At 59.7% G+C, this 57,671-nt stretch carries 47 protein-coding genes (1 of these 47 running past the window's edge); 11 read left to right on the forward strand and 36 right to left on the reverse strand.

Annotated elements, in window-relative coordinates:
- Positions 1-12 precede the first annotated feature (12 nt).
- Positions 13-297 (reverse strand): hypothetical protein, encoded by a 285-nt coding sequence (locus tag Q1K31_RS13190; RefSeq protein WP_300380387.1) that lies wholly within the window; start codon positions 295-297, stop codon positions 13-15.
- A gap of 88 nt (positions 298-385) precedes the next feature.
- Here Q1K31_RS13190 and Q1K31_RS13195 point away from each other — a divergent pair, with 88 nt between their 5' ends.
- Positions 386-913 carry a DinB family protein gene (locus Q1K31_RS13195; RefSeq protein WP_300380390.1) on the forward strand — a complete coding sequence of 176 codons (528 nt, stop codon included), beginning with the start codon at positions 386-388 and terminating at the stop codon, positions 911-913.
- 142 nt (positions 914-1,055) lie between these two features.
- A complete protein-coding gene (locus Q1K31_RS13200; RefSeq protein WP_300380392.1) occupies positions 1,056-1,340 on the forward strand; it encodes a GIY-YIG nuclease family protein in 285 nt (94 codons plus the stop codon).
- Positions 1,341-1,438: 98 nt separating this feature from the next.
- Here the strand turns inward: Q1K31_RS13200 and Q1K31_RS13205 are convergent, their stop codons facing one another.
- From Q1K31_RS13205 to Q1K31_RS13215, 3 genes are all read right to left on the reverse strand, one after another.
- Entirely contained in the window at positions 1,439-2,464 is a 1,026-nt protein-coding gene (locus tag Q1K31_RS13205) for a hypothetical protein (protein ID WP_300380395.1), read from the reverse strand.
- 15 nt (positions 2,465-2,479) lie between these two features.
- On the reverse strand, positions 2,480-3,904 hold the full coding sequence (locus Q1K31_RS13210; protein ID WP_300380398.1) for a GIY-YIG nuclease family protein: 1,425 nt from the start codon (positions 3,902-3,904) through the stop codon (positions 2,480-2,482).
- 218 nt (positions 3,905-4,122) lie between these two features.
- Positions 4,123-4,344, reverse strand: coding sequence for a helix-turn-helix transcriptional regulator (locus Q1K31_RS13215; RefSeq protein ID WP_300380401.1), 222 nt, complete (start codon positions 4,342-4,344; stop codon positions 4,123-4,125).
- Between the two features lie 93 nt (positions 4,345-4,437).
- Between Q1K31_RS13215 and Q1K31_RS13220 the strand changes: the two genes are divergently transcribed.
- Positions 4,438-5,157, forward strand: coding sequence for a hypothetical protein (locus tag Q1K31_RS13220; RefSeq protein ID WP_300380404.1), 720 nt, complete (start codon positions 4,438-4,440; stop codon positions 5,155-5,157).
- 7 nt (positions 5,158-5,164) lie between these two features.
- On the opposite strand, the gene Q1K31_RS13225 is transcribed toward Q1K31_RS13220, so the two are convergent.
- From Q1K31_RS13225 to Q1K31_RS13245, 5 genes are all read right to left on the reverse strand, one after another.
- Entirely contained in the window at positions 5,165-6,976 is a 1,812-nt protein-coding gene (locus Q1K31_RS13225; protein WP_300380407.1) for a hypothetical protein, read from the reverse strand.
- Positions 6,969-7,877 carry a hypothetical protein gene (locus Q1K31_RS13230; protein WP_300380410.1) on the reverse strand — a complete coding sequence of 303 codons (909 nt, stop codon included), beginning with the start codon at positions 7,875-7,877 and terminating at the stop codon, positions 6,969-6,971. Before Q1K31_RS13230 ends, Q1K31_RS13225 begins: the two co-directional genes overlap by 8 nt.
- Positions 7,874-8,251: a hypothetical protein gene (locus tag Q1K31_RS13235; RefSeq protein WP_300380413.1), complete on the reverse strand. Its 378-nt coding sequence runs from the start codon at positions 8,249-8,251 to the stop codon at positions 7,874-7,876. The genes Q1K31_RS13230 and Q1K31_RS13235 overlap by 4 nt, the downstream gene beginning before the upstream one ends.
- A 17-nt stretch (positions 8,252-8,268) precedes the next feature.
- Positions 8,269-8,847, reverse strand: a complete 579-nt coding sequence (locus tag Q1K31_RS13240) for a hypothetical protein (protein ID WP_300380414.1) — start codon at positions 8,845-8,847, stop codon at positions 8,269-8,271.
- A gap of 89 nt (positions 8,848-8,936) precedes the next feature.
- A complete protein-coding gene (locus Q1K31_RS13245) occupies positions 8,937-9,632 on the reverse strand; it encodes a hypothetical protein (protein WP_300380416.1) in 696 nt (231 codons plus the stop codon).
- 40 nt (positions 9,633-9,672) lie between these two features.
- Between Q1K31_RS13245 and cas1 the strand changes: the two genes are divergently transcribed.
- The gene (gene cas1 / locus Q1K31_RS13250) at positions 9,673-10,755 is read left to right on the forward strand and encodes a CRISPR-associated endonuclease Cas1 (RefSeq protein ID WP_300380418.1); all 1,083 of its coding nucleotides are present in this window, start codon (positions 9,673-9,675) and stop codon (positions 10,753-10,755) included.
- A gap of 43 nt (positions 10,756-10,798) precedes the next feature.
- On the opposite strand, the gene Q1K31_RS13255 is transcribed toward cas1, so the two are convergent.
- From Q1K31_RS13255 to Q1K31_RS13305, 11 genes are all read right to left on the reverse strand, one after another.
- A complete protein-coding gene (locus Q1K31_RS13255; RefSeq protein ID WP_300380420.1) occupies positions 10,799-14,689 on the reverse strand; it encodes a hypothetical protein in 3,891 nt (1,296 codons plus the stop codon).
- Positions 14,690-15,743: 1,054 nt separating this feature from the next.
- Positions 15,744-18,167: a DNA topoisomerase (ATP-hydrolyzing) subunit B gene (gene gyrB / locus Q1K31_RS13260; RefSeq protein WP_300380421.1), complete on the reverse strand. Its 2,424-nt coding sequence runs from the start codon at positions 18,165-18,167 to the stop codon at positions 15,744-15,746.
- Positions 18,168-18,337: 170 nt separating this feature from the next.
- The gene (locus Q1K31_RS13265) at positions 18,338-19,102 is read right to left on the reverse strand and encodes an enoyl-CoA hydratase-related protein (protein ID WP_300380422.1); all 765 of its coding nucleotides are present in this window, start codon (positions 19,100-19,102) and stop codon (positions 18,338-18,340) included.
- A gap of 37 nt (positions 19,103-19,139) precedes the next feature.
- Complete coding sequence (locus Q1K31_RS13270; RefSeq protein WP_300380424.1) at positions 19,140-19,964, reverse strand: class I SAM-dependent methyltransferase; 825 nt, start codon at positions 19,962-19,964, stop codon at positions 19,140-19,142.
- A 53-nt stretch (positions 19,965-20,017) separates the two neighbouring features.
- Entirely contained in the window at positions 20,018-21,247 is a 1,230-nt protein-coding gene (locus tag Q1K31_RS13275; protein ID WP_300380426.1) for a cytochrome P450, read from the reverse strand.
- A gap of 124 nt (positions 21,248-21,371) precedes the next feature.
- Positions 21,372-22,481 carry a DNA replication/repair protein RecF gene (recF, locus tag Q1K31_RS13280; protein ID WP_300380428.1) on the reverse strand — a complete coding sequence of 370 codons (1,110 nt, stop codon included), beginning with the start codon at positions 22,479-22,481 and terminating at the stop codon, positions 21,372-21,374.
- A gap of 33 nt (positions 22,482-22,514) precedes the next feature.
- A complete protein-coding gene (locus Q1K31_RS13285) occupies positions 22,515-22,820 on the reverse strand; it encodes a putative quinol monooxygenase (protein WP_300380431.1) in 306 nt (101 codons plus the stop codon).
- Between the two features lie 92 nt (positions 22,821-22,912).
- Positions 22,913-24,034, reverse strand: coding sequence for a DNA polymerase III subunit beta (gene dnaN / locus Q1K31_RS13290; protein WP_300380434.1), 1,122 nt, complete (start codon positions 24,032-24,034; stop codon positions 22,913-22,915).
- A gap of 178 nt (positions 24,035-24,212) precedes the next feature.
- A complete protein-coding gene (locus tag Q1K31_RS13295) occupies positions 24,213-25,640 on the reverse strand; it encodes a DnaA/Hda family protein (protein ID WP_300380437.1) in 1,428 nt (475 codons plus the stop codon).
- Positions 25,641-26,153: 513 nt separating this feature from the next.
- The gene (rpsT, locus tag Q1K31_RS13300; RefSeq protein ID WP_300380440.1) at positions 26,154-26,417 is read right to left on the reverse strand and encodes a 30S ribosomal protein S20; all 264 of its coding nucleotides are present in this window, start codon (positions 26,415-26,417) and stop codon (positions 26,154-26,156) included.
- A gap of 121 nt (positions 26,418-26,538) precedes the next feature.
- Positions 26,539-27,315, reverse strand: a complete 777-nt coding sequence (locus Q1K31_RS13305) for an enoyl-CoA hydratase (protein ID WP_300380442.1) — start codon at positions 27,313-27,315, stop codon at positions 26,539-26,541.
- 104 nt (positions 27,316-27,419) lie between these two features.
- Here Q1K31_RS13305 and Q1K31_RS13310 point away from each other — a divergent pair, with 104 nt between their 5' ends.
- Positions 27,420-29,372 (forward strand): gamma-glutamyltransferase family protein, encoded by a 1,953-nt coding sequence (locus Q1K31_RS13310; protein WP_300380444.1) that lies wholly within the window; start codon positions 27,420-27,422, stop codon positions 29,370-29,372.
- Between the two features lie 65 nt (positions 29,373-29,437).
- On the opposite strand, the gene Q1K31_RS13315 is transcribed toward Q1K31_RS13310, so the two are convergent.
- Positions 29,438-31,246 (reverse strand): SLC13 family permease, encoded by a 1,809-nt coding sequence (locus tag Q1K31_RS13315; RefSeq protein WP_300380447.1) that lies wholly within the window; start codon positions 31,244-31,246, stop codon positions 29,438-29,440.
- 60 nt (positions 31,247-31,306) lie between these two features.
- On the reverse strand, positions 31,307-34,036 hold the full coding sequence (mutS, locus tag Q1K31_RS13320) for a DNA mismatch repair protein MutS (protein WP_300380450.1): 2,730 nt from the start codon (positions 34,034-34,036) through the stop codon (positions 31,307-31,309).
- A 151-nt stretch (positions 34,037-34,187) separates the two neighbouring features.
- Here mutS and Q1K31_RS13325 point away from each other — a divergent pair, with 151 nt between their 5' ends.
- Positions 34,188-36,476 carry an NADP-dependent malic enzyme gene (locus Q1K31_RS13325; RefSeq protein ID WP_300380452.1) on the forward strand — a complete coding sequence of 763 codons (2,289 nt, stop codon included), beginning with the start codon at positions 34,188-34,190 and terminating at the stop codon, positions 36,474-36,476.
- A gap of 22 nt (positions 36,477-36,498) precedes the next feature.
- Here Q1K31_RS13325 and Q1K31_RS13330 read toward each other — a convergent pair whose 3' ends face one another.
- From Q1K31_RS13330 to gshB, 5 genes are all read right to left on the reverse strand, one after another.
- The gene (locus tag Q1K31_RS13330) at positions 36,499-38,292 is read right to left on the reverse strand and encodes a hypothetical protein (RefSeq protein WP_300380455.1); all 1,794 of its coding nucleotides are present in this window, start codon (positions 38,290-38,292) and stop codon (positions 36,499-36,501) included.
- Positions 38,289-39,761: a response regulator gene (locus Q1K31_RS13335; protein ID WP_300380457.1), complete on the reverse strand. Its 1,473-nt coding sequence runs from the start codon at positions 39,759-39,761 to the stop codon at positions 38,289-38,291. Before Q1K31_RS13335 ends, Q1K31_RS13330 begins: the two co-directional genes overlap by 4 nt.
- 73 nt (positions 39,762-39,834) lie before the next feature.
- Positions 39,835-41,385: a YifB family Mg chelatase-like AAA ATPase gene (locus Q1K31_RS13340; protein WP_300380460.1), complete on the reverse strand. Its 1,551-nt coding sequence runs from the start codon at positions 41,383-41,385 to the stop codon at positions 39,835-39,837.
- 91 nt (positions 41,386-41,476) lie between these two features.
- Positions 41,477-41,875, reverse strand: coding sequence for a hypothetical protein (locus tag Q1K31_RS13345; protein WP_300380463.1), 399 nt, complete (start codon positions 41,873-41,875; stop codon positions 41,477-41,479).
- Between the two features lie 27 nt (positions 41,876-41,902).
- Positions 41,903-42,853 carry a glutathione synthase gene (gene gshB / locus Q1K31_RS13350; protein ID WP_300380465.1) on the reverse strand — a complete coding sequence of 317 codons (951 nt, stop codon included), beginning with the start codon at positions 42,851-42,853 and terminating at the stop codon, positions 41,903-41,905.
- A gap of 254 nt (positions 42,854-43,107) precedes the next feature.
- Between gshB and Q1K31_RS13355 the strand changes: the two genes are divergently transcribed.
- A complete protein-coding gene (locus Q1K31_RS13355) occupies positions 43,108-43,923 on the forward strand; it encodes an META domain-containing protein (RefSeq protein ID WP_300380468.1) in 816 nt (271 codons plus the stop codon).
- Between the two features lie 12 nt (positions 43,924-43,935).
- Here Q1K31_RS13355 and Q1K31_RS13360 read toward each other — a convergent pair whose 3' ends face one another.
- From Q1K31_RS13360 to rsmI, 3 genes are read right to left on the reverse strand one after another with little or no spacing between them, the layout of a single operon-like run.
- The gene (locus Q1K31_RS13360) at positions 43,936-44,568 is read right to left on the reverse strand and encodes a BON domain-containing protein (protein ID WP_300380471.1); all 633 of its coding nucleotides are present in this window, start codon (positions 44,566-44,568) and stop codon (positions 43,936-43,938) included.
- 38 nt (positions 44,569-44,606) lie between these two features.
- Positions 44,607-44,984 (reverse strand): YraN family protein, encoded by a 378-nt coding sequence (locus Q1K31_RS13365; protein ID WP_300380474.1) that lies wholly within the window; start codon positions 44,982-44,984, stop codon positions 44,607-44,609.
- Positions 44,977-45,918 carry a 16S rRNA (cytidine(1402)-2'-O)-methyltransferase gene (gene rsmI, locus Q1K31_RS13370; RefSeq protein WP_300380476.1) on the reverse strand — a complete coding sequence of 314 codons (942 nt, stop codon included), beginning with the start codon at positions 45,916-45,918 and terminating at the stop codon, positions 44,977-44,979. Before rsmI ends, Q1K31_RS13365 begins: the two co-directional genes overlap by 8 nt.
- Between rsmI and Q1K31_RS13375 the strand changes: the two genes are divergently transcribed.
- Positions 45,912-47,252, forward strand: coding sequence for a penicillin-binding protein activator (locus Q1K31_RS13375; protein WP_300380479.1), 1,341 nt, complete (start codon positions 45,912-45,914; stop codon positions 47,250-47,252). The genes rsmI and Q1K31_RS13375 overlap by 7 nt on opposite strands.
- Positions 47,253-47,255: 3 nt before the next feature.
- Here Q1K31_RS13375 and Q1K31_RS13380 read toward each other — a convergent pair whose 3' ends face one another.
- Positions 47,256-47,660, reverse strand: coding sequence for a YkvA family protein (locus Q1K31_RS13380; RefSeq protein ID WP_300380481.1), 405 nt, complete (start codon positions 47,658-47,660; stop codon positions 47,256-47,258).
- A gap of 67 nt (positions 47,661-47,727) precedes the next feature.
- Between Q1K31_RS13380 and Q1K31_RS13385 the strand changes: the two genes are divergently transcribed.
- A complete protein-coding gene (locus Q1K31_RS13385; RefSeq protein ID WP_300380484.1) occupies positions 47,728-48,507 on the forward strand; it encodes an SDR family NAD(P)-dependent oxidoreductase in 780 nt (259 codons plus the stop codon).
- Between the two features lie 78 nt (positions 48,508-48,585).
- Here Q1K31_RS13385 and Q1K31_RS13390 read toward each other — a convergent pair whose 3' ends face one another.
- The 4 genes from Q1K31_RS13390 to Q1K31_RS13405 all read right to left on the reverse strand — a co-directional run bounded on the left by Q1K31_RS13390 (position 48,586) and on the right by Q1K31_RS13405 (position 52,981).
- The gene (locus tag Q1K31_RS13390; RefSeq protein WP_300380487.1) at positions 48,586-49,122 is read right to left on the reverse strand and encodes a hypothetical protein; all 537 of its coding nucleotides are present in this window, start codon (positions 49,120-49,122) and stop codon (positions 48,586-48,588) included.
- A 122-nt stretch (positions 49,123-49,244) separates the two neighbouring features.
- Complete coding sequence (locus tag Q1K31_RS13395; RefSeq protein WP_300380489.1) at positions 49,245-49,757, reverse strand: redoxin domain-containing protein; 513 nt, start codon at positions 49,755-49,757, stop codon at positions 49,245-49,247.
- Positions 49,758-49,884: 127 nt separating this feature from the next.
- Entirely contained in the window at positions 49,885-51,318 is a 1,434-nt protein-coding gene (locus Q1K31_RS13400) for an aldehyde dehydrogenase family protein (protein ID WP_300380491.1), read from the reverse strand.
- Between the two features lie 154 nt (positions 51,319-51,472).
- Entirely contained in the window at positions 51,473-52,981 is a 1,509-nt protein-coding gene (locus tag Q1K31_RS13405) for a helicase HerA-like domain-containing protein (RefSeq protein WP_300380494.1), read from the reverse strand.
- A gap of 127 nt (positions 52,982-53,108) precedes the next feature.
- On the opposite strand from Q1K31_RS13405, the gene Q1K31_RS13410 reads away from it, so the two are divergent.
- The gene (locus Q1K31_RS13410) at positions 53,109-53,393 is read left to right on the forward strand and encodes a YrhK family protein (RefSeq protein WP_300380497.1); all 285 of its coding nucleotides are present in this window, start codon (positions 53,109-53,111) and stop codon (positions 53,391-53,393) included.
- Positions 53,390-54,529, forward strand: a complete 1,140-nt coding sequence (locus Q1K31_RS13415; protein ID WP_300380499.1) for an AI-2E family transporter — start codon at positions 53,390-53,392, stop codon at positions 54,527-54,529. The genes Q1K31_RS13410 and Q1K31_RS13415 overlap by 4 nt, the downstream gene beginning before the upstream one ends.
- Before the next feature lie 176 nt (positions 54,530-54,705).
- Here Q1K31_RS13415 and Q1K31_RS13420 read toward each other — a convergent pair whose 3' ends face one another.
- A protein-coding gene (locus Q1K31_RS13420; protein ID WP_300380500.1) for an NAD-glutamate dehydrogenase crosses the window boundary here: on the reverse strand, positions 54,706-57,671 show its 3' portion. Its footprint extends 1,780 nt past the window's final position; the window shows 2,966 of its 4,746 coding nt (coding positions 1,781-4,746); the start codon falls outside the window, past its right edge; the stop codon is at positions 54,706-54,708.

Consider the following 57,671-nt stretch of genomic DNA (forward strand, 5'->3'; position numbering starts at 1 on the left):
GTGGTGGCGCCGTCATCCCGGACACGCGAGGCGTGATCCGGGACCTGCTTCCGGGCGGCCGGGATGACGACCCACCTCCATCTCCCGCGCCATCAGGACGATGAGGCGGCGGGTCAGCGCCTCGGCGGGGCGCAGCAGGCGCAATATGTAACGGCGCAGGGCATGCGGGATACGCTCCGGCCCGGCGCCGTCGACCACACCGGCCAGCAGCATCAGCCGGGCGAGCAGCGCCTCAAGCTGCGGCCGGATGCGCGCCATAGCGCCCTGAAGATGCCGGTCTGTCTGCGGTCTCGTCATGGTGTGAGGACGGTACACCAGGAGTCCGGCTGTAGGATGAATTGGTGAAGGGATGGTCCGGGCGCTGTCTCCGCGCTAGGTCTTGTGGATGACCGCTGACCTCAAATCCGTTCTCCTGCTCCAGCATGACATGGCGTGGAAACTCGCCAGCCATCATCTCGACGGGCTGACCACGGAGGCCTGCCTGTGGCGGCCGGGCGGGGACACCGGCCTGCATGTGCGCGAGGGCAATGACGGGCTGTGGCGCGCCGACTGGCCCGACCATGAAAGCTATGACATCGGCCCGGCGAGCATCGGCTGGATCACCTGGCACATGCTCTACTGGTGGCGCACGGCGCTGAACCAGAGCTTTGGCGACGAACAGCTGAAACGAGAGGAGATTTTCTGGCCGGGCAGTGCCGATGGCGTCCGCGAGGCGCTGTCTTCACTACGTACGCGCTGGGTGGGGGCGGTTTCCGCGCTCGACGCGGAAGCTCTCGGCCGCGACCGGCTGACCCGCTGGCCCTTCACCGGACGTCCGTTTGCCGACGTGGTCGCTTGGGCCAATATGGAGCTGACCAAGAGCGCGTCCGAGATGGGGTATGTGCTGTTTTTGAGGGGGGCGGCCCAAGTTTGACCCCGGGACCGCTCATCCCGGCGAAGGCCGGGATCTCTCTCAGCAGAGGCCATACTCAAATTGCCGGAGGCCCCGGCCTGCGCCGGGGTCAGCGGATAAAGGAAAGCCTTGGAATTGCTTTGCCGTGAGGCTAGCAGAAGCCATGGCGTTCCATGTCTACATCATGACCAACCGGCCACATGGGGTGCTGTATACAGGCATGACGGACGATCTGAACCGGCGGGCCTGGGAGCATCGGGAACACCTGATCCGCGGTTTCACACACAAATATAATTGCGAAATGCTCGTCTGGTACGAACTGCACGAGACCCGCGAGAGCGCGTTCGAGCGGGAACGCCGTATCAAGGACTGGAAGCGGGCCTGGAAGGTCCGGCTCATTGAGGAGATGAACCCGGACTGGCGCGACCTGGCGGATGTCCTCTTGTGACTCCCCACTTGTCCGCTCACCCCGGCGAAGGCCGGGGGGTATAGTGATGTCTCAGAGAAAATATCTACGCGGTACAAGTAGAGCGAGCCCGAAGCTCGCTACGTCCGGTAGGTCCAGGGAGCGTTCAATTCGAACTGCTCCGATGTACAGAGGTAGAGCAGGTCGCGAACGGCGGTTATTGCATTTCCTGACTGATGTGGACGCGCATCCTGACTACGATGCATCAGCTCGTTACGTGCCTTTCTTAGTTCATTCAGCCGATCGGTAAGGTATTTATCAAGCACCCCGTACTTCTCCAAATGTGCAATACGATCAGCTGCCCGCATTTCCTTCAACTTATTCTTGGAAATCGTCTCATCGCTACTTCTCTCGGCAAACCCAGCCTTGGCGGGATGCCCTACGACAAACCCAGCTGAGTACAACAACTCCTCTAAAAGCACTTCTGCAATTGTCGCACTGAGTGCGACGCTTGCTCCAGCGTGCTGACGAGAGTGGAGTACAACAGCTTGATAAGTCATCGTTATAAGAGCGGTGTAATCGGCAACTCTGTTTTCTGAATTGGCTGCCATCAGACGATCAGCAAGTTCAACACCCTCGCGGAACTGCTCGCTTGAAATTGAATTTTGCCATGCCGAGCGACCTTGTGGAGCTGCACTTGCCAGCAAAGCCCGTAGTCGTTGCTCGTCGCTCTTAAAAAACTCAACTTCGTTTGTGGTAGAGGATCGGTCCCAATTGAATAGCTCATCCAGCCCTGGGTAACGTGGCTCCTTGATGGATGAATTTTTTGAGAAGGCGTACTTTCCGAATATGCAGGCTGATACAAATACCGCCTGCTCAAGTCGTCGGGTTTGAACTTCCAGCATGTTATCTCTGCTCTGAGTAACGACCTCAGGTATTACGCCCGGCGCGTCGCTATCAAATAGGTCGAACTTTCCAAGGTTGGTTTTTTCAAAATCGAAAGCGAGCAGACCTACATTGACTGCTACAACCGTCAGACCATTGTTGAGCGTATATTCGGCAGAAATTCGGGTAGTAAGCTTACGATCTCCGGAAGGCTGGTCATACGTGTAGTAGGCGTTCGGCAAGATCGCGAACCGGGTCGGGAACGGTCTAGAAATGATCATAGTATTTTCTTGAACTCAGGAGGATATCGGCCAATCGGCCAATGGTATTTCACGCACCAATCTGTCCTTAACTTGATGGGTGGTCATGCCGTATCGTTTCGCTAATTCCTCGCAAGCGCTGTTGCGGCTCCTGAACACTTCTCCTTCAAACTTAAATGGTTTTGCGGAAGTAGGCCCCAAGGGAGCGGTCAAAGCCTCTTCAACACTCATTCCTGACTTAATGCGATAATCAAAAACGTTTCGGCGGACGCCGTGCGCGTCCAAAGCAGCTTGTTTTGTCGTCCATGTCTTACCGAACGCGGCGAACTTCTTGCCATGTGTTCGCCGAACTACTTGCTTCGACGACATTAGCGTCCAATTGTCAGGTCCCCACGGTCGCGATTCATCTGAGCGCGTCAGCATTAGTCCAGACTGATCGATGGTCCCGATGTCGGATTTAAATTGATTATAATCGAGCCAAGCTTCTTCTACGCCGCTCTCTCCCGCACGTTTGAGAATGCCTTTCCACTGCCGCCATAGTTCACCGCCAGCGTCTGGATGATTGCTTTGGGCTCGCGCTGTTTCAGGTAGGGGTTCGTTGTTTCGGTAGCGATTGATAATGACGTGAGTGGCCAACCCGGTTTCATCGGAGAGTACTCTGGCCATCTTTTCTATCGATCTAAACTCTCGCCCCTGCCAATTTACTCGCTTTCCATCATATCGGCCAATCTGGCCTCCGGGACGGACATTGTATCCTTGTGGATGCAGGCTATTAAGCTTTTCAATCCAGAATATTTCTCGTTGATCCAGACCATCTGCCGATCTCCCGGCACTCTCCAAAGAAATCTCTTCTAGAACTTGGAGCCTAAACGCAGCCCCACCTTTCTTTCGCAAGGCTTTATGAAAAGGTGTCTTGCTTCCAGTCTCAGCGTAATTGAGATGTTGTCGGAAGCGGATTTGCGGTTTGTTGACTGTTAGCCCGACGTAGGTTTTTCCCGTCGCCTTTTCGATGATTGCGTAGATGTAGCCAGGTTCATTAGATTCGGTTGGTGGTTCACGCAAAAGGTCGTCCGTATCCCACTGAGCCTTTCGTCGAGAGTTCAATAAGCCTTTGTCGGCGTAGCGTCCTATAGACTTCAAAAAGGCGGTGAAGCCAGAATAGTCGCCTTGAGCGTTTGGATATTCCGTACCAGAGTAAGAGAATCCGGAGCGCCGCCCACCTCCGTAGAAAGTCTTCCAGTCGGCGCTGGATAATAGGGCGGCATCGCGGAGTGCGGATTGGGATATTTCTGTTCTTCGCTTCGCTAATGAAGTGAGCCGAGTTCTGAAAACGGGATATTGAACGGAGCCATCGGCCAAATCAGCATAAAGCACGTCGACGCGTTGCTCGCCATCATCTGTCTCTACCCATGTCACTCGGGAGCCGTGTTTACGGCGATAAACCTCCGGCGTGGAGTACAAACACTCCTCAACCACTTCTTCGGTTAATTCCCCTTGTTTCGCTCTCGTACGTAGACGCCCGCCGATTGTTACTGCTTTGTTTGTGGGTGGAGGTACCGCTGCGTCTAATAGCTCCGACAAAGAGCGATATACATACCCACGAAAGGGAAGATTAGGGAGTTGGGCATTGTGGGCTCTCTTTGCCAATTTGTCCTCAGTTTGCGTTGGTCTCAGCTAGCTTATTCATCGAGAGTTTGTTCATTCAAAAAATCTCGTGGGTGTACATTAAGCGCTTCAGCGATGCGCCCCAGCATTTCAACGGTCGGATTGTATTCACCCCGTTCAATGCCGCCGAGATAGCGCATATCCATGTCCGCTGTGAGTGCAAGTTGTTCCTGGCTCAGGCCCGCCTGCCTTCGAATTTTTCGAATGTTCAGGCCAACGACCTTTTCCCAAAACATTCAGCCAATTAGTTAAACAAAATGCAACCTCACTAGGGTATATATACCCTATTATGTGGCCTACCCCGTATGGATGGGCGAATGGAGGTTGCTATGTATCGGTTCGTGACAGTTTTGCTTGTAGCGGGTGTGGCGTTTGCAAGCTCGGCAGATGCCGAACAAATCACACACCAAACGGAAGCCAACGCATCGCTAGAATTTAACTGGCCGGATATTAACTCTGACATCATTCCGGACGCTCGCGTGAAAGGCGCTGTCAGAGGTGCGAGAGAAAACTATCAAAGAGCAATTAATGCTGCCGAGCGGGCGAATGCATCCGCTGGGAAATTGCCAGGTTATATCGAAGAAGGAGAACCATTCCGGGAGATTGTCTCTGAGGGTGTAATCCTCGAAGGCGTACTCTTCGATAAGGGAGTGCCCCCTCAACAGAAATTATTTGCCGGAGAAATCGAATACGAGACGGGCTCTACCGCTCGCGGGCTTGTGGCATTCCTATACTATCCGGACATGTCGAATTGGGGGGAGGTGGTTGCAGACTTTGCACCCGAAAAACCCTATTCGCAATTTGAAGGTGATATGAAGCGCCCGTCTGAAGCTGGCGCTTATCCAATGGAAGGCGTGCTCACATACCGCAATGGCGACACCTTCACTGGCTTGTTCTACACGTGGGGTGGGGCCAGCGGCATCTACGAAGCCGCGAATGGAAAGCGCAGTTTTTCAGGCGACTTCGATACCGTGGGTCTTATGATGCATCCCAAGAAAGGGGTGGTCGAAGATCAGAACGGTCAGCTTCTTTCGGTTGTTCTTGACTAGATACCTTTCATGAAAACACCGCAAGCGGCCTGGCATCTGGCTCAGGATATCCAGTGTCCCCCACCTTGTTCGCTTCTTTCCCAATCAACTGAACGCCGGTCACCTCAACGGTCCGGCGATATGTTTCTCCGGTATCGACCGGCCCGCCATTCTCGAACTTGTCTTCCGGGCTGAGATGATAGAGCGCTATCGCCTCAGCATAGGTCTTCAGCTGATCTAGGCTGATTGGCTCGCTGGTTTCGCGATCGAAGACCTTCCCGGCGAGACTGGCACTATCCCGTTCAAACGGCGCAATCGGTTTCGGCAACCTCATCTTTCGTGGCCGCCCCCGCCTAGACGGTTCAGCCTCTTCGACCGGCATATCCACCCAGGCTTCTGTCCTCGCCGTCGGCGCGGCCATGAATCCATAGGGCTTTACCCGTGCCTCGTATGGTTTCCCCGCATTGAAATGCTTCATGTAGCGCAGCATTTCCGGGCTTGTTGCACCCCACCGCATCAAGGCCGGATTGGAGAGCGCTGGATGGAAATCGATGCGAACTTGATCCGGCGTACCGTCCAGGGCGGCTTTCAGGATAAAGAACCAGAAATCATACTGCCAGCGATGGATACCCATTGCCCGTAAGTCTTCGATCGGCGGGGGAACACCGGGTGCTGGATCATCTTCCGAATAAGGCGGCATCCATTGCCCAAGCCCATGGGCTGAAGCTTTCCGAATGACCGGCAAGCCATCTTTACCGATATTGAACAAGGCATAGCGCTTGGCTGAAATCGCCCATGCAAACAAGGGTTCAATCTCTTCATCCGATCCGGGGGCATAGTTCACATCCTCGATTTGAAGAATGGAGCCCGCCTCCTTGTAGGGATTGAGGTGGGTGAACCAATCGACAACCGTGTTGACGCGAGCGTGAAAGTCACTCCGCGAAAGGCCATCAGGCCGGGCAAGTGCAATACTGTCTGTGTCGCAGAAGACCCAACTGAGGCCCGCATCCTGACCCACCCGTTCCGCACAGGCGAGCATGAGCCGCGCGGCGCCGGTGATCATGGCGGCGAGCACGGGATTGAAATATGTGCCGGGCCTCTCGCTTGCGGTTGAGTGGAAGGTGAAAGGCTTACCATCCAACCCGATGACATGCAGGTCTGCCGGATCGCTCAGATCATCGCGGACAATTTCGGCAAAGATGCCATAACAGGTCGAGTTCGCGAGGATTTTGAGCTGGCTCTGGATTGGGTCGCCCGCCGCTTTCGCCTCGTCCCGCATATCGATGAGCCGGACAAACATATCCTCCGTGTTCGGATCGAAGAGATATTCTTTCCGGCCCAAGAGATTTATCGGTCTCAGGTCGGGTTGTTTCGGTCCAGCCGTGAACCGCACGGCCTTTTCAATCTGCGGGACTTTGCCAGTCAGGAGTTTTGAAGCGACAATATCCGCCAGCGTGTACCAAAGAGGCTTTTCCGACACGACATGGTTTAGACCGATCGTCGCTGTCTGGCGCTCTTCGCTGTAGCGTGCCCGCACAGGCAAGGCGTCACTCTCCGGTCGAAGCTGCACGATCGCATGAAGCTCACCCCAGATGTCCTGACGGTTCAAATCTTCCAGGGTGACGTTTTCGAGAAAGCGCTGAATAGCTTCGGTGTCCTCGAAATGATCGAAATGCGTCGCGACCAGGAAGGCATTCAGCCCCATGAGCGCATTGACGGTTGGATACATCGACTTGAAGTCGCAATAGACGACTTCGCGAATGGACCGGCGGATGCGAACTTCCGCCCGCCCGCCATAATAGGTGGTCATGGTTTGCCCAAAGATTTGACGATTAAGCATCGTGATCCCTCCGCAGAAGCGGGCGAATATTCATTTCGCGCAGGAGGGCTTTGCCGAGACTGGCTTCACTGAGAATACGTTTGAGCGGCGTCGATAGACCGAAGTCCGCATAGGTTTTGGCGAGAGCCGTGTAACAATCCCAGGTCACTTGAACATCAGCCCGTGCATAGTCGAGATATTGCCAGCTAAGGGGGCCGCCATGCTCATCGGTCTCGTGTTTCCGTGTCGGCGTGTTCAGACGCTCTGCCAGTTTGCCGAGAGAGAACCGGCCTGAGAGAAGCGCTGCCGCCAAGGTCCGCACATCCAGAAAGGTCCCACGATTGTGTTCTGTTTTCTCATTGCGTTTGCGCATGCCTCGAGATTGCTGCTGATCACCCGGCGTGGCGAAATCCATAAGCGCGGCTGTGGCGTTGAGATGTTTGACGCGAATGTTCGGATCGCTCTTCCAGCGGGTGGACCAGAATGTGAAGCCGCCACGCATACTGCCCCGCGCTTCGCTTGCTCCTTTGGCGATCCGGGCGATATCAAAGGGTAGATTAAATCCGATGATCGCTCCATTGGCGCGATAGCCAATATCCAGAATGACACTCTTGCGGAAATCCTCGACGGTGAGAACCGTCAACCCGTTCGCGGTGGCATAATCGGAAATCAGCGTCTGTTCCGCCTGCGGTAAATCCGGCGCCGTGAAGATCACCTCCTTGATCAACACGCCGGCTTTACGGATTTGAGCGACACCGAAGCGAAGCGTCTGGATCGCATCGCTTGTGGTTTCAGTGTCGAAGATGATTTGCCAATCCGATGTCAGGTCGAATTCAAAGCCTGCGGGGCGGAAGACCTTCGGTGTCCAGTTAGAAGGCTCGGAATAGGCCCGCACATGTATATGAGTTCTGAAAGTGCTCATTGGTCTGCCTCCTCGTCTTTGGAGGCGGCTTCGGCCTCTTCGATGAGGGACTGGCCGAATGACTTCAGCGGATGCGAAATCTGAAACAGCCAATCCGCCAGGGCATCGAGGTAACGCCCGATAGTCTCCCGGTCGGGGTCTTGGGTATTAGGCTTGAACGACATGTCTTTCTCCTTGTCGGTAGAATTGCGATGGCAATTGCTGCAAAGCGCTCCGCCCGTGCCGATCGCGAACTTTCTGGGTATGAGGTGGGCGAATTCGAGGGCTGCCGGGTGGGCGTTGAAAGCGCACCAGAGGCAGATTGGATGGCGTGATTTGAGGCGCCGGAAATCGGCCTCGCGCCTTAGGTCTTTTCGGGTAATGTCAGACAGCATGATGCAGTCCTCCTTCTTCAGGGGTTGGTGATCTTGTAGATTTCGTGGAATTCCGGCTCGCTCTTCAGGGCGTAGCGGATGATCGAATTGGGATTGGTTTCGAACGGGTAGAACCGGCCTTTGATGTCGGTCACGCCCTGTCCGCGATAAGGCTCAAGAAAGCGAGGGTCTTTGCTCCGCAGGAATTTCCGGATGTCGTTATGGTAGTGCCCGGCAAGGCTCGCGGGCGCGAAGCCTGGTACAGTGACGGCCTTGGTCTTGGCATCCTGGATGACCGGAATACGCCGGGGGCGTGTATCTCCGATGACCCAACGGCGGCCCTGCTTCTGGCCAAGACCGGTTTGAGCGAGATACCAGGACAACCGTTCCGGTGAGATGCCCGCGTCCCTGGCGGCAGCGGTCATGGACATGCCGCCATTCATGATTTTCAGGGCTTCATTGATCTTCGCGTCCGCGCGGGGCGGTGCGGCTTTCCCGGTGGCACGGACCTCGGATGGCTTGGGATGTCCGCGTGCCTGGGAGAGGCTTAAACCCCGAGCGAGACCGCGTTCCTTGCGGCGTCTATATTCGGCTGCGTAGTTGCGTTTGCGGGCCATGCTCGATCCGATTGCTGCGTTCGGATCGAATTTCGGAGAGCACGCCGTTCAGTAATAGATTTCAGAAACGTCCAACATAAAATCGGACATTATTGAACGTTTTTGGACGGCCAGAGCCCTGCTTTTATGAGGTTATTTCTCGTGATGAAAAATGAGGTTCGGCCGAACTTTTGATGTACGCCCTGCTTGCTGTATAGCTTCCGAGCCATTCGGACTGCTTCACTGCGTTGTTGGCTCGCACTCCACTGATGAAAATCGTTGTATACGTTCAAGCACTCTAGAAGAACCTTCCGCCGGTACATCTCATAAGAATGAGCGCCGCCCGGCTTCGCGTGTTTGTGCGGACTCTTTTGCTTGCGGTCAGTATTGCTGCTAAATGTTGCTGCGGTCTCTCGACCATGTGTACTGAGATCGATCAGTTTGATGCGGTCGTATCTAAGACTTTCATCGCCTGCGCTATTCTGGTCGATGTCTAGTTCGGCAGTTGGCCAGAAGCCCGCGGGTATTCGATCGAGCCGATTACCAGCTCCACCGAAGACGCAGCGTCCAATAGCCTCGACCTGTCCTCGGGATAAATCCGTCACGATCTCATCGCGGGCACGACGCCAGACATCCTTATGCTGTAGGCCGCGCAGCATGTAGTCCGCTGTCGCCTCTGACACAGGATGATTGGAGGCGTTCCACTTCTCCAGCAATTCCGGATTGTCAGGGAGAGACCGTTTTCGACTTTCAAAAAAGTCTCTCAGCCAGACGCCATCGGCCCATATATTCTCGATATTTTCCAATGATCTATGCTATGGTTTGGCCAGAAAAGTGGGGTGAGTTTTGGCTTTCGAAGCTGGTCAAGAAAACGAGACAATCGAAGCTGACGAATGGTCTATTCGTAGCAAATATTGGTTAGCCAAAAACGAAGCTGGTCTGTCAAAACGAAAACGCCGCGAGCGCCGCAAAGACCCGCTCATTCTGGTCGGTTACGGCCTTTCGATGAAGGTCGACAATGGCCGTCTGATCATCCAGGACGGCGCCACGCATTTTCCGAGTAAACCCGCTCAACACGTCTTCTTCAAAGGTAGTCTCGACTTACCGCCGCGGATCATTGTTTTGGATGGTGCGGGCTCAATCACACTCGACGCCTTGGATTGGCTGACAGAACAGAACGTCCCGCTCATTCGTATCAGATACAATGGCGAGTTCTTCTCGCTGGTCACATCTGGCGGTCAGGCCGCTGACCCGGATAAGTTTGCCTGGCAGATTAGAGCCCGCGAAGACGACGCTGAGAAACTGACCTTCTATCTACCACTCATGCGCGACAAGCTAGCTAACGCGCTCGCAACACTCGACGGTTATCTGCCTGCTTCTGAGGCTCGCGATAAAGCTGAAGAGAAAATCGGCAGCTATCTGCACCGGCTGCAGAATGATCCGCCGGATAAGCTAAAGTCTCTGCTCGGTATCGAAGCACAATCCGCCAGTCTCTATTTCGCCGCATGGCGGGCGCTGGAAATCAATTGGCGGGAAAGCAAGCGTCATCCTATTCCGGTGGAGTGGCGCAGCTTCTATTCGCGGGGCTCGCTCGCCGTTCTGAACAAAGGCGGGGCCAACATCTTCGCGACACATCCCGTCAATGCGATGCTGAATTACGTCTACGCAGTCCTCCTCGGAAGAATGCAGCTTCAAGCGATCACGGAAGGCTATGATCCGATGCTTGGTGTGGTCCACACGCGACGACGCTCAAGCTATGGCCCGCCTCGGCCCGGCTACGCGATCGACATCATGGAGCCGCACCGTCCGGTAGTCGATCGGATCGTTCTGAAATTGATCAATGAGGAGACGTTTTCCGGGGCGGATTTTGATTTGCAGAGTGATGGGGTGGTGCGGGTTAATCCGGAATTTGCTCGAAGCCTGGCTTAACAGATTGATACCTGCGAGTAGTCGGAAATCACTGAAGAAACAGCTAAGAAATTCCCGGCTTGTTTTCCTGAGAAATTCTTTCTTCAGCTTCCCGATCAGCCCAGCCTTGGTCACTGGTGGCTATCGAGCGCAACAACGATTGCGTACGCGGAAAGTCGTCTAGCTCATCCGCCCACCGCCGAAATTTTTTGGCTGACTCAGCGTAGTAGTCTTCCATAGGTCCCGAAATAACTCCGCGAGAATTGAACTGTCCTGTGCGCAAGGCAGAGATCAGCCGCTCATTTGGATACTTCTCAATCACTTTACGTACGGCGGTATGTGGCCAGATGTTATCCGTGGGATCGACTGGCGATTTAGAAAGCAACTGCCCGATGGCTATTGAGGCTCCTTTTTCGAACCGCTTATCCCGCGCAATCTCAAAGAGCTTCTCAACCCACAACATCAACGCGTCATCATCGATACGCCCTTCACTCGAACCAGGCATTACGTTCATGTTTTCAATGATGTGGAAAGCCGGTCGCCACATTCCTTCGTCGGGCTGATCGTCGCCCAACGAAGAGGCCTGCCTGGGCTCGTCTTTCGGGGCATCATCCTGCTTGTACAGAATTGGAATTAGCTCGAAGAACTCTGCAGGCTCTTTCGCAAGGAATCTGTACAGCGCAGGAGTTCTTTCCGGACCATTGAATCTAAGCGTCTCAGCTAGCGGAAATTCGAGCTTTGCAAGCTCGCTCAAACTCAAAGCACCGCGGTCTTCAGCGATGCCTAGGAGTTCCCAGTAGTGATATAAGTCAAGCTGTCCTCTTGGCCGTCCCTCACTATGAGCGTTCGACACACTTTTTAGGTACTCGTTCGCAGTTAGCCGAACAGTTTCGATTGGCACGGAAGGATCGTTCGCCACCACATGAGCTAAGTCGTGGATGCGGCCCACGCTTTTGAACCCGTCGACAACGGCCTGCGAAAGGTTATCGCCCACGAATGAGTATGCATTGGCTGATCTCCAAAATCCTGAAGATACTTGCGGTGGTAATCCCCCAGTTGTCGCGGCATCCAGAATTGGGGTCGCGTTATAGAGCCCTTCCCCAACTAACTCGCTGAGGTGTTTAGAGAACGCGTCAGTCTTGGAATTGATAATAGCAACCCATTCGGCTGGATTTTTTATGGCAGCTCCTCGGGACATTCCTCGGATGAGTTCTTGGCCGTGCTCACTATCCGGGGACACCGTCAAGATGTGATCCATAATTGCTGAGGAGTTGGGCGTGGCTTGGGCTAAAGCTACCCCAGCGGCAAAAGGCGATGCCACTTTTTGCAAGAAGTCTGAAAGCTCATCTGCGTACTTATTGAGTATGCCTTCAAGAGCCAACCTTCGCAGTTCAGCCAAATCGCTTTGCGGATCATCGGTTCGCTCGCGAAATGTCTCGACCCAGCTCGATTTAAACAGCCAAAGATAACGGTTGGAGTTATCTGGTTGAAGTCTTTCAAACTCCATCTCCAACTGACTTAATCGTTCATCCTCAATCGCCCAATCAGCATCGGAAAACTGACGATGGCGTCCGGTGAATGTTCTCAATGCTTCGACCAATTCGTCCGCGCCGGTGTCATCGCCATTGATGCTGGATATGTGCGCAACAAAGCGCTCGAATAAGTCGTTCACCATGGAAGGCACGCATTCTACCAACTTTGCCAGATCAGCGGCATTTGTCGAAGCAACACTGATTGCTTGATCAACCGCTTCATCACGAACTTCGTAAAAATCACCCCAAGTTAAGCGTTGCTCCTGGACCCTTGAGAAAATTGGTTTGCTGGTGCTCATCACAATGCGCCCGCCCCTATTGTCCAATAGAGGAACTAGCAATTCCAAAACGTGCGGACCGAACTCGTTTGCTAGACCGCGAATGATCTTCGCTCGTTGCTTTGTTCCTGCAGCTGTTTGAGGCACACCAAAGGACAGAATTCCCTGGAGCGACGATAAAGGCTGATTTCCTTGCCTTTCATCGATTGGGGACACTGCCAAATGAAGCTTCATCAAGAGCCGACAAACAAGCTCTACATGCTCGGACAACCAGGCGAGGCGTTCGAGGGCCCACAAAAGAGACGCCCCCAAATGAAAATCCATGAAACTAAACTTGGACTCTTGCGCCTTAAAGACTGCGGCCATTCCTTCGGCGTTCCCCTCGATGGCCGCTTCGAGGGACTCCAGAAAAGGCTGAGGAGCGCCTTCGGCGAGTAGGGGCAACCATTCTTCGATGGCAGCACCAAATTTGGGATTATCCAGAAGCTGAGGGACGCTCGATTGATAGACGCTGCGACACCAATCAGCACATTTCTGTCCGTGAGGACGAAGACTCAAGTCGGGGTCTTCGCCAAATACCCCGATCAAAACAAAGGTAAGTATCACCCCTCCGACAAAGTCACTGCTGAAGCCGGAATATTCTGAAGGGTCGAAAACTTGATCTCTATCTACACCCTGCTGAACTTTATCGTTCAACACTACACGGAGTAGATTCTCGAAAGCATCGTAGTCGTCGTCAGTGTAATAGCGTGCAAGCCTAAAAAATGCGTCGACTGGTCCATTTAGCGTTACGATGCTAGTCGTCGCAACAAACATGGGGTCTGCCGAACCAGCTCGGGCCAGTGGATTTCGCCCGTACTTGCGAACGACCGACTCGATCTGTGAATACGTTTCAACACCTGCGTGTTGCTTTAGTGCTTCAACATCCTTGTAGATGAAGTTTCTCTTAGCTCCGTGCTCGCCTCGCTCTTCACGTCGGACAGCTCGACTTACGTTCCAAGCAGCAATCATTCCAAGGCGTTTGAGAAGTGGGGCGTCCGTTAAATCTGGATCAGCCCATGGGCATTTCTCCCCTTCGACAGTACCTCTAAGCCGTTCTAGTGCAGACAAATTTCGCCCGGCCGCTTTTTCAATGGTTTCGGCGTTCTGCGAACCAACCGGTTTAATATGTTTTGCGAATGTCGACACATCAGGTCGTTGGAGCAAATAGCAACTCGCTAGACCGGGGTCGGACGAAATAGCTTTAGCAACCAAAACGGAGTGCCGCTCCAACCGATTTGGATAAGCCGCCGCTTCTCCTTCGAGGATTACGATATGTCGAGTTCCAACCTTTTTGAGCAGATTCAATCCGGCTTCGTTTTGGACGCAGACGACCGGAATATGCTCTAGTTCTGGAGAGCTCAAACATAGTTGGCAAGCTGCCACGGCTGCCTCTCTGTCTGAATTCCCAAGCAAGTAGCTAATGGGTTCTTCTCTCAGGAGTGCATCGCGTAGTTCGAGCAGTGACGATTGCCCGTCGAGAAGGATTTCTGGCGAGACTTCGTCTCGAAAACGACGCTTCCAAAGACTTATTCGTTCTTCGGCAGAACAGACTCCGTATGCAGAAGCATTGGGGATTAATCCGATTTCTTCAAGCAGCCATAGGCAAGTATCGACATCCCGGTTTACCCAGTCAATTAATCGAGACTGATCAAAAAGCACCACCTTCTTGAACTTCGTGTCCTTGGTGGCCTTTTCCTGCCAAAGCACCTTTTTCTCTTCGCCCTTTTTGCCGACCTCAATCTCGCCTGACCAGGTAGCCCGCCCAACCATGACGAATGCAAAATCGCTAGGCTTAGCCAACGCGTTTTCGACTCTTTCGAGTTCCTCGTTTGCTTTCTTGATGAGACCGGACCGCGAAGATGTAGCACCATATTCGATGCAAACGTTGCCCTCTGGTATTCCTTCACATTTTTCCTCAAGTACAACTACACCATCAAATCCCGTGACCCGATAGTTTTCACCGTCGACAGTGTAGGTGTTCGCGAGTTTTACTCCTCCCGTTGATACGTTGAGTAAGCGCTTGAACAACTCGGGAAGGATTTTTTCCCAGTCTGCATTCTTTTCGGTAGATTCGAAATGCGTCTTTTCAATTAGTCGAGCCACGTCCGCTCCTTGTTCAGGCCCAAGTTGATTCGGTATCACTTATGTTGAGTAGAGCAACATTATTTGGTGAGCTCAGCAAATTAGCCCGCCTCATTGGCTCATTGAACGGTGAAACCACTAGATGTCACATCGATCATGATCGAGGAGCTTTCAGTATCGCTCGCCTGATGAGCGCAATATTTTCTACCGGACATCACTATACCCCCCGGCGAAGGCCGGGGTCTCCATGAGACTTGGTCCGGAGCTTTTACTGCCCGAGATCCCGGCCTTCGCCGGGATGAGCGGGGGTGGGGATTTCAGGGCGGGTGTGTCCGATCTGTTTCAGCCCCTCAAGGCCCAAGCGGCTTCGCCGTGCCTGCGGCAGCCTTGACCGCCTGAAACAGATCGAAACAGGCTGGCTGTGGCCGAATGGCTCGGTGGGCCATTCGGCGTGAAGGTGAGTTTACTGAATTAGCTTCACTAGCTACAGTAACGAGGTCAGAAAGCTGAGTAGAGCATAAAGTACCGACCCGGCTAAAACTAATAGCCCAGACCAAATCCGGTGTCGTAAATCACCTATAGCCCATTTCCAAAAAGACCGCTTGGATTTAAATTCTGATTTCCGGCCAGAAATACGATGTTTTGCTTGTGAACAAGCTCTGTGAAAACGTCCGTCGCCAAACGGCACTATTTCTGACGAGTTGTGGCTGTATCGATTTTTTCTTTGCTCCTCGTAGTGATGGCTGCACCAATCAGAAAAGACATCAATCGAATTAGATGCCAAGTCAAAGTCCATAAGCCTGATCGGAGTATGATTTGCTTCGTATCGGAGAAGCTCATCTTCGAGTTCGTCGCCGTATTTCGCTACCGACTCGGCTAGAACTCTTTCGAATTCTAACCAGTACCTAGAGTTGTCTATGAAGCCGCTACTGATTGCGTCGGATTTAAGTTCGGTAGTTTTTATGGCCGTCTCCTGCTCAATCGAGTGACGATGAGTATCTAAGTTCGACTCGAAAAAGGTCGTCATTACCGTTGGCTAAGTCCGGCAGGAGTTTGGTGCCTCAAGATATCCGCCTCACACATCCACCTCCGCTTCCAGTGCGTTTTCCTGGATGAATTCGCGGCGGGGTTCGACGATGTCGCCCATGAGGCGGGTGAACATGTCGTCGGCGTCGTCGGCGTGGGCCACTTTGACCTGCAGCAGGGTGCGGGCGTTCTCGTCCAGCGTGGTTTCCCAGAGCTGGTCGGCGTTCATTTCGCCAAGGCCCTTGTAGCGCTGGATCTTGAGACCCTTGCGCCCGGCGGCGAGGACGGCCTCGAACAGGCTGATCGGGCCGTGCACGGTGACTTCGCCTGCCTTGTCATTGCGCAGGATGGAGGGCTCCTCATAGAGCGCGCGGATCTCGTCGGCCTGGTGGTTGAGGCGGATGGCGTCCTGGCTCGACAGCAGGGCCTTGTCGAGCACGGCCTTCTCCTCGACCGAGCGGACCTCGCGGCGCAGGGTCAGGTTGCCGTCCTCGAAGAAGCCTTCCCAGCTGTCTTCGCCTTCCTCGGCAAGGATGTTGAGGCGTTCGGCGGTCTTCTGCGCTTGTGCGTCGCCGGCCTCCGGGCCGAGCGCGCCTGCAATGGCGGCCTGTTCGACGATGTGGCCGGGGGCGCGCAGCGAGAGGCGCCACAGGGCCTGCTTGAAGCTGGCGGCCTTGCGCACGCTTTCGCGCAGGTCTTCCGCGGCGATCTGTGTGCCGTCTGACAGGATCAGCGTCTCGCCGGTCGTGCCCTCATGGATGAGATAGTTGTCCATCTCGATATCGTCCTTGAGGTAGCGCTCCGAACGCCCGCGCGAGACTTTGTAGAGCGGCGGCTGGGCGATGTAGAGATAGCCCTGCTCGATGATTTCCGGCATCTGGCGGTAGAAGAAGGTGAGCAGCAGCGTGCGGATGTGGGCGCCGTCGACATCGGCGTCGGTCATGATGATGATCTTGTGGTAGCGCAGCTTGTTCATGTCGAACTCGTCGCGCCCGATACCCGCGCCGAGGGCCATGATCAGCGTGCCGACCTGGTCTGAGCTCAGCATCTTGTCGAAGCGCGCGCGTTCCACGTTGAGGATCTTGCCGCGGAGCGGAAGGATGGCCTGGTTGGAGCGGTCGCGGCCCTGTTTGGCCGAGCCGCCGGCAGAGTCCCCCTCGACGATGAAAAGCTCGGACTTGGAGGGATCCTTCTCCTGGCAGTCGGCGAGCTTGCCGGGGAGCGACGTGATGTCGAGCGCGGTCTTGCGGCGGGTAAGCTCGCGCGCCTTGCGGGCGGCTTCACGTGCGGCCGCCGCCTCGACGATCTTCTGCATGATGTTGGCGGCGTCCTTGGGGTTCTCCTCGAACCATTCAGACAGCTTCTCGCCCATCAGGCTCTCGACCACGGGGCGCACCTCGGAGGAGACGAGCTTGTCCTTGGTCTGGGAGGAGAATTTCGGGTCCGGCACTTTCACCGAGAGCACGCAGGTCAGCCCCTCGCGGGCGTCATCGCCGGAGATGTCGACCTTCTCCTTCTTCGCGATCCCGGTCTCGCCCGCATACTTGTTGATGATGCGCGTCAGCGCGCCGCGGAAGCCGGCAAGGTGGGTGCCGCCATCGCGCTGCGGGATGTTGTTGGTGAAGCAGAGCACGGTCTCGTGATAGCTGTCGGTCCAGGCCATGGCGGCCTCGACCGTGATGCCGTCACGTTCGGCCACGGCGTAGATCGTGTCGGGCGTGAGCGCGGTGCGCTGGCGGTTGAGGTGCTCGACGAAGGCTTTGACGCCGCCTTCATATTCGAGCACCGCCTCATAGGGCTCCGGCCCGCGCAGGTCGCGGAAGACGATACGGACACCCGAGTTGAGGAAGGCGAGCTCGCGCAGACGGTGTTCCAGCGTCTTGCGGTCATACTCGGTCATGGTGAAGGTTTCGCCGGAGGCGAGGAAGCGCAGGGCCGTGCCGGTATAGGGCTCGCCATTGTCGCGCTTCGGGCTGTCGCCGACCTCCTTCAGCGGGGCCTCGACCTGACCGCCCTCGATGAATCGGACATAGTGCTCCTTGCCGGCGCGGTGGATGCGCAGCTCCAGCCAGTCCGAAAGGGCGTTCACGACGGAGACGCCAACCCCGTGCAGGCCGCCGGAGACCTTGTAGGAGTTCTGGTCGAACTTCCCGCCCGCGTGCAGCTGGGTCATGATGACCTCGGCGGCAGAGACACCTTCTTCCTTGTGGGTCTCGACCGGGATGCCGCGGCCATTGTCGGTGATCTCGGCAGAGCCGTCCGGGTGCAGCGAGACGGTCACTTCATCGGCATGGCCGGCCAGCGCCTCGTCGATCGCATTGTCGACGACCTCATAGATCATGTGGTGGAGACCGGAGCCGTCATCGGTGTCGCCGATATACATGCCGGGGCGCTTGCGAACCGCCTCCAGGCCCTTCAGGACCTTGATGGAATCGGCACCGTATTCGGGCATGTTGTCAGCTGTTTCGGCCATGTTTTTCCGCCTGCCTCGTGTGATTCGTCACAGTACCCCTCAAATATAGAGGAATCGGGGGCAAAAGGAAAATAACGGGCTGTGTTTTGCGGCGTGTTTTGCGCCCCTGTAAAACCTTTATTATACAAGGTTTTACAGGGTATGGCATGCAGCTTTTCCGGGCGGTCTGCCTAGTCCTTGAAGACAGGCTTGCGCTTTTCGGCAAATGCGGCGGCGGCTTCGGCGAATTCGGGCGATTTGAGCTGTTCGGCAAAGACCTTGCCTTCGGCCGCCATACGCGCGGCGACGGCCTCGCGATTGCCCCGGATAAGCTGCTTGGATTTCATGATGGCAGCCGGTGCCGAGGCGGCGATGCGGGCGGCTGTTTCCTGCGCGGCAGAGAGGAGACCGGCCTTGGCAAGGACGCGCGAGACCAGGCCGCAGGCGAGCGCTTCCGGCGCGGTCACGATGCGCCCGGCGAGCAGGATCTCGTTCGCCATCGAATTGCCGACCGTCTGCGGTAGCAGGAGCGATGAGGCGGCTTCGGGCACAAGGCCGAGCTGGGTGAACGGGGCGCGGAAGTCCGCGGTGTCGGCGGCATAGGCGATGTCACAGTGCAGGAGCATGGTCAGGCCGACGCCGATGGCCGGGCCATTGACCGCCGCGATCAGGGGTGTCTCGGCATTCATGATGGCTTCGAGGAAGCGTGTGACGGGCGGCTTGCCGGTCTTGCGTTCGTCATCACTCGCAAAGTCCCCGAGATCATTGCCGGCGGTGAACAGGTCGCCCTCGCCGGTGATGACGATGGCCCGTATGGACCTGTCGTCATTCGCGCCTTCGATTGCGTCGGCCATCAGGCCGTACATCTCCTGGGTGAGTGCGTTCTTGCGCTCCGGCCGGTTGATGGTGAGGGTCAGGACGTAATCGGTGAGGTCTGTCTTGATGTGATTGGGCAAGGTGGTTTTCCTGTTCTGCGCGCAAGCGCTGTTGATGTCAGCCGGCACCGTTGAGCGTTGGGCGGCGGCAGAGGATCTCGACCGGCATGATGCGGCCGGTACGGTACATTTCCATCAGGTTTTCAACCGCCTCACGGCCCGGCCCGGTCGGGCGCATCGGGCCAGCGGGATCAGCAGCGGCGACGCGCTCGAAGAAAGCGGAAGCGATGTCATCGCGCGGATGGCTGCGCTCTATGGCGAAACCGGCCGCCTCGATATGCTCCTCATAGCGCTCAATTGGGCGCACGCAGCTGATCTCCTGACGCCCGGCCCAGGGCAGGGGGAAGGTGAGCGGTGTGTCTGCGTCCTCGCCGCGCATGATGTCATAGACAAGGAAGCGCGCACCGGGCTTCAGCACACGGAAGACTTCAGCGAAGAGTTCGCGTTTCTGCTCGATGTTCATGCAGACATGAAACATCCAGGCGGCATCGAAGTGCTGGTCATCGAACGGCATGTCGAGCGCGCTTTCCCGGTGCAGGGTGATGTACCGGGTGAGGCCCAGCCAGGAATTGATTGTCTTGCCAGTCTCGATGAAGCTGCCGGTGAGGTCGACGCCCTCGACATGACAGCCATAGGTGTGGGCGGCATAGCGTGACACCCCGCCTGTGGCGCAGCCGACATCGAGGCAGCGCCAGCCCTCCTCCAGCCCGAGTGCGGGCATCAGCTTCGCCGTCGCGCTGCGCCCGCCAATGTGAAACTCGTCATGCGGGGCAAGGTCTTCCAGCGTCGCAGTGTCGGGGCTCTTGCCGGCTTCGCCGAGCGCTTTCTCGATACGTGCCAGCAGGTCCGGCCGGTTATAATGATCGCTGACCGCACCTGTCATGACGGTTTACCCCTTGGCTCCCGCGCCGGGCCCATCCGGGCGCGAAAAAAGACTTAGACGTCTACATGCAGGGTCTCAAGGCCCCGGAAGAAGGGCAGGGTGCGCCATACAAGCGGAACGTCTGAAAGCGCCATGTCTGGATAGCGCTCGAACAGTCTGAGATAGACCCGCCGGGCCTCGATCCGGGCCAGGGGCGCGCCGATGCAGATATGCGGTCCACCGCCGAAGGCGACGTGCGAGGGGCGCTTCACAGTGATGTCGAACGTATCGGCCTCATCGAAGACGGCTTCGTCGCGATTGGCCCCGGCAAGCGAGCAGAAAACAGTCTGACGGGCCTTCATCGGGCAGCCGCCGACTTCGCGGTCCTCAGGCACGATACGGGAAGTGGCCGAGACCGGCGCCTCATAGCGCAGCACTTCCTCGACCGCCTGCCCGGCAAGGTCCGGATCGGCCTTGAGGGCGGCGAGTTGACCGGGATGGGTGAGAAACAGCCAGACGCCATTGCCGATAAGGTCCGTCGTGGTGAGGTTGCCGCCAATGAGCAATGCCTGGAGGTTGCGGCGCAGCTCCTCGTCATCGAGATCGGCTTCGCCCGAGGCCTGGAGGGTTACCATGTCGCTGATGAGATCGTCCTGCGGGACCTGCCGGCGGGCTTCCATCAGCTCGCGGAAATAGCCGTTCAGCGCGTCGGACGAGGCGCGCATGTGCGCGGTCTCTTCTTCCGTGCGGAGCGGATTGAGCGACAGGATCGCTCCTTCGGACCAGTCACGGAAATCCGACAGGCGGTTTTCATCGACCCCGAGGATACGGGCGATGACGAGAACCGGGATCGGCACGGCGATTTCCGCCATCAGGTCGAATGATCCCCTGGCGGGCGCGTCGGCGATGATGCCGTCAATGATCGCCTCGATCTGGGGCTTCATCTTCTGGATACGGGCATAGAAGGCCCTGGCCAGTGGCAGGCGGATACGCGAATGGTCCGGATCGTCCAGAAACAGGATGGATGGCTCGTCGATCCGGCCATCATCATCCACGAAGCGATGCGCGAGCGAACCGGGTTCGGCCTTGGCGGGATAGCGCACGAAACTGCGGTCGTTCACTGTCTCTCGGATGTCGCTGTAGCGGGTGAGAAACCATGTCTGGGCCTGCTCATCGCGCATGACGGGACAGCGCTGCCGTAGGGCCTTCAGCGGGGTGTGCGGATCCTCGCGGCCTGCCGGGTCATAGGCGGAGGTCTGGAATATGCTTTGCGGCACGGATGACATTTTCTGGTCGTCAGCCATCTGATCCTCCCATGTGATTTTTCCATGAGTATAGCGCAGATGGGCGTTTCATGCGCGGGTCCCCCGGCGTCATGCAGGAGGGTGAGGCGTACAACCTCTCTCCGGTGATGCCACGGATGCAGGTCTATCCAGCTATGGCTTCGCCGTCCCGGATATCGAAACGCTGGGCGCGGTCGCCGAACGCCTCGAAAAGAAAGCTCTCCGTGCCGGTGAGCCAGGCCTGTCCCCCGAGGGCTGTGAGTTCGTCAAACAGGGCGGCGCGCCGGTCTGCGTCGAGATGGGCGGCGGCTTCGTCAAGCAGCAGGATGGGGGACGGACCGTCGCCGTTTTCTGCCAGTGCCGCGGCTGAGGCGAGGATGAGCCCGATCAGGAGGGCTTTCTGCTGGCCGGTCGAGGCGTCGGCGGCGGGCATGCCGGTCGGGCGGTGGATGACGGCAAGGTCTGTGCGGTGCGGGCCGGTGAGCGTGCGCCCGGCGGCCATGTCGCGGCGCCGGCCTGTGCGATAGGTTTCGCTGAGACGTTCGAAGATGGTCTTGAAGTCATCGCCCGCAGCTGCTGCGGCTTCTGCCTCGCCTTGGAGGGAGAGGTCACCTTTCGGGAAATAGCCCTCCGGGCGGGCATTGACGGCGGCCTGAAGGCTGTCGAGCACGGTGGCGCGATTGATGGCGATTTCAGTCCCGGCTTCGGCCATGCGTGTCTCGATGGCGTCGGCCCAGGCCGGGTCGACATGGCCGCGCTCGAGCAGCGCGTTGCGCTCGCGCATGGCCCGCTCATAGCGCGCCGCCGCTGTGCCGTGGGCCGGGATATGCGCCATGACCTGCCGGTCGAAAAAGCGCCTGCGGTCCGACGCGCCGCCCCTGAAGACACCGTCCATCGCGGGCGTCAGCCAGACAATGCGGACCAGTTCGGCAAGGTCGGACGCCTGCGAGGGCGCACCGTCGATGCGGACCACGCGCTTGGAGGTGGTGCCGTCAGTTTCCAGCCCGACGCCGATGCGGCGGTCATCTATCGTGGCGCCGACGGTCCAGCCGGTCCCTGCGCCGTGACGGGTGAGGTCGGCGAGGGTGGCGCTGCGCAGGCCGCGTCCGGGACCGAGCTGGGAGACGGCTTCCAGCAGGTTGGTCTTGCCCGCGCCATTGGGCCCGTACAGGCAGACATGCCGACCATCGAGATCGAGGCCGAGCGTCTCGTAATTGCGGAAGTCTTTCAGGCGCAGGCGGGTGAGGGCGGTCATTGGCTTACGCCTCATCCTGATGAAAGGGACGGACTAGTTCTCCTCCACGGGCAGGCCGTGGCCTCCAACGGGCTGTGTTGTCGCGATGTTTTCCATCCCGGCAATGAGTGGCCGTCCCTTCTGGATCGCGGCCTGTACGGCAGGGAGCGAGAGGCTGGCCTTGTGGCTGGCCTCGTCCTGCCAGACCTCGGTTACCCAGATCGTGACATCGTCACCCGGATCCCTGGCGACGACATAGCTCAGACATCCCGGCATATCTTGCATGCCTGCAATCAGGATGGCGATCAGATCGTCCCTGCCGCCTTCGACCGCCGTCATTTTTCCGATGAGACCATGCATGTCTGTTCCTCCTTGCTGCGCCCTGGCCGCAAATGTGGAGAAGGCTCCGAGAGCTGCCGTACCTGCGACGAAAATTCTCCGGTTCGGTTTCATCAAACCCGAAGCGGCATCAGCACATAGCGGGCACCTGCATCGCCCGGATCGAGGATGAGGGCGGGCGAAGCCGGATCGTTCAGCATGAACTCGGCGTCTTCGGCCTCGATCTGGGCAGTGACGTCGAGCAGGTACTTGGCGTTGAAGCCGATCTCCATCTCGTCGTCGCCATAGTCGCACTCGATCTCTTCATGGCCGTGGCCGGTCTCTGCGGAATTGACCGCGAGGATGACCCTGCCTTCGCTGATCGAGAGCTTCACCGAACGCGAACGTTCCGCCGAGACGGTGGAGACGCGGTCGACGGCGGCCTCGAAGGACTTGTTGTCGATGATGAGGCGCTTCTCGTTGCCCTTCGGGATGACGCGGGCATAGTCCGGGAATGAGCCGTCGATCAGCTTCGAGGTAAGCACGGCGCGCCCTGCGCGGAACACGATCTTGGTCTCGGAGACGCCGATGGAGACATCGCCGTCGACCTGGTCGATCAGGCGGCGGACCTCGCCGATAGCCTTGCGTGGGACGATGACGCCTTCGAGGCCGTCAGAGCCGCTTGGGGCTTCGGTATCGGCCAGGGCCAGGCGGTGGCCGTCTGTCGCGACCGCGCGCAGGACTTTCTGGCCACCATCTCCGTCACCGACATGCAGGTAGACACCGTTCAGATAGTAACGGGTTTCCTCGGTCGAGATGGCAAAACGGGTCTTGTCGATCAGGCGGCGCAGATCGGCGGCGGCGACATCGAACTGGATGGCGGAATCGTCGCCCGTCATCGTCTGGAAATCGGTGGACGGCAGCGTCGGCAGGGCGAACTGCGAGCGGCCTGAACGGATCGAGAGGCGCCGGTTTTCCGGGTTGAGCTCAAGCTCGACATCAGAGCCTGATGGCAGCTTGCGAACGACGTCGAACAGGGTGCCGGCCGGTGCGGTGATCGCGCCCTCGGTGGCAATCGTGGCGTCCGCGCTGTCGACCGCCTCGATGTCGAGGTCGGTGGCGACGAAGGTCACTTCACTGCCTTTCGCCTCCATAAGCACGTTGGAGAGGATCGGAATCGTGTTGCGCCGCTCGACGACGTTCTGCACGTGCGACAGGGCGTTGAGGAGGTCACTTCTCTCGATCGTCAGCTTCATCAATCAGCCTATTTTTTGAGGCGCGTGTTCGCGGCGCTCACCTTCCTGCGTTTAACCTATCTCCGGCCCGCAGATGCGAATCGGCCCGCTCCCTTGAAGAAGCGGGCCGGATACCCTTGTCAAAATCAGCCAAAATGCAAGCCCCCGAGCGCTTCCCGAAGGCGAGAATCTTTACGATTCATGCGTTTCCTTCGGCCTGGATCTCGAACACGAGCTCACGCACGCGTTCAACGTCGCGGATCATGTCCGGATCGGCCTGCATGCCATCCTTAACCTTGCGCCATGCATGTAGCACGGTCGTATGGTCCTTCTTGGAGAAGGCACGCGCGATCTGCGGGTAGGACTTGTCGGTCATTTCCCGACAGAGATACATCGCGATCTGGCGTGGATGGCAGATCGAGCGGGACTTGCTGGCGCTCTCGATCTCGGTCTTGGTCAGGCCGAAGACGCGCATCGTGGCGCGCTTGATATTGTCGAGCGACGGGGCCTGGTATTCGCCCTGCTGACGCCGCAGCACCGTGACCAGCATGTCCATGTCCGGCTCGACTTCGCCATAGCCGGTCTCGGTCTGGAGGCTCCAGAGGACACCGCACAGTTCCCGGCCGGGGCCGCGCACGGCGGTGACGACCTTCTCGATCATCTCTTCCGAGAGCTCGAAGTTGGGCTGGTCTTCCCGGATCATCGCAGCGTGAAGACGTACGATCTCGCGGCGCATTTCCTGGTCGGGCAGGCCGACTTCGCTTGCCGCAGCGCCCATGATCTCGCCGCGCATACGCTGCGAGAAACCTTTCAGGTCACCCGGGGCTTCATCGGCAGTGAGGACAACGCGGCCGCCTTCCTTGGTGACGGAGCGGATCGTGGCAAAGAAGGCGTCATCGGTCTTCTGCTTGCCGGCAATCCACTGCAGGTCGTCAATCAGGAGGAGGTCATTGTTGCGCACCCAGGTCTTGAGGTTGCGCGTATCGCGCGCCATCGCGCCATCGATGTAAGCCGTGACGAATTCTTCCGCGGTCATGTAGGTGACCCGGCGGCCGTCATCGAGGTGCACGATAGCGTTCTCAATTGCACGCAAAATATGGGTCTTGCCGGTGCCCTGGCGGCCATAGATGAGCGAGACATTCGCGCCGCGCTTGCCACCCTCGGCGATTTCCTGGGCGAGCCGGACAGCGCGCTTGTTGGTGTCGCCTGTGACCAGGTTGGAGAAGGTCATGCCTGGCACGGCGGTAGCGGCCTTCGTTTCTGCCGGCGCGGGCGGGGCGGCGGGGCGGCGCTGCGTCTCACCGGCCCAGGGGTTCTGGACCAGGTCGCGTGTGCTGGCGGGAATGTCCTTCCAGCATGCGATCTTCAGGGCGCGGCCTTTCGGATCGGACTTTCGCCAGATGCGTTTGAGCAGGGGTCTGTGATTGCTGTTGATGCGGTCGAAGGAGAGCTGGTCGCGTGCAGCAACCAGGACGACATCATCAACTTCCGCGACAAAGCGAAGGTCCGATATCCATTTATCGAAATCCTCAGCCGGTATGCGGACACGCGTATCGTGAAGTACGGTTTTCCAGATCTCACGTCCGCGGTGTATGTCGCTCCCCTCCTGGACAGTGCTTGTGTCCATGACTTTGTTTTCATCCCAACGGCCAGATTCTTCTTGGCGCCCCATAGGAACTTCCCCTTTCCTGTGTTTTCGGTTCCAAACTCCACTGCCGATCAGACACACCATCCCTGTTCGGATCCCGCAGATCCGTTACCAAAAAATACGCGGCACAGAGATTATTTTCCGTCGATGGAAAATACTAAAACATAGCCTTTCTGAGCCTGTCTAGCTGCGTTTTTCGGGAAGCAGATGAGAAAGCGGCTTGAAACTCCTGTGACAGGAGAAAAACGCTTTTGATTCAGCGCGAAAAAATTTTAACAAAAGCTGAAAATTTTGACTCGCGAAGAATCAAAGACGTATTTGTTCAGGCAATGTTCTGTCAACTTTCAGGGGGTCAAAAGCCTGTGAAAATCGGCATTTTTTTGCGCGAGTTTTGGCCTTCTGTTGCAGTTACAAGGACATAGAAAAAGCCCGCATAGCGAACCATGCGGGCCTTGCATTATTGCAGATTTGTAACCGTGTCCGGTCTGGCCTCTAGCCCATCGCCTTGATGCGCGAAGAGAGGCGCGAAATCTTCCGTGCAGAGGTGTTCTTGTGCAGGACACCCTTCTGCGACGCGCGCATGATCTCCGGCTGGGCCTGCTTGAAGGCCTCGGCTGCGGCTTTCTGGTCGCCTGATGCGATCGCTTCCTCAACCTTGCGGATGAAGCGGCGCATGCGCGAACGGCGCGCGGTGTTGACTTCCGTGCGGCGCGCAATCTTGCGCACCATTTTCTTGGCTGAGCGTGTATTCGCCATCAATAACTCCTGAGTGTCCGGTCGGACGCAAGCGGCGGACATACCCAAACGCCCGTGCGGCGTCAACCGGAAGCAGCGGCGCCATATGTAGAAAGCGCCGCCATGTTTGTCCTGAACCGTCCTAGCGGTTGTTGAAATGCGGTTCGCGCTTCTCGATGAAGGCTTCCATGCCCTCTTTCTGGTCTTCGGTCGAGAAGAGGGAATGGAAGAGACGCCGCTCGAACATCACGCCCTGGCTGAGCGTGGTCTCATAGGCGGCGTTGACCATTTCCTTGGTGAGCATCGAGGCTGCGCGCGGCATTGAGGCGACCTTGCGGGCGACCGTCTTGGCCTCCTCGACGAGATCGTCTGTCGGCACGACGCGCGAAACGAGCCCGCAGCGCTCGGCTTCAGCAGCATCCATCATGCGGCCCGTCAGGCACATTTCCATGGCCTTGGACTTGCCGGCAAAACGTGTGAGGCGCTGTGTGCCGCCGGCCCCCGGTGAAACACCGATGGTAATTTCCGGCTGGCCGAATTTCGCGTTTTCTGCGGCGAGGATGAAATCGCACATCATGGCGAGTTCACAGCCGCCGCCGAGGGCATAGCCGGAAACTGCCGCGATGACGGGTTTGCGCATCCGGGAGGCACGTTCCCAGTTCTTCGTGATGAAGTCTGCATAATAGGCGTCCAGATAGGACTGGTCGCGCATTTCCTTGATGTCGGCGCCCGCCGCGAAGGCTTTCTTGGAGCCGGTAATGACGATGCAGCCGATAGAGGCGTCATTGTCGAAGCGTTCCAGCGCGTCCGTCAGCTCATCCATGAGCTCATTGTTGAAAGCGTTCATCGCTTTTGGTCTGTTGAGCGTGACGATCGCGATGGCGTCATCGACTTCGGTCAGAAGCGTTTCATATGCCATGGTGTTTTCCGTCTTCCAGTCCTGCTTGCCTTTCGCGGTCATAACCGCAAGTCTGGCGTGGCATAAGGGATTAAATTATCGGCGTCGATAGGGAGTAACCAGTGATGAAAACCAGACCAGCCATTCGTGCAGGCCTGTTCAGTGGACTGGCGGCAGGCCTGATGGCCACTGCCAGCGCGCAAACGGGCAACGATACTGCACCGGCGGAAACGCCCGCCGACACGCCGTTCGAAATGAGCCAGCCCGGCCCGGGTGACCGTATGCCTTCGGGACGCGACTTCAGTGTGCGTTCGGCAGTGATCGCCCCGAATGCAGCCGCCGCTACGGCCCACCCCCTGGCCACACAGACGGCGCTGGACGTGATGAAGGGCGGTGGCAATGCGGTCGATGCCGCCATTGCGGCCAATGCCATGCTGGGCCTCGTCGAACCGACGGGCAACGGCATTGGCGGGGACCTGTTCGCGATTGTCTGGGATCCGGACACCGGGCAGCTCTATGGCTATAATGGCTCTGGCCGCTCTGCCATGGGGGCGACGCTGGAAGACATGCAGGCGGCAGCTGACGAGTTCATGGATGGCGAGGAAATTCCGCCCTATGGCGCTGCGCCCGTGACCGTGCCGGGCACTGTCGATGGCTGGTTTGCCCTGCATGAGCGTTTCGGCACGACGCCTGTCAGCGACCTTGTCGCCCCGGCCGTAAAATATGCCCGTGAAGGGGCGCCGATCCCGGAGGTCATTGCTTACTATTGGGGCCGCAGCGCTGAGAATTTTCCGCAATACGCCGAGAGCGGCATGATCGAGGAATTCGGAAACGCGACCGAGACCTATTTCTCGCCGACGCCGAAGGAAGGCACGCTGTTCAAGAATCCCGACCTTGCCAACACGCTTGAAACAATTGGCGAGGAAGGCCGCGACGCTTTCTACAAGGGCGCCATAGCAGAGACGATGGACGCCTACTTCGAGCGCATTGGCGGCTATCTGCGTTATGAGGACTTCGCCGCGCACGAGGGCAACTGGGTGGACCCGGTCTGCGCCGATTACCGTGAGGCGCGGGTCTGTGAGCTGCCGCCGAATACGCAAGGTGTTGCCGCGCTCCAGATGCTCCAGATGCTGGAAGGCTTCGACCTGAAAAGCATGGGTTATGGCAGCCCGGACAGCATCGCTGCGCAGGTCGAGGCCAAGCGCCTCGCCTTTGCCGACCGCGCCAAGGGCTATGCCGATCCGGAGTTCAGCGGCATTGATCCGCAGGACTTCATCCGCGAGGGCTATGCCGAGGAGCGGGCAAAACTGATCGACATCAACAATCCCATGCAGACGGTCGAGCCGGGCATGGACTTTGCCGCCGATGCGAAGCTGGAAGATGGCGACACGACCTATCTTACCGTGACCGACAATAGCGGCATGATGGTCTCGCTGATCCAGTCGAACTATCGCGGCATGGGCTCCGGCCTTGTCGCGGACGGGCTGGGCTTCATGTTCCAGGACCGCGGCCAGCTCTTCTCGCTCGACCCGGAACACCCCAACGTCTTCGAGCCGGGCAAACGCCCGTTCCATACGATCATCCCGGCCTTTGCCTTCAAGGTCGATGAGAGCCGGTGCGACAGCTTCTATACGAACTTCCTCTCAGAGAATGGGCGGATGCCGAAGAGAAGCGAACTGCCGCAGAACAATGTCAGCTGTGAGTACAGGCCGTGGATGAGTTTCGGCCTGATGGGCGGCGGGATGCAGCCGCAGGGCCATACGCAGGTTATCCTCAACCTCATCGACTTCGGCATGGGCCTTCAGGAGGCCGGCGATGCCGCCCGCTGGGAGCATACGGGTGGCTGTGAACCGACCGATGATTATGTGGGCAGTGGCTGCGAGAACGAGATGGGCACCATCCATGTGGAAAGCGGGATTCCGCCGGAAACCCGTGCCGAGCTGGAGCGCCGCGGCTATACGGTGGAATGCTGTGAAGCCAATGGCGGCGGCTATCAGGCCATCGCGCAGGATTTCGAGAGCGGCGGCTGGATCGCGGCGACGGAGATGCGCAAGGATGGCGACGCCGACGGGTTCTAGGCAACCCTGTCACCAGGAAGAAAAGGCCTCCATCCTCAGGGTGGAGGCCTTTTTTCTGTCCGGTGTTACCCCAGCGGCCAGAAGGCCGGGATGACCAGCATCGAGACGGCGAAGAACAGCAGGTTCAGCGGCAGGCCGATCTTGGTGAAGTCGGTGAATTTGTAGCCGCCTGCGGTATAGACCAGTGTGTTGGTCTGGTAGCCGATCGGGGTCGCGAAGCTCGCGCTGGCGGCGAACATCACGGCGACAACGAAGGGCCGGGCATCCGCGCCGAGCGTGGCAGCAAGGCCGATGGCGATGGGCGTCATCAGGATGGCGGTGGCATTGTTGCTGACGAACTCGGTCAGCGCCGAGGTAATGAGATAGACTGCCGCGAGCGTGACGATGGGGGGCAGGTGGCCGAGCGGGCTGGCGATGCCGCTGACGAGGAATTCGCCCGCGCCTGAGGTTTCGAGGGCCTGGCCGAGCGCCAACATACCGAAAATCAGCATCAGTATGTCCCACTGGATGGCCTTGTAGGCTTCCTGATGGTCGATACAGCCAAGCGCGATGACGCTGGCCGCGGCGATCAGGGCGAGCCCGGCAATCGGCATGACGCCAAGCGCGGCGAGCAGCATGACGAGGACGACCGCCCCTGCCGCGATGGGGGCCTTGTCGCGCCGCATCGGGCGCTCCGTCGTCTCTGTCAAATTGGAGAGCATGCCGTCATCGAACATCTGGCGCAGGCCGGCCGGCGGACCTTCGACGAGAACGGTGTCGCCGGTGTCGAAGCGGATGTTTTCCCCCGTCCCGATATTTGCGCCGCGCCTGTGGATCGCGATGGCATAGACGCCATAGAGGCGCACAAGGCCGGCGCCGATGATCGGGCGTCCGATGAGGCGCGATTCCGGACCGACGACGCCTTCCATGGTGCGTGTCTCTGTGGCCTGCACCGGCTCAATGGCGTGGGCACTGCCCGAGCCGGACCCGATATTGACGTCACCCGCCTCGCGAAGGGAGAGCATTTCGGAGACGGGCGAGCGGATAACCAGCCGGTCCCCCCCTTGCAGGGTCAGTGTGGAGAGCTGATGGCGCCGGGAGCGGTTCTCGCGCATCACGTCAATGACCGTGAAGCCTTTCTCCGGGCTGAAGCCGGTCTCCTTGATGGTCTTGCCGACCAGGACCGAATCCACCGGGATCAGGAGCTGGGCGACAAAACGGCGTGAGCTCGATGAAGGCAGCAGGGCAGCGAGCGAGTCGCGTTCCGGCAGCAGCCAGCGCCCCGCAAGCACCATGTAGACCGTACCTGCGAGCGCCAGACAGAGGGCTGCGCCTGACATTTCGAACATGCCGAAAGCGGCGAGCTCCCGCTCCTGCGCGACGCCGTCGACCAGCAGGTTTGTAGAGGTGCCAATCAGGGTTGTCATGCCCCCGAAGATCGAGGCGAAGGAAAGCGGGATCAGCAGTTTTGACGGCACGGTGCCGACAGATTGCGAGAGCCGGATCGCGACCGGGATAAGGATGACAACAATGGGCGTATTGTTCATGAATGCCGACAGGCCGATTACGGTGGCCATCAGGGCTGCGACGGCGGCGAGCGGCCCCCATCGCTTCGACATGCGTACGATGGCGTTGCCCGCTACGCCGATGACGCCTGTGCGTTCGAGCGCAGCGGAGAGGACAAACATCGCCCCGATCGTAATGGGGGCGGCGTTCGAGAAAACCGACAAGGTTTCGTCCACGCTGAGCACGCCGAAGAGGAGCAGCGCCGACATGGCCAGCAGGGCGATAACGTCAGCGGGGAGTTTTTCGCGGGCAAAGCCGACAAAGACAAGGCCGATCAGGGACAGGACAAGCGCGATCTGTACCGGTTCAGGAAGAGCAAGCTCAGGCATGAAACTCACGGGTGTTACTGATAGCCTGCACAGAAGAGGGGCTATTCAGGACGAAAGCAATCAAGATTTCCTGCTCTGTGACTTGCGGTCCACTGATGTTTTGGTGCCGGAGTCGCGATCTGCCTCATCCCGGGCATTCTTGAGGCGGTAGATCATCTCGAGCGCTTCGCGGGGGCTGAGCTCATCCGGGTCGAGCGTATCGAGCAGCCGGGTCACTTCGCCAGTGTCTTCTACCGTAAAGGTTTCAGGCTCTTCTGCGACAGCGGCAAAGAGCGGCAGGGCGTCTACCGCGCCGGGCTTGGCCTCAAGGCGTTTGAGCACCTGCTCGGCCCGGCGCACGGCGCGGACCGGAAGGCCCGCCAGCCGGGCGACCTGTACGCCATAGGAGCGGTCTGCCGGGCCGGGCTGGACGTCGTGCAGGAAGACAAGCTCATCCTTCCATTCCTTCGCGCGCAGGCTGAGATTGGTGGCGTGCGCAAGATCGTCGGCAAGCCCGGTCAGCTCATGGTAATGGGTGGCAAACAGTGCACGGCACCTGTTGATGTTGTGCAGATGCTCGACGGCTGCCCAGGCGATGGCGAGACCGTCATAGGTCGAGGTGCCGCGGCCAACCTCATCCAGGATGACAAAGCTGTCGGCGGTGGCCTGACTGAGAATGGCGGCGGTTTCCACCATCTCCACCATGAAGGTGGAGCGCCCGCGCGAGAGGTCATCGGACGCCCCGACGCGCGAGAAGATGCGGTCAGCAAGCCCGATGCGCATATGGTTCGCAGGCACGAACAGGCCGGCCTGTGCCAGTATGATGGCAAGGCAAGCCTGACGCAGATAGGTCGACTTGCCCGCCATGTTCGGGCCGGTGACGATGGCGAGCCGGGCATTCGCCTCGCCGCGGGCGTCGAGGGAAAGATCGTTCGCGGTGAAGCCTTCACCCTCCTTGCGCAGGGCGGCCTCGACGACTGGATGGCGCAGGCCTTCTGTCTCGAAAACGGGGTCTTCGGCCAGTTCAGGGCGGATGGCACCTGTCTCCTCGGCCCAGGCCGCCGAGGCCGCTGCGACGTCTATGATGGAGAGTGCATGGGCGGCATCGGAAATGGCCGCAGACTGGCTTTCCACACGGGCGCAGAGGTCACGGAAGAGGTCCAGCTCGCGCGCGGTCGAGGCCTCTTCTGCACGTGAAATGCGCCCGGCCAGATCTGAAAGCTCGGCGGTGGAAAAGCGAATATTCGAGGCCAGTGTCTGGCGGTGGATGAAGGTCTCGGCATGGGGCGGCTTCATCAGCGCGTCGCCGTGGCGGGCGGGCACATCAATGAAATAGCCGAGTACATTGTTGAACTTGATCTTCAGCGCGCCGATGCCGGTTTCCTCGGCATAGCGTGCCTGGAGTGCGGCAATGACCTGGCGGGAGTCCCGCCTTAGCGTGCGGAACTCATCAAGGGTCTCGTCCCAGCCTTCAGCAATGAAGCCCCCGTCGCGGGCAAGGGTCGGCAGGTCTTCGGCCAGCGCGGTGTTGAGATCCTGTGCAAGGCTCTCAAGGGCGGGCTGCTGGCTGGCATCGAGCGCATGGGCGGCTTCGGCGAGCGGGGCCGGCAGCCCGGTTGTCTGGCGGGCAAGTTCAGCTGCGATCGCGCCTCCGCCTGCTATCGCATCTCCGATGGATTTCAGGTCTCGCGGGCCGCCGCGTTCCAGCCGGATACGGGTGCGTGCGCGCTCAAGGTCCGGCACGGCCTTCAGGCGCGTGCGGATATCGGCGTTGAGTGTGGGTTCATTGAGGAAGAAGGCCACAGCATCATGGCGTGCCGAGATGGTGGCGGCATCACATTCCGGTTCGGCCAGGCGGGCGGCCAGAAGGCGCGCGCCGGGAGCGGTAAGGGTGCGGTCTACCGTGGCGAGCAGGGTGCCGGCCCGGCCGCCGCGCATGGCGGTGTCGATTTCGAGACTGGCGCGGGTTGCCGGGTCGATGGCGAGACGCTGGGCGATGCTGGCCTGGCGCGGCGGGTCCAGCCGGATGTCGGCACCAGCCTGGGTCAGGCTGAGATAGTCCAGCAGGAGGCCGGCTGCGGACAAGCCGGCTTTCGAGAACTCTCCGAACGCATCCAGTGCGGCGACCTTGTAGGTGGCCTTCAGGGCAGCTTCGCCCTCAGCCGGAGTGGCGGCGCGTTTCGGGCGCGGCGTGACGGGGATGCGCATGGCCGACAGGGCCTGGCGCACGAGTGGCCGGGCCTCATCCTCCTCCGTCACCAGCAGTTCGCTGACCGGCAGGGCCGACAGGCGTTCGCCAAGCGCTTCGGGGGCGACGTCTCGGATCTCGAATGCGCCGGTCGAGACATCGCAGGCGGCGAGGGCCGCATCTGCACCGCCGCTGGCAAAGGCGATGGCAACGAGCGCCTGCCCCCGGCGGGCCGGCAGGATCGTGTCCTCTGTAATCGTGCCGGGTGTGACGATGCGCACCACTTCGCGGTTCACGATGGCCTTGGAGCCGCGCTTCTTCGCTTCGGCCGGGCTTTCTGTCTGTTCGCAGACCGCAACGCGTTCTCCGGCCTTGATGAGGCGGGCGAGATAGGGCTCTGCGGAATGGTAGGGCACGCCTGCCATGGGAATGGATTCGCCCTGATACTCGCCGCGGGCCGTCAGGGTGATGTCGAGGATTTCCGCAGCGCGCACGGCATCCTGGAAAAACAGCTCGTAGAAGTCGCCCATGCGGAAAAAGAGCAGGGCGCCCTCATGTCTCGACTTGATGTCGAGATACTGGGCCATGAAAGGGCTGGGGGCCTTGGCGGGCGTGGCGCTCATCTGTGTATCCGGCATAGAAGCATGATTAACGGATTCGCACAGCTGTACTGCAATGGAAATAAGCACGTCACAGCGGGTTGTCGGCCCATGCGGAGCGGCTTAGAGGTTTCCCGTAAAGGTCCACAATAAAATCTCGTGAAGGCTCACCGCGATGACGTCAAAGCGCCCGACATTCACCGACAAGGAAGCGCTCGAATTCCACCGTCACCCCCAACCCGGCAAACTGTCCGTTGCGCCGACCAAGCCAATGTCGACACAGCGCGATCTCTCGCTGGCTTACAGCCCGGGCGTTGCCGTTCCCGTCAAGGCGATTGCCGAAAATGAGGATCTGGCTTTCGAGTACACCTCCAAGGGCAACATGGTGGCCGTCATTTCCAACGGCACGGCCATTCTCGGCCTCGGCAATCTCGGCGCGATGGCGTCAAAGCCGGTCATGGAAGGCAAGTCGGTCCTGTTCAAGCGCTTTGCCGATGTCGATTCCATCGATGTCGAGGTGTCGACGACCGACACAGAGGAGTTCATCACCACGGTCCGCAATATCGGTGAGACCTGGGGCGGCATAAACCTGGAAGACATTGCCAGCCCGGACTGCTTCATCATCGAGAGCCGCCTGCGGGAAGAAGTCGATGTTCCGGTCTTCCACGACGACCAGCATGGCACGGCCATCATTGCAGCTGCCGGCCTGATCAATGCCTGCCACATCACGGGCCGTGAGCTGGGCGACCTCAAGGTTGCGATTTCGGGGGCCGGTGCAGCAGGGCTTTCCTGCGCGGGCCTGATCCGTCATCTGGGCGTGAAGGCTGAAAACATCCTGATGTGCGACTCCAGCGGCGTTGTCTATGAAGGCCGCACCGACAAGATGGACCAGTTCAAGTCCGCCTTTGCGGTGAAGACCGAAAAGCGCACGCTGACAGAAGCCATGGAGGGCGCGGACGTGCTTCTCGGCCTGTCGATTGCCGGTGCCGTCACCCAGGACATGGTCAAGGCCATGGCGAAGGATCCGATCATCTTCGCAATGGCCAATCCGGACCCGGAAATCACGCCGGAGGACATCAAGGCCGTGCGTGACGATGCGATCATCGCGACGGGACGCTCGGACTATCCCAACCAGGTTAACAATGTTCTCGGCTTTCCTTACATCTTCCGTGGCGCGCTCGATGTGCGTGCCCGCTCCATCAATGAGGAGATGAAGGTCGCCGCAGCACAGGCGCTTGCAGAGCTTGCGCGGGAAGACGTGCCGGATGAAGTCGCGGCCGCCTATCATGGCTCGCGGCCGCAATTTGGCCGGGATTATATCATTCCGACACCATTCGACCCGCGCCTGATCAGCTTCGTGCCGCCCTTCGTGGCGCAGGCTGCGATGGATACCGGCGTCGCGCGCACCCCGATCCCGGACATGGACGAGTATCGCCGCATGCTGGCGCGCCGTCTCGATCCGACGGCCTCCTTCCTGCAGGGCGTACAGGCCGCCGTGCGTGAGAAACAGCCGCGCATCGTTTTTGCCGAGGGCGAGGAGCCGTCCGTCGTGCGGGCCGCCTATTCCTTCAAGAACCAGGGGCTCGGCCATCCGATCCTGATCGGGCGGGAAGAACAGGTCACGCGCGCCATGCAGCAGATGGGCGTGCCGGAAGGCTCGCTCGATATCATCAATGCGCGCCTGTCCGACCGCAATCCGGAATATACCGACTACCTCTATGACCGGCTGAAGCGGCAGGGCTTCCTGCGCCGCGACGTGCAGCGCCTCGTCAACCAGGACCGCAACGTGTTCGGCTCCTGCATGCTGAAATTCGGCGATGCCGACGGGATGGTGACAGGTGTGACGCGGAATTACGATGTTGCGTTGAAGGACGTGCAGGCGGTTCTCGACCCGATCGACGACAAGCAGGTCATCGGCATGTCCATGGTGGTCAACCAGGGCAAGACGATCTTCATCGCTGATACCAGCATCACCGAGTTGCCGGTGGCAGAGGAGCTTGTCGGCATTGCCGAGGAAGCGGCGAGCGCTGTCAGCAGTCTTGGTTTCACGCCGCGCGTGGCTTTCGTCTCCTACTCGACCTTCGGCAATCCGTATGGCGAGCGGATGGAAAAGGTCCGTGAGGCCGTTGCCATGCTGGACGAGCGTGACGATGTCGATTTCGAGTATGAGGGCGACATCTCCGTCGATGTGGCGATGAATCCGAACCACAAGATGATGTACCCGTTCTCGCGCCTGACGGATTCGGCCAACGTGCTCGTCATGCCGGCCATTCACTCGGCAGCGATTGCAACGAAGCTGCTGACCTCAATGAGCCGGGCAACCGTGATCGGGCCAATCCTGCTTGGCTTTGAAAAGCCGGTGCAGATCGCCTCACTTGGCGCAACGGTTTCGGACATCGTCAACCTGGCGACATTCGCCGCATTCGACATCGACAAGCTGGTCCACAACGTTCCGGCGGAATAGGCTAGGGCGTCCTCAATACCTGTCAGGCCTTGTCCTGACCGGGCGTGGCAGGGGGTGCGTGTTCGAAGACGGACTCCCGGTCCGGCTTCATGCGGGTTGAGAACCAGGACAGCAGGATGGCTGGAGTGCCGAGAATGGCGGCGACCAGGAAGAAGGTCGAATAGCCGCTGATCGTCGCCTCATCGCCAGCGCCTCCGCTGAACGCGGTCACCATGACGCCGGACGTGCCGGCCACGAGTTTTGGCCCGAGCGAATAGATCGAGCTGAAGATCGCATACTGGGTCCCGGCAAATGATTTCGACACCATGGTCGACATGAAGGCGACGAAGACGGTGCCCGCGAAACCGCCGGCGATATTGTCGGCCGTTACGGCGATGAACAGCGGCAGCAGCGTGTCGGAAGGTTGCATGACCAGCCAGGAGAAGGTCAGGTTGCCGAGCACCGAGACGATCGCGCCGATGATGAGCGATGTACGCAGGCCGAATTTCAGGGCCGAAACACCCGCCAGTGCCACACCAATAAAAATGATCCACGGGCCGTAAGTGCCGCTGATGACGCCGATGTCTGCGGGCGAATAGCCCATATGGGTGTAGGCGGGCTTGGCCATCACGCCCATGACGATATCGCTGAGCCGGTAGGAGGAGACGAAGAGCAGGATCAGGAGCGCGATCCAGCCATGCCGCCAGAAAAAGTCGAGGAAGGGCGCAAGCGCCGGGCTCTTCTTGGCCAGCGACTCCGCCTTGAGGCGCCGGATGAACGGGATGGAGACCGCACACAGCAGGATCGGGGCGGCGGCGATATAGATCGCCAGCGTGGCGACATCGCCGCGCGACATCTCGATCCCGGCAAGTGTCAGCAGCTTTGGAAGCAGGAAGCCGATCAGCGCGGCGACGAGCGCGATGAGCGCGAAGCAGCCGACCGCGAAGCCGAGGCCGACCAGGAGCCCGCCGGTGGAAAATTCCGAGCCTTCCGGGCGGTCGCGCAGGGCCTGGACAACGGCATAGACGAAGCCGAGCGCGGCGAACGCAGAGATCGTGTAAAGCAGCCAGCTGACGGCGCTCAGAAGAATGTGCCAGACATTGCCATCCTCGAAGATTCCCGCGAACGAGCCGAAGGCCGAGGCCATGCCGATCCCGAGCAGGAGCACACCGGCAGCCGCGGCCGACTGGATGCCGAAACGGCGGTCCCAGATCGCGAAGACGAGTGCGCCAAGCCCCATCGTGGCGGCCATCGCCCAGTAGGCGACAGGGAAGTTGGCGACACCAGCAATCACCAGCGCGACGCCGCCGGAGATCACCATGCCGACCTTGTAACCATACTGGTAGGCGGCGGCGAGCGTGGCCTGCTCGTCATCATTGGCAGCCGCCTCGATGCGCCATGCGTCGATGCCGATGTCCTGCGTGGCGGAGCTGAACGCCATCAGGAAGGAGAAAAGCGCGGTGGCGGCAAGGCTGCCGGCCGGGTTGGAGAAACCAATGCCGACCATGGCGAGCGCGACGCCGATCTGGGCGACAAAGATCCAGGCGCGGCGGCGCCCGAATATCCTGGCGAGGCCCGGCGGATCGAACCGGTCGACAAGCGGGGCCCAGACGAATTTGAAGGAGTAGGCAAGCCCGAACCATGAGAAGAAGCCGATCAGGGCCTCATCGACCTGGCTTTCCTTGAGCCAGACAGACAGGGTCGAGAAATAGAGGAGGAAAGGCAGTCCGGCGGTAAAGCCGAGCACCAGCATCATGGCGATCTTGGGCTGGGCGAACTGGCGCAGGGTTTCTTTCAGGCTGCGCTTGCCCTCTGCCGCACCGGCTACCTCGCTCATGCCGCGCCCGAGGATTTGCGGGTCCAGTCGGTAGCCAGGCGGCGCAAGGCGTCTGCGTTGAGCGGTTTGGCAGCGACGCCGCTGGCCCCGCAGGCACGTGCACGGCGTTCGATGTCGGGATTGATTTCTGCCGAAATTGCGATGATCGGCATGTCCATGCCTTCGCGTCGCATTGTCTTCATCGCGTCGTATCCATCCATGATCGGCATGCGCAAGTCCATGAAAACCAGCTCTGGCGCCAGGCTCTCGCAAAGATCGACCGCTTCGCGGCCCGTTGACGCGACACTGACCGAGAACCCTGCCGATTCCAAGGCGCGGCGTGCAATCAGCGTGTTTACCGGATTGTCGTCTGCGATGAGAACGCGCCCGCCATTGACCGGTTCGGCGCTGTCATCGGTGGCGGCGCTACCCTGTGCGGCGAGCTCGACGCGCTCGGTCAGGGATTTATGCCGGAGGGGGCGGACCAGCCATCCGGCGGCACCCATGTCGTGAAAGCGGCTCATCAGGCCGCGGTCCTCGGGGCGCATCACGACAAGAACCGGCGCAATACGCATCAGGGCGCGCAGTGACCGTTCGGGCAGGTCTGCTGCGGCAAGTATGACATCCGGGCGGGCCTGGCGGGCCTGCTGGGCGTTTTCTACGATATGGGCGCGGGCACCAGCCTGGGAGAGGGACGCCCAGGCCGACAGGGCCGTGGCTGGAGCGAGGCCGGCCAGAACGATCCGGCGGGGCTCGTTCAGCTGTGAGGAAGGTATGGCTTCGTCTGAGGCATCTTCGATGGGGATGGAAACAAAGAAGCATGTGCCATTGCCGGGCTGGCTGTTGATCCAGACCGATCCGCCGAGAATTTCCGTAAGTTTCTTGACGATGGCGAGGCCGAGACCGACGCCGCCATCTTTCTGGGCATCGCCGGCAGAGGTCTGCCGGAAGGCATCGAAAAGCCCGTCCTGGTCGTCCCGGCTGATTCCGGGACCCGTGTCGCACACACGGAAGAGGAGTTTTGCGTTCACATATCGCACATCAATCAGGACACCGCCCTGTTCAGTGAATTTCAGGGCATTGCCGACAAGGTTGAACAGGATCTGGCGGATCTTGCCGGCATCCGCGATAGCCTCTTCAGGAACGCCTGAATGGATGACGACGCCAAGGTCGATACCGCTGTTGTGCGCCCGCGGGGCCAGCAGTTCGCTGACCTCACGGGCCAGTTCGGCAATCCGGAAGCGCTCAGGCTCGATCTCGCTGGTGCCCGTGTCGAGGCGGGCAAAATCGAGGATGTTGTTGAGCAGGTCGAGCAGCCGGGAGCCGGACAGGCGGATGGCGTCGGCATACTCCTTCTGGGCCGGATCGAGATCGGTTTCCAGCAACAGGGAAACAGTGCCGAGAATGCCGTTGAGCGGGGTACGGATCTCGTGGCTTGTCGCGGCCAGGAAGGCCTGTTCGGGGGAGAGCTTGCCGGACGGGTCTGTCATGGCCCCCTCTATGCCATGAAAGACTGACGATTCATTTAACTGCCGGAAGCGGCTGGCGACCGCATAAGGACGCCTATTGCGCCAGTGAACCGGTAGCCGCCCCGGCTGGCTGCTCATCCGGCAGGCGGCGGCGATAGCTCAACGCTTCGGCAACATGGACGCGGGCCACGCTGTCACTGCCATCAAGGTCGGCGATCGTGCGCGCGACCTTGAGAACGCGGTGATAGGCACGGGCCGAGAGGGCAAGCCGGGCAGCCGCATCCGAAAGCAGCGCTGCGGCCCGTTCATCCGGTGCGGCAATCGTGGCGATGTCGCGGGCCGGGGCATCGGCATTGACAGGGCGAGCTCCCGTGTCGGCTGCATCGGCGTAACGTTCGGTCTGGACAGCGCGCGCTCCGGCGACGCGGGCGGCAGCTTCCTTGCTGCCTTCTGTCGGAGCGGGCAGGGACAGGTCCATGGCGGTGACGGGCGGGGTGTCGAAGAACAGGTCGATCCGGTCAAAGAAGGGCCCGGAGATACGGGACTGGTAATTGCGTGCACAGGCCGGGCCGCGCCGGCAGGCCCCGGTGCCGGGCCCGCCGCCGCAGCGGCAGGGGTTCATGGCTGCCACAAGCTGGAAGCGGGCGGGATAGCGTACATGGCGGTTGGCCCGTGAAATGACGACGGCACCGTCCTCCAGCGGCTGGCGGAGGCTGTCGAGCACCTGGGCCGGGAACTCCGGAAGCTCGTCCAGGAAGAGAACGCCGTGATGGGCCAGCGAGACTTCACCGGGCCGGGCCTTCATGCCGCCGCCGACAAGGGCAGGCATCGAAGCAGAATGGTGCGGTGCGCGAAACGGACGCTGGCGGGAGAGCTGGCCACGCTCAAGCAGGCCTGCGACGGACTGGATCTGCGAAACCTCCAGAAGTTCGGTCGCCGAAAGCGGGGGCAGCAGGCCGGGCAGGCGCTGGGCGAGCATGGACTTGCCTGAGCCCGGCGGGCCACAGAAGAGGAGATTATGCCCCCCGGCCGCAGCGATCTCCAGGACGCGCTTGGCCCCGTCCTGACCCTTCACATCTGCGAGATCCGGCATCGCGCCCGGCGGGTCTAGCTCACCGGCGATGGGCGGTACGAGACTGCTGCGCCCGGCGAAATGGTTGATCATGGCGATCAGGCTGGGCGCGGCGAGGGCGCCTTCCCCGGCCCAGGCGGCTTCCGGTCCGCTGGGTTCAGGGCAGATGAGGCGCAGGTCCAGTGCAATGGCGGCCATTGCGGCGGGCAGGACGCCAACTGTCTCGCCGAGGCTGCCATCGAGTGACATCTCACCGATAGCAGCGTGCCCGTCGAGGGCATCGGGCGCTATGACGCCCATAGCCGCCAGAATGGCCAGCGCGATGGCGAGGTCATAATGGCTGCCCTCCTTGGGCAGGTCGGCCGGGGCCAGATTGACAGTGATACGCTTGGGAGGAAGGGCAAGCCCTATGGCCGAAAAGGCGGCGCGGACACGTTCCCGGCTTTCGCCAACGGCCTTGTCAGGCAGGCCGACAATCGTGAAAAAGGGCTGGCCCGATGTGATCTGGACCTGTACGTCGACAGGTTTTGCATCAATGCCTTCAAAGGCAAATGTCGTTATTCTGGCCACCATCCGCGATACCCCACCTTTTCAAGTGGCGTAGCACAGGCACCGGAACAAATAAAGAACGATTTTCCATTTCCGGTTTCAACCGGAAAACTGCCTAGTCGAGCCGGATTAGATCATCATCCGGCGTTTCGGCAGGATCCTGCTCGGGCTCAACCGGGCTGCTGCCTTCCTGTGCCGGGAAGTTCGGTGTCTGGACTTCCGGTACCTGGTTCAACGCGTTCTCACGCACGGCACCTTCCGGCAGCCGGAACCCGTCAGGGCTTTGCTGGGTGCTGTCCGGTCCGCGCAGATTGAACTGGCCTGAGGAGGCCGGGCTGCTGGCAGGCTGTGTGTCACCCGTGGAGTAGCGCAGGTTGAACTGGCTGGTTTCCGGTTGCGCGTTCTCATTCGCTGTTTCGGAAGCATCGGCTGCATCGGGCGCTTGAGCCTGCTGCGAACACGCGACACCCGCCATCGAGACAGCGAGAACTGAGGCAAAGGTCAAAGCTTTCATGTTCATACCCCTAAGGTGTCTGTCCACTCAGGACTTGGCAACCATATCTTGCACAACATCCAAGAAGATGGCCGCTGCATCTATGCCTGTAAAGCGCTTGAGTTCCTGAATCCCGGTCGGCGATGTGACGTTTACCTCGGTCAGCCGGTCGCCGATGATGTCGATCCCGACGAAAATCTGACCGCGGCGTTTGAGCTCCGGGCCGATGGCACGGCAGATTTCAAGGTCTGTGTCGGACAGCTCGACCGGCTCGGCTGTGCCGCCAACATGCATGTTGGAGCGTGTTTCGCCTTTCTTGGGACGGCGGTTGATCGCGCCCACAGGTTCGCCGTTAATAATGATGACGCGCTTGTCTCCGTTTGAGACGGCCGGCAGGAAGGCCTGGGCGATGAGGGGTTCACGCGTGCGCTCGAGGAACATTTCCATCAGCGAACTGAAATTGGAATCGTCCTCTTTCATCCGGAAGACACCAGCCCCGCCATTGCCATAGAGAGGTTTTATGATGATGTCCTTGTGGCGGGCGCGGAAATCGAGGATCGCGCCGAGGTCGCGCGAGATCAGGGTGTCGGGTACGATCTCCGGGAAGAGCAGCGGGAAGATCTTCTCTGGACCGGACCGGACAAATTCCGGGTCGTTGAGGACAAGCGTGCGGCCCTTGAGCTGTTCAAGCAGGTGGCAGGCCGTAATGTAGGCCATGTCAAAGGGCGGATCCTGGCGCATCAGGACGACATCGACATCTTCAGCCAGGTCGAGGAGGGTTTCGCTGCCGAGAATGCCGGGCGTTTCACTGACACGCTGGACCCTGGCCGGCCGGGCGCGGGCCAGAAGACGGTCTGTGTCGAATGTCAGGTGCTTGGGCTGGTAGACGAACAGCTCATGGCCGCGCTCCTGGGCTGCTTCGGCCAGGGCGAAAGTCGTGTCTCCGTTGATGTCGACGTCTTCCAGCGGGTCCATCTGGATGGCGATACGCAGGCTCATTTTGCCTCCTGTGAACATGATAGCGCGGCCTATATGAGACCGATTGGGCGGCTTGATAAGCCATTGGCGGAGAATGTCTGTTCCATCAGGCCGGAAAAAGCGCGCGACAAGACAGAATTGCGAGCCCTGAATCCTGAAAGGACATTAAAAGCAATGTAATAGTAATTGCAGAGTGTGAAGGCTGTACTTTTGTCCACGATGCATGAGAAAGTGCCGCCAAGACCTGAGGTGATTTGGCGCTGGGAGCTTTCGCGATGAAGCGTATCTTTCTGACACTAGCAGCCGGGCTGGCGATTGCTGCCTGCGAGAGCGCGGAGCGAGGGGCCGTGTCTGGACAGGACGGCCAGACGGGACAGTCTGAAATCACGGGCCAGACCGTTGCCGAGATGGAGAACATGACGGTTACGGGCGCACTCTCTTACCGCCAGCGCATTGCGCTGCCAGCGGATGCGATGGTGAAGATTTCCATATGGGATGCAGGGCTGACTGCTGAGCAGGAAGCGCCTTTCGCGGAGCGGAGTTTCGCGCTGAATGGCCGGCAGGTCCCGATCCCGTTCGAGATCGAACTGGGAGCCGGGATCGAGCTGGAAACCGACGCGCTGCGCCTTGAAGCCCAGATTACCAACGGGCGCGGCAACGTTCTCTGGGAGAATGCCGAAACCGCCATGTTCGATTTCCAGCCGGGAAATGCCGATCTCGACGTCATCGCACTGGCGCCGACCCGGGCTGCGGTTGTCGACAAGAGCGAGCTGACAGGCCGGGAATGGCTGGCTGCGCGCATGGGTGGCGAGGCGCTGCTTCACACCTCCAGGGTCACGATCAATTTCAGCGAGGATGGCCGCCTGTCAGGCAATGCGTCCTGCAATGCCTATACAGGCAGTTACACGCTTGAAGAGGGTGAACTGAGCATCGGCCCGCTGGCCCTGACGCGCAAGGCCTGCGTCCCGCAGCTCATGGATCAGGAGCAGGGTTTCATTTCCATGTTGCAGAACGTCTCCGACGTGCGTGTCGACAGGACGGGGAAACTGCTTCTGGAGACAACGGACGGTGAGACGATCACCGCCCGCTAGCCGGCGTCCCGATCAGCTGGACGGCCCGCCGGCCAGTTCGCCATCATCCTGCACGCCACGGCCCGTCTCATAGGCGGTGTCGCGCACGCGGACATAGGAGACGACGCGTTGCACGCCGCCGACAATGCTGGCGCGGCGCGTGGCTTCGTTGAGTTCGGACTGCGTGCGCGCAATCCCCATCAGGTAGACCACGCCGCCATAGGTCTCGATATTGTAATTGACGCTCTTGACCTCGCTCGATCCGACGAGGGAGGCCCGCACGCGGGCCGTGATGAGTTCATCCGAGGCATTCGTGAAAAAGCCGCCGGGGCGCTCAATGACGATCTCGTTGGCAACATCGCGTGTCCGGGTCGAGCTCCAGGCCAGGTCTTCAGCACGTACGCGCTGCTCGGGCGAGGAGACGCGTCCGGAGAGGAGGACGAGGCCCTGTGCAACTTCCACGTCGACTTCGCCAAGCCCGCCTTCGTTGAGCAGCTTCGCCTTGATTTCATTGGAGGTCGTCGCGTCATCGACGGCTTCGCCCATTGTCCGATCCTGCGCGGCGGCGACACCGACGGCTGTGCCTGTGCCAACAGCGGCGGCAACACAGCCTGAAGCGATAACGGGCGCGCAGAGGGCAAGCGAGAGGAGTGCGGGTTTCAACATGGCCGGTCTCTTCTGGTTAGGATTCTACTGGTCCGTGCCTAGAACGGGGTTGAGGCAAAATCTGGGCGCCACCTGTCACGAAGGTGAATTGGCAGGGCATGTGGCAAAACGATCACAAGGTCGAAACGCCAGTCGAGGCCGGACAGGGCAGGCTTTCCTGCCATCCAGCTTTCTGCTGCGCGGCTGATGCGCCGCCAGTTTTTCTCCGGCACGGCCTCCTCGCCCAGCCTGCGGGTTTTGCGGGCCTTGACCTCGACAAAGGCGATCTGGCGGCCACGTCGCGCGACAAGGTCGATCTCGCCGACCGGCAGGCGTACGCGCCGGGCCAGGATACGATAGCCTTTCAGGCGCAGCCACAAGCCGGCAAGTGTCTCCGCGCGCCGGCCGTGTGCTTCGGCGGCGCGCCGGTCAGCCATCGGCCTTGAGGGTGAGGGCGCGCTGATAGGCATCGCGTTTCGAGATGTTGAAAGTGGCCGCGACGGTATTGGCGGCCTGTTTGACCGGCATGTCGGCAAGGGCTGTGCGCAGGGCGGTGTCGATGTCGTCCTGGCTGGTTTCTGTGGCTTCGGGCGGGCCGACAAGAATGACGATCTCGCCCCTGGGGGCACCTTCTGCCTGATAGTGGGCGGCAAGCTCCCCCAGTGGGGCGCGGCGGGTCTCCTCGAACAGCTTGGTGAGCTCACGCGTGACAACCGCGGGCCTCTCCTCGCCAAGTGCGGCGGCGAGATCCGACAGGCAGGCGGCAAGTCGTGAGCCGCCTTCATAGAAGATCAGCGTGGCAGGCACACTGGCAAGGGCTTTTGCCTCGCGCTGGCGCTGGCCGGATTTGACCGGCAGGAAGCCGCAGAACATGAACCTGTCGCTCGGCAGGGCGGAAGCGACAAGCCCGGCCAGCATGGCGGAGGCACCGGGCACCGGCACGATGCGGATACCGGCGTCTGCGGCGTCGCGCACGAGTTTCCAGCCCGGATCCGATACAAGCGGGGTTCCCGCGTCGGAGATCAGGGCGATTGTCGCGCCATCTTCGAGCTTGCGCAGCAGGCCGGGGCGGCGTTCTGCCCCATTATGGTCATGGTAGGCACTCAGTTTTGCACGGATGCCATGTGCATCCATGAGCTTGCGGGCGACACGCGTATCCTCGGCCAGGACTTCATCGGCCGCGGCGAGTGTGTCGAGCGCACGTAGTGTGATATCGCGCAGATTGCCGATCGGCGTGGAGACGATGTGAAGACCGGGTTGAAGTTGCGCGCTGCCGTGTTGCCTGCCCCCGTGACCAGCACTAGTCTCGCCAGCATGAGTCTGGGACGCGGAACGGCTGTCTGCCGGAATGGAAGGATCTTTGGATGACATCACGGGCACAATCGCGCTTTGGCAGGCTCGCGCCAAGTCTTGTTTTCTCCGCATTCCTGTTTGTTACAGCCTGTGCGACAGAGACGACGCGTCAGCCAGCCCCGATCAGCACCGGTACGCCTGGCCAGACACGGTCCACGCCGGACCGGGTCCAGCAGCCTGAACAGCCCGACCGGCTGACGCTCGATGAGCGGAGAAGTCTCCATGCGGGCGGCTTCGATGTGGATGCCAACGGTATGCCGCTGCCGGAAGAGGGCGCGTTCACGCCGGAATTCCTTGCAGACCGCGATCTGGTACGGGCAGGCGTATTGCTGCCATTCTCCCACCCGAATGCGGGCGTACGCGCGGAAGCAGAAGGGATGCTCGCAGGGATCGAGATGGCAATGTTCGACCATGCGCACGACAATTTCGTCCTCATGCCCAAGGATACTGCCGGTTCAAGGAGCAAGGCAGTCGAAATGGCCAAGCAGGCCCAGTCACAAGGAGCAGATTTCTTCCTTGGTCCACTGTTCGGAGACAATATTGCGGGATTGAACGAGACCCGCTCGCTGGCCGGGCTGCCGATCATCGGGTTCTCGAATGATCGCGGCGTTGCTGGCGGAAACACGTGGCTTGCTTCCATCAGTCCGGAAGAGGAAGTGGCCGCTCTTGTAGAGTATGCGACCAGCCAGGGCTTCCGTCAGTTTGCGTATTTCGGGCCTCAGAGCGCGCTCGGTAACCGGATCGAGAGTGCGCTACAGTTTGAGGCCAGCCAGCATGGGGCGAGTGTTGTGGCCTCCGGTTTCTATCCTGACGGCAGCAATTCCCCGACGAGCGAAGCGCAATATCTCGCCCGTTCAATCAATTCCGCAGAACAATATGGCGGCCCGATCGCTGTGCTGATCCCCGAAAGCGGGACACAGCTGCGCAAGGTCGCGCCCCTGCTTGCCTATTATGGCATTCGCCGCAGCGTTCAGCTGGTCGGCCTGTCCGGCTGGAACGATGAGAGTGTATGGCGTGAACCTTCATTGAAGGGTGGCTGGTTCGTTTCCCCGCCGCAAGAAGACCTGGATGCATTCGCCACACGCTATCAGAGGATTTACGGACGCGCCCCGACGCGGCTTGCTGCGCAGGCCTATGATGCGGCCGCACTTACCATGCAGCTGGCCGCCGATGGTGAGCTGGAGCGCGATGAAATTCTGGGTGGCGACGGTTTCGTTGGCCTGAATGGGCTTTTCCGGTTTACCAGTGACGGCAATGCCGAACGCAAGCTCTCGATTTACGAAGTGACACAGGACGGCAATTCCAGCCTGTTGAATCGCGGTGCTGAAACCTTCGATCCGGGGATTGGCTAATCCTCAGTTGTCCTCAGCGGCAGGTTCGGGCAGGCCCAGCAGGCGCCGCGCAGCCCTGCGATGGCGATCACGTATCTGTACACCGACGATGCTGAGTGCGGTGGCCAGGACGGTCGCGTCATCGGTGAATCCGAGCCCGGCAATAAGGTCCGGTACAGCGTCTGTCGGTGTCACGAAATAGGCCAGAGCGGCAAACAGGACAGCCTTGGCCTTGCGCGGCGTCTGCGGGTCGATCGCGGCATAGTAGGCCGCAGCAAGATCATCCGCGAAAGGCAGGCGCCCGGCGAGACGCAACAGCTTGGGGATGAACCTGCGCTTCGTGCGGGCACGGTCCTGCTCTATGGGCAGGGGCAGGTACATCGGCTGGTCGCTGCCGTTTTCAATCACAATTTCCCTTGGGTTACGCATTGGCGGGCTTCTCCATACCCTATAGATCGCTTGCATCCATCGAACGTTCCAAGGAGGTCCATCCAAGATGAAACTCAGCTCAGACATCAGCGCAGTCATCACCGGCGGCGCATCCGGTCTCGGCGCTGCTACGGCCCGCAAACTCGCCGCAGAAGGCGTCAAGGTCGCCCTTTTCGACCTGAATGAAGAAAAAGGCGAAGCACTTGCCAAAGAGCTTGGCGGCGTTTTCTGCAATGTCAATGTAACCGACGAAGCATCTGTCGATGCCGGTTTCGAGAAAGCCCGTGCCGCCATCGGTCAGGAGCGCATCCTCGTGAACTGCGCCGGGACCGGCAATGCCGTGAAAACGGCCAGCCGTGACAAGCAGTCCGGCGAGATCAAGCATTTCCCGCTCGACAAGTTCGACATGATTATCCAGATCAACCTGGTCGGGACATTCCGCTGTATCGCCAAGTCGGCTGCCGGCATGATGACGCTGGACCCGATCGACGGCGAGCGTGGTGCAATCGTCAACACAGCGTCCGTCGCTGCTGAAGATGGCCAGATGGGGCAGGCTGCCTATTCCGCTTCCAAGGGCGGTGTCGTCGGCATGACGCTGCCAATCGCGCGCGACCTCGCACGTGAGCTGATCCGCGTAAACACCATCCTGCCGGGTATCTTCAACACACCGCTCATGCAGGGTGCGCCGGACAATGTGAAACAGGCACTTGCCGCTTCCGTGCCGAACCCGGCCCGTCTCGGCAATGCCGAGGAATATGCTTCGCTGGCCGAGCAGATGATCACCAATGGCTATTTCAATGGTGAGGATGTGCGTCTCGACGGTGCGATCCGCATGGCGCCGCGCTGAGGCACCCGCCTGAAGGTGAAACAGAAAAAGCCCGCTCATCACGAGCGGGCTTTTTTTATAGCTTAGTCGGCCCCGATCTTATGCTGCTGGACGCAGGATCTGGCCGGACAGGTTCATGAGAACTTCGTCTGCCGAGAAATAGGCCGGGTCATCGGGTTTTGGCCCGCGTCCCATCAGGATTTCGGCCGAAGCCTCGAAACGTGTGACTTCACGATAGTCCGGCGCATCGCGCCAGAAGGGGTCGTAGCGGTAATAGGACGGATAGAAGAGGCGTCCGTGATGGCCATAATAGCGGTAATGCGGCGCGAAATGACCATATGTCCCGCCGACGGGCACGAAGCTGGAGTCAGCGTCGGTCGCACGGCGGACCATGCGGAAATGGTCATACCCGCTCTGTGCCGTCAGCTCAGCGGCGCGGTATAGCAGATAGGTCTCAACTGTCTGGCGGTTGGTCAGGCTGTTGCCCGAGAAGCTGACGAGCCAGCGGTTATTCTCGATCTGCTGGTTGCTGTAGCCCCGGTCGGACGTGTTTGCGGCCTGATAGGGCGTAGATGTCGCACATGCACCAGCAAGAGCCAGGGCAGCGACAGCGGGGAGAAGGTGTCTAATTTTCATGGTCATCACCTGAGTTCATTTTCCATATTATATGGGAGCTAGCTGAACGTCAGGCAACGATATCGCACACTTTCAGGCGTCATGGCAGGGAAAATCCCGTGTTACATATGGCCTTCGGAGAGCTAGCCAAGTTTGCCGCGCGGCGGATAATCCTTGTTCTGGAGGAACTTCACCCCCTTGAGCACATCCTCGAAGGACGGGCGGGCAAAGGGGATGGTTTGAATCCAGCCTGCATAGTAAGTCGTGCCCTTGAAGAGGAGCAGGCCGGGTTCGCAGAAGAGCTCGGGCTCGTTGTCACTGATCGGGTCGGAGAGGTAGAGGCCGAAACGCTCTACAAAATCCTTTCCGAGGCCGTAGGCGACGGGCACTTCGCCGAGCTCCCACTCTGTGTGCGATTTTTCGGCGCGATCCTGTGTGTCCATGCTGGCGGAGACAATTCCGATACCGGCATCGGCAAAAGACTTCATCTGCGATCTGAGGGTCTGGAGCTGACCCTTGCAGACCGGGCAGTGAAGTCCGCGATAGGCGACGATCAGGCTCCAGCCGGTTTTCTGCTGTCCAAGCTCCCACCTGCTGCCATTGATGAGATTCAGAGTGATGTTACCGGCATCCTGGCCGGGCGCGATGCGGGTCATGGTCGTATCCCTGTTGGCTGTACCGGATCAACGGAGATACGCCCCGCTCGTTCCGCGCAAACGGCGCTCAAAAGAAAAGCCCGCAGCGTGAACACTGCGGGCTTTCGCTGACTGGATTGGTGAAGGTCTAGGCCGGGGTATGGCCAAGCACCGATTTGTATTCGAGGAATTCCTCGAAACCGACAGCGCCCCACTCACGGCCATTGCCGGACATCTTGTAGCCACCGAACGGGGCTTTCTGGTCCGGGCCGGCACCATTGATGTGGATGTTGCCAGCACGGATCTTGTTGGCCACGTCACGGGCATGGTTGATGTCGCTCGACTGGACATAGCCTGAGAGACCATACTCGGTGTCGTTGGCAATCCGGATGGCTTCGTCTTCATCCTCATAGGGCAGGATGCAGAGCACAGGGCCAAAGATTTCCTCACGCGCAATCGTCATGTCGTTGGAGACATTGGCGAAGACGGTCGGCTTGGTGAAGTAGCCCTTGTTGAAGCCTTCAGGACGGCCCGTTCCGCCTGTCACCAGCGTGGCGCCTTCATCAACGCCTTTCTGGATCAGGTCCTGGACCTTGTTCCACTGATTGGCGTTCGAGATCGGGCCAATGGCGCCCTTCTCGGCATCGGCGCCTGCACCGATCTTGACCGATTCCGCTGTCGCCTTGGCGATGGCCACGGCTTCGTCATGCTGGTCGCGCTGGACGAGCATGCGCGATGGCGCGTTACAGGACTGACCGGTGTTCATCATCATCTGCATGACGCCGCCACCAACAGCTTTGTTGAGGTCGGCATCCGGCAGGACGATGTTCGGGGACTTGCCGCCGAGTTCGAGGGCGACGCGCTTGACCGTCGGGGCTGCTGCCTGCTGAACGAGCGTGCCAGCGCGGGTCGACCCGGTGAAGCTCATCATGTCGATGCCCGGATGCTGGGACATGTAGGCACCAACGCCGGGGCCGTCGCCATTGACGAGGTTGAACACACCCGGCGGCACACCGGCTTCGTGGAAGATTTCAGCCACGATCATCGCATCCAGCGGTGCGATTTCCGACGGCTTGAGCACCATGGTGCAGCCTGTTGCGATCGCTGGGGCGACCTTGCAGGCGATCTGGTTCTGCGGCCAGTTCCACGGCGTGATGAAACCGCAGACGCCGACGGGCTCCTTGCGAAGCATCGTTGCGCCCATCTGCTCTTCGAACTTGTATTCGCGCAGGATCTTGGCGGCGGTCATATAGTGACCCATCCCGGCAGGAACCTGGGCGGCGTTGGCGAGCCACATCGGCGCGCCCATTTCGTCGGAAATCACCTGCGCCATGTCGCCAGCGCGGGCCTGGATGCCTGCGGCGATCTTTTCAAGCAGCTCCGCACGGTATTCCACCGAGGTCTGCGAGAATGAGGTGAAAGCGGTGCGAGCGGCTTCGACGGCCTTGTCGACATCGGCGTTGGAGCCGAGTGATATCCTGGCGAAAGCCTCCTCCGTGGCCGGGTTCTCGACGTCGAGCGTACGCGGTTCGACCGGGTCGACCCACTCACCATTGATGTAAAACTTGAGATAATCCTGCATGTCGTCCTCCGGTTGGTCTTCTTTCACTGACCCTGCGTATCTAAGCCCCACAGTCATCAAATGAAAGCACTATCGCCCCGTCACCTCGCGTGAATTTGAAGTAACGGGGCTGGATTTTTCTGGATTGCGGGAGATGAGCCAGCTGGTCCAGGCGTTAGCGGCTGCGCTTGAGGCTTCCCAGAATACCGCGCAGGACGTAGCGGGCGACATCGCGGGCAATTGTCCGGGTTGCTGTCTTCACCGCTGCTTCGGTGGCTGTCTGGCGGCGGGAAGAGGGGCGGCGCGCCTTTTTCCTTTCCAGCTCTCGTTTTGCCTTCTCTTCTTCCTGTGCGAGGCGTTCGGCTTCTTCGGCCGCGGCCTTTTCCTTCTCGATCAGGATTTCATAGGCCGACTCCCGGTCGAGGGACTTGTCATAACGTCCGGAGACGGGGCTTGCCGACATGATCTGGCTGCGCTCGGTATCATTGACCGGACCGAGACGGGAAGAAGGCGGTCGGATCAGCGTGCGCTGTACGATGCCGGGAGCGGCCTTGTCGTCGAGGGTCGAAACCAGGGCTTCGCCTGTGCCGAGCTGGGTGATGACCTCTTCAGTGCCGAATGCCGGATTTGGCCTGAAACTTTCTGCAGCGGCGCGCACGGACTTGCGTTCACTGGGGGTATAGGCGCGCAGGGCATGCTGGATACGGTTGCCGAGCTGGGCAAGCACACTGTCCGGCAGGTCGCGCGGATTCTGGGTGACGAAAAAGACCCCGACACCCTTTGAGCGGATCAGGCGCACCACCTGTTCGATCTTTTCCAGCAGCGCTTTGGGGGCATCCCTGAACAGCAGGTGGGCCTCGTCGAAGAAGAAGACGAGCTTCGGTTTTTCGGGGTCGCCGACTTCGGGAAGCTGCTCGAACAGTTCAGACAGCAGCCAGAGCAGGAAAGTAGAATAGAGTTTGGGCGAATTGATGAGGGTGGTGGCGTCGAGGATATTGACGATGCCGCGCCCGTCCGTGGCGGTACGCATCAGGTCGCCGAGTTCAAGGGCGGGTTCGCCGAAGAACTGTTCAGCCCCGGCGCGCTCAAGCTCCAGCAGGTCACGCTGGATGGCACTGAGAGAGGCGGAGGCGACATTGCCATAGCGCCGCGAGATATCCGCCCGGACCTCCTTGTCGCCCATATGGATCAGCAGTTTCTGGAGATCTTTCAGGTCGAGCAGGAGCAGGCCCTCGTCATCGGCATATTCGAAGGCAACCGTGAGAACACCCTCCTGGGTCTCTGTGAGGTCCATGAGCCGGGCAAGCAGGGTTGGGCCCATTTCGCTCACGGTCGTCCGCACCGGATGGCCTTTCTGGCCGAAGACGTCCCAGAAGACCGTGGGCACATCATGATAGGTGTAGTCGCTGAACCCGATCTTGCCGGCACGGGAGGTGAAGGCGTCATGGAGCTTGAAGCTTTCCGTTCCGCTCATGGCGAGACCGGACAGGTCGCCTTTCACGTCGGCGCAGAAAACCGGCACGCCTTCATTGGAAAAGCTCTCGGCCAGAATTTGCAGGGTAACGGTTTTGCCCGTCCCGGTCGCGCCAGCGATGAGGCCGTGACGGTTTGCACGATTCAGCAGCAGACCTTGTGCTTCATCCTGCTGCGGCCCGCCGCCGCCTATGTAGATCTTCGTGCCCATCAGCTGCCTCTTCATGATTTCCGGCTGTGAACGCTAGCCCCAAAATCAGGCGTGGCAAGGCCCCGGGGACTATGAAAGCGGACGCTTTTTCCGCACAAGGGAAACAGGATCGCCAGGGAGGCTGCAAATGTCCGGAAAGAGCCGGAAGTGGATGAACTTCAGGACTGAGCGGCACGGCGAAGTCTATGGGAGCTACCAGACAATCTATGACACGGTGGATGCGCTGGCGGCGATTGCTTTCATTGTCGGCTCGGTCCTATTCTTCAAGAAGAGTACCGAGGTGGCAGCGACATGGCTGTTCCTGATCGGCTCAGTCTTCTTCGCCGTCCGGCCGCTGGTTCATGTGGCGCGGGATTTCCATCTGGCGAAGTTGCCACATCACAGTGGCGAAGCGAAAGGTGAAGAGGAATGACGGTCCGCTCCGGTGTTGTCGGTATCTGGGTCATCGCCACAGGTGTCCTGATCGCGATCCTGTATTTCGGGCGTTCGATTTTCGCGCCTTTCGCACTCGCCGTCTTCCTGTTCCTGATCATGGAAGGGTTTGCGCGGGTTATCGACAACAAACTGCGCGTGCCGGGCCCTTATCTCAACCGGGCCATCGCCATCCTGACGGTCCTTGCCGGGTTCGGCCTTTTCTTCGGCTTGCTGGCCCAGGGTGTTGCCCAGTTCGGTGAGCAGGCGAGCGATTATGAGCAGAAGATCAACGCCCTCATCTCTGACATTTATGCCGTGATGAGAATGGACCAGGCGCCGACACTGACGGAGATCATCTTCAACGATACAGGCCAGCGCTTCTTTGCCACGATTGCGAACGCAACCGGTGACCTCTCGGGCGATCTCGTCGTTATCCTGATCTATGTCGCCTTCCTGTTCCTCGCCCAGTCTGCCTGGAGCCCCAAGCTGGATTACATCTTTCCCGTGACCGAGCGGCGTGAACAGGTACGTGACATTGGTCAGGCTGCACGCCGGGGGATCGAGACATACCTCTGGACCCAGACAGTCATTTCCGCCCTGATCACAGTCCTGACCTATTTCACGCTCCTGGTTCTCGGCGTGAGTAACACGCTATTCCTGGCCGGGCTCATCTTCGTGCTGAACTATATCCCGACGATCGGGTCCATCGTGGCAGCGCTGGTGCCCACCCTGTTTGCACTCGTGCAGCCAGACCTTCCAGCTTGGGTGCCGGGGGAGGGTGACAATGACAGCTATTTCTTCGCGATATTTGTTTTTGCCGGTGTCAGCTTCTGGCAGTTCGCAATCGGCAATTTCGTACAGCCAAGGATCATGGGAGAAACACTTAACCTTTCAGCGCTGGTTGTGTTGCTGTCACTGGCGATATGGGGTGCACTATGGGGCATTCCGGGCATGTTTCTCTCGGCGCCCCTGACAGTTTTGCTAATGATACTTTTTGCGCAATCAACATCGACTCGCTGGATCGCAGTCTTATTATCGGCAGATGGGAAACCAGGGGGGTTGGTTGCCGGTGCAGTAAATGACGATCTCGTTATTACTGCAGAATCAGCTGAGGATGAACCTTGGCAGAACTGACGTTGCGGCACATATTGATAATGGGTGAGCGTGAAATCACGCTGAAATGAAATCAGGCCTCCGCGTGCGTCCCCCCACCCAGCCTGCGGAGTTGCCTGTAGGGCCCGTCAGACACGTCCCCGTCTGGCGGGTCCGTCTCTTCTCAAAGAGTATGACAGAAAGTTCATGAAAGACAATTAGCTGGCGTGCGTCATGAATCCGCGTACGGCGTCTGCGGCCAGTGTGAATTGTGCGAACGAGGCTTTCGCGCTTGAGAGCGTGTTGAGCTGCTGGACAAGCGCCTTCCGTTCCGGTTCATGCTCCGACAACCACTTTGAGACATCGCCTGAAGTAAGCGCCCTTGCGGCCGCATCACCCTGCTGGCGGCGCAGGTCCTCGACCAGTCGCCGGGTTGCCAGGCGTTCCCAGTAGGTCGCTGTCTCGATGCTGCGCAGCGCATCAAAGCGAAGGCGGTCGAGTTTCAGAACTTCACCGAGCTTGAGGTAGGTCTCCAGCGCTTCGGCCGGACTGGTACCTTCCGTTGCCGCGAGCATCTGGAGCTCTACCCCGATGGGCAGGAGCGGCATGAGGGCGCCACGTTCGGCAAGCTTGTTGCCCATGCCTGCCTGCTGAAGCGATTCCTTGCGTTTGCGGAACTGTGTTGCCTCGAACCCGGAAACTGCGTCTGTCAGGAGCTTGTCGAGCGTCTCATAGGCTGGCCTGAAATGCTCAACCGCTTCTGCCAGCGGCATATCCGGTGCCTGACGAAGGATGGCGGCGGTCGTGTCCATCACGGCATCCGCGCCGAGCTGGTGCATCTCGGTCTGGGCGCTGGCCTTGACCTTGTTGTCGAGGGCATCGATGGCCTTGCCGTAGGCTGGCAGGTCCAGCAGGTGGCGTGCTGTCTCGAAGGCCTGGCAGATTGCGGCGTTCGAAACATTGGACTGCTCGCGCAGGCGCAGCAGCATGAGCGGACCGCCGGCATCAATGAGGCGGTTGGCCAGGACCGTGGCGATAATCTCGCGGTTCAGGCGGTGCCCCTGCATGGCATCGTCATATTTGTTGAGGTCGTCCGGGAAATAGGATTTCAGGGTCTCACTGAACCAGGGGTCATCCGGTACATCCGAGGCGACGATGTCATCAAAAAGCGTGATCTTCGACCATGCCATGAGAACGGCGAGTTCAGGGCGGGTCAGCCACTGGCGGTTTTCGGCGCGCTCAGCCATTTGTGAAGTGTGGGGCAGGCCTTCGACGTCGCGGTCCAGCACGTCCCGGTTTTCAAGGTATGACATCAGGCGCTCATTGGCCTGATGGTCGCGCGCAGCGGTGGAGCTGGCGAGCGTCAGCGTCCCGGTCTGGCTGTAATTGTGGGCCAGGACATGGGCGGCGACATCGTCTGTCATCTGTTGCAGCAGGATATTGCGCTCGCCGCTGGGCAGGGCGCCGCGCCGGATAGCCTCCGAGCAGAGAATCTTGATGTTGACCTCATGGTCGGAACTGTCGACGCCCGCGGAATTGTCTATGGCATCAGTGTTCAGGCGCCCGCCGCGCAAGGCGAATTCGATGCGGCCAGCCTGCGTCATGCCAAGATTGGCACCTTCGCCGATGACCTTCGCGCCAAGTTCGCGGCCATTGACGCGGATCGCGTCATTGGTCCGGTCGCCGGCGTCGCTCTGGCTCTCTTCACTGCTTTTGACGTAAGTGCCGATACCGCCAAACCAGAGAAGTTCGCAATCGGCCTTCAGGAGCGCATGCAGGAACTCGTCCGGAGTTGCTTCATCCTGGGAAAGACCAGTGAGTTTCTTCATCTGCTCCGACAGGGGGATGGACTTGGCCGAGCGTTCGAAGATGCCCCCGCCTTCGGAGATCAGGGACTGATCATAGTCCATCCATGACGAGCGTGGCAGGTCGAACATGCGCTTGCGTTCTTCCCATAACCGCTCTGGATCCTGCGGGTCGGGGTCAACGAAGATGTGCATGTGGTTGAAGGCGGCCTGCAGGCGGATCTGCTTCGACAGCAGCATGCCGTTGCCGAACACGTCGCCGGACATGTCGCCACAACCGATGACGGTGAAGGGCTCGGTCTGGATATCCTTGCCCATTTCGCGGAAGTGGCGCTTGACCGCTTCCCATGCGCCACGGGCGGTAATGCCCATTTTCTTGTGGTCGTATCCGGCAGAGCCACCGGAGGCAAACGCGTCACCGAGCCAGAAACCGTGTTCAACGCTGATCTCGTTGGCGATGTCGGAAAAGGTTGCCGTGCCCTTGTCCGCGGCTACGACCAGATACGGGTCATCGCCATCCCAGACGACAGTATTGTCCGGGTGCTGGACATCACCGTCGATGAGATTGTCAGTCAGGTCCATGAGGGAGTTGATGAAGGTGCGATAGGCGGAAATGCCAGCATCGCGTGTCGCCTCCCGCGAGGCATTGGCCGGAATCTGCTTGGGATAGAATCCCCCCTTCGAGCCAACCGGCACGATGACGGCATTCTTGACCTGCTGGGCTTTCACCAGGCCAAGCACTTCGGTGCGGAAATCGTCGCGCCGGTCCGACCAGCGTATGCCGCCGCGTGCGACCGCGCCGAAACGGCAGTGGACGCCTTCGACTTCCGGGCTCGATATGAAGATTTCGCGGAACGGCTTGGGCGCCGGCAGGTCGGTAATATCCTGGCTGGCGATCTTGAAGCTGATGAACGGGTAGGGCGTGCCATCAGGCTGGCGCTGCCAGAAATTGGTCCGCTGGATCGCCATGATGAGGCGGGCAAGCCGGCGGATGACGCGGTCTTCATCCAGGGACGAGACATCATTCAGGCGGGCCTCGATGTGACGCAGCGCCTCCTGGGCTTCTTTCTGGCGGGCCTGGAGGTCATCGCCATAGGCCGGGTCAAACCGGATATAGAACAGGTCGAGCAGCGCTCGCGTGAGACCCGGATGGCATTTCAGGGCTTCGATCTGAGTGCTGCGGGCCGGGTCTAGCCCGGTCTGGTGGCGATAGGCAGAAAGTGCCCGGCAAAGCGCGGCCTCACGCCAGCTGGCCCCGGCAGAGAAGACCAGTCCGTTAAAGCGGTCATTCTCCGCGCGTCCCTGCCAGATGGCCACGAAGGCTTCCTCGAAACGCTCTCCGACTTCTTCGAAATCAAGGGTTTCGGCGTTCTGGGTAC

The sequence above is a fragment of the Henriciella sp. genome (genome assembly GCF_029936995.1).
Lineage (GTDB): Bacteria > Pseudomonadota > Alphaproteobacteria > Caulobacterales > Hyphomonadaceae > Henriciella.

Excerpts from the sequence above, each read along its gene's own strand:
- Q1K31_RS13190 (WP_300380387.1), bottom strand. The coding sequence starts at position 297 with ATGACGAGACCGCAGACAGACCGGCATCTTCAGGGCGCTATGGCGCGC.
- Q1K31_RS13195 (WP_300380390.1), top strand. The coding sequence starts at position 386 with ATGACCGCTGACCTCAAATCCGTTCTCCTGCTCCAGCATGACATGGCG.
- Q1K31_RS13200 (WP_300380392.1), top strand. The coding sequence starts at position 1,056 with ATGGCGTTCCATGTCTACATCATGACCAACCGGCCACATGGGGTGCTG.
- Q1K31_RS13205 (WP_300380395.1), bottom strand. The coding sequence starts at position 2,464 with ATGATCATTTCTAGACCGTTCCCGACCCGGTTCGCGATCTTGCCGAAC.
- Q1K31_RS13215 (WP_300380401.1), bottom strand. The coding sequence starts at position 4,344 with ATGTTTTGGGAAAAGGTCGTTGGCCTGAACATTCGAAAAATTCGAAGG.
- Q1K31_RS13220 (WP_300380404.1), top strand. The coding sequence starts at position 4,438 with ATGTATCGGTTCGTGACAGTTTTGCTTGTAGCGGGTGTGGCGTTTGCA.
- Q1K31_RS13225 (WP_300380407.1), bottom strand. The coding sequence starts at position 6,976 with ATGCTTAATCGTCAAATCTTTGGGCAAACCATGACCACCTATTATGGC.
- Q1K31_RS13230 (WP_300380410.1), bottom strand. The coding sequence starts at position 7,877 with ATGAGCACTTTCAGAACTCATATACATGTGCGGGCCTATTCCGAGCCT.
- Q1K31_RS13235 (WP_300380413.1), bottom strand. The coding sequence starts at position 8,251 with ATGCTGTCTGACATTACCCGAAAAGACCTAAGGCGCGAGGCCGATTTC.
- Q1K31_RS13240 (WP_300380414.1), bottom strand. The coding sequence starts at position 8,847 with ATGGCCCGCAAACGCAACTACGCAGCCGAATATAGACGCCGCAAGGAA.
- gyrB (WP_300380421.1), bottom strand. The coding sequence starts at position 18,167 with ATGGCCGAAACAGCTGACAACATGCCCGAATACGGTGCCGATTCCATC.
- Q1K31_RS13270 (WP_300380424.1), bottom strand. The coding sequence starts at position 19,964 with ATGACAGGTGCGGTCAGCGATCATTATAACCGGCCGGACCTGCTGGCA.
- Q1K31_RS13275 (WP_300380426.1), bottom strand. The coding sequence starts at position 21,247 with ATGGCTGACGACCAGAAAATGTCATCCGTGCCGCAAAGCATATTCCAG.
- recF (WP_300380428.1), bottom strand. The coding sequence starts at position 22,481 with ATGACCGCCCTCACCCGCCTGCGCCTGAAAGACTTCCGCAATTACGAG.
- Q1K31_RS13285 (WP_300380431.1), bottom strand. The coding sequence starts at position 22,820 with ATGCATGGTCTCATCGGAAAAATGACGGCGGTCGAAGGCGGCAGGGAC.
- dnaN (WP_300380434.1), bottom strand. The coding sequence starts at position 24,034 with ATGAAGCTGACGATCGAGAGAAGTGACCTCCTCAACGCCCTGTCGCAC.
- Q1K31_RS13295 (WP_300380437.1), bottom strand. The coding sequence starts at position 25,640 with ATGGACACAAGCACTGTCCAGGAGGGGAGCGACATACACCGCGGACGT.
- rpsT (WP_300380440.1), bottom strand. The coding sequence starts at position 26,417 with ATGGCGAATACACGCTCAGCCAAGAAAATGGTGCGCAAGATTGCGCGC.
- Q1K31_RS13305 (WP_300380442.1), bottom strand. The coding sequence starts at position 27,315 with ATGGCATATGAAACGCTTCTGACCGAAGTCGATGACGCCATCGCGATC.
- Q1K31_RS13310 (WP_300380444.1), top strand. The coding sequence starts at position 27,420 with ATGAAAACCAGACCAGCCATTCGTGCAGGCCTGTTCAGTGGACTGGCG.
- Q1K31_RS13315 (WP_300380447.1), bottom strand. The coding sequence starts at position 31,246 with ATGCCTGAGCTTGCTCTTCCTGAACCGGTACAGATCGCGCTTGTCCTG.
- mutS (WP_300380450.1), bottom strand. The coding sequence starts at position 34,036 with ATGAGCGCCACGCCCGCCAAGGCCCCCAGCCCTTTCATGGCCCAGTAT.
- Q1K31_RS13325 (WP_300380452.1), top strand. The coding sequence starts at position 34,188 with ATGACGTCAAAGCGCCCGACATTCACCGACAAGGAAGCGCTCGAATTC.
- Q1K31_RS13330 (WP_300380455.1), bottom strand. The coding sequence starts at position 38,292 with ATGAGCGAGGTAGCCGGTGCGGCAGAGGGCAAGCGCAGCCTGAAAGAA.
- Q1K31_RS13335 (WP_300380457.1), bottom strand. The coding sequence starts at position 39,761 with ATGACAGACCCGTCCGGCAAGCTCTCCCCCGAACAGGCCTTCCTGGCC.
- Q1K31_RS13340 (WP_300380460.1), bottom strand. The coding sequence starts at position 41,385 with ATGGTGGCCAGAATAACGACATTTGCCTTTGAAGGCATTGATGCAAAA.
- Q1K31_RS13345 (WP_300380463.1), bottom strand. The coding sequence starts at position 41,875 with ATGAAAGCTTTGACCTTTGCCTCAGTTCTCGCTGTCTCGATGGCGGGT.
- gshB (WP_300380465.1), bottom strand. The coding sequence starts at position 42,853 with ATGAGCCTGCGTATCGCCATCCAGATGGACCCGCTGGAAGACGTCGAC.
- Q1K31_RS13355 (WP_300380468.1), top strand. The coding sequence starts at position 43,108 with ATGAAGCGTATCTTTCTGACACTAGCAGCCGGGCTGGCGATTGCTGCC.
- Q1K31_RS13360 (WP_300380471.1), bottom strand. The coding sequence starts at position 44,568 with ATGTTGAAACCCGCACTCCTCTCGCTTGCCCTCTGCGCGCCCGTTATC.
- Q1K31_RS13365 (WP_300380474.1), bottom strand. The coding sequence starts at position 44,984 with ATGGCTGACCGGCGCGCCGCCGAAGCACACGGCCGGCGCGCGGAGACA.
- Q1K31_RS13375 (WP_300380479.1), top strand. The coding sequence starts at position 45,912 with ATGACATCACGGGCACAATCGCGCTTTGGCAGGCTCGCGCCAAGTCTT.
- rsmI (WP_300380476.1), bottom strand. The coding sequence starts at position 45,918 with ATGTCATCCAAAGATCCTTCCATTCCGGCAGACAGCCGTTCCGCGTCC.
- Q1K31_RS13380 (WP_300380481.1), bottom strand. The coding sequence starts at position 47,660 with ATGCGTAACCCAAGGGAAATTGTGATTGAAAACGGCAGCGACCAGCCG.
- Q1K31_RS13385 (WP_300380484.1), top strand. The coding sequence starts at position 47,728 with ATGAAACTCAGCTCAGACATCAGCGCAGTCATCACCGGCGGCGCATCC.
- Q1K31_RS13390 (WP_300380487.1), bottom strand. The coding sequence starts at position 49,122 with ATGAAAATTAGACACCTTCTCCCCGCTGTCGCTGCCCTGGCTCTTGCT.
- Q1K31_RS13395 (WP_300380489.1), bottom strand. The coding sequence starts at position 49,757 with ATGACCCGCATCGCGCCCGGCCAGGATGCCGGTAACATCACTCTGAAT.
- Q1K31_RS13400 (WP_300380491.1), bottom strand. The coding sequence starts at position 51,318 with ATGCAGGATTATCTCAAGTTTTACATCAATGGTGAGTGGGTCGACCCG.
- Q1K31_RS13405 (WP_300380494.1), bottom strand. The coding sequence starts at position 52,981 with ATGGGCACGAAGATCTACATAGGCGGCGGCGGGCCGCAGCAGGATGAA.
- Q1K31_RS13410 (WP_300380497.1), top strand. The coding sequence starts at position 53,109 with ATGTCCGGAAAGAGCCGGAAGTGGATGAACTTCAGGACTGAGCGGCAC.
- Q1K31_RS13415 (WP_300380499.1), top strand. The coding sequence starts at position 53,390 with ATGACGGTCCGCTCCGGTGTTGTCGGTATCTGGGTCATCGCCACAGGT.